Source organism: Runella salmonicolor, assembly GCF_024158025.1.
Taxonomy (GTDB): Bacteria; Bacteroidota; Bacteroidia; order Cytophagales; family Spirosomataceae; genus Runella; species Runella salmonicolor.
Genome location: NZ_JAMZEL010000014.1, coordinates 57,672 through 115,342, shown reverse-complemented (window position 1 = coordinate 115,342; position 57,671 = coordinate 57,672). Strand labels below are relative to the sequence as shown.

The following is a 57,671-nucleotide window of genomic DNA, read 5'->3' as shown; positions in this document are numbered from 1 at the left end:
AGAAAGAAGGGTCAAAACGTCTGTTTCACGGTCGGAAAGAGGAGTGTTGAGGTTGCGTTGAAATGACTTTACCACCAGCGACGCAATCTTTGAGCTCATGGGCGCGCCACCGCTCAATACCTCATCAATGGCATTCAGTAGACGGATGTGGTCGGTATCTTTGGTCAGATACCCCGAAGCACCCGCACAAAGCGCTTCAAAGACCAGTTTGCCATCTTCGTGTACGCTGATGACCAGAATCGTGGTGTGGGGGCGTTCGCGCAAAATGCGTTTGATGCCTTCAATGCCGTGCATCCCCGGAAGCTCAAGGTCAATCAATACGAGGTCGGGAGCGTCTTTTTTTAAGTTTTTGAGGGCATCGATGCAGTTCGTGTACGTGTTCACGACGTGAAAACGTTGCTGACTTCCAATGATGAGCGCCAAGCCATCTTTGACGGCTTCGTTGTCTTCAATAACGGTGATTTTTGTAACGTTAATCATTATACGTTTATAGGTTTACCCCAAAAGCTAACTACTTTTGGGGGAGGCTGTTTTGGTTGGAATGCTCCCTCTCAGCAAAACGATTGTTCCTTTGGGAGGGGTAGGCGTAATGGATAAATGACAATGGATTCGTTCGGCGCGTAAGCGCATGTTATTCAGTCCTTTATGATAGCCTTCGGTGGGGAATATGATTCCCGTGCCATCGTCAATCAGGGCAAAAGACATCATTTGATTTTCGATGGTTGCCCGAAAAATGATGTTTTGACATTGAGCATGCTTGACGCAGTTGGTTAAGGCTTCTTTGAAAATCATAATCACCTGAATGCTTCGGCCCGGTGGCAGATGCACGTTTTCGTACTCGTTAGGAAAACGAATATCGGTATGAAAATGAATGGGGGTATCTTGCAATAAATTTTCACCTAAATCCTTGATATACAGGGATAACTCGTTGATTTGGTTGCTTTCGGGGTCAATCGACCAGATGAAATCTTTGGTGTCTCGAAAGAGCTTGACAACGTTTTTTTCAATTTCTCCCACAATGCGTTTTTCCTCGCTTTCGTGCCCATTGTAGCGAAGTTTGAGCACGTTGGACTGCATTCTAATGGCGGCCAAACGATTGCCTAATTCGTCGTGAAAATCCTGCGCTATTTGTACCCTTACGGCGGCCTCGGCTTCCTGTTTTAGCTTTTCATACGCCAATACCCGCCGTGTACGGTATTGAATATAAAGCTTTTGTGATAAAATCCCGAGTGATGCTAAAGTGGTGGCAATGAGCAAAATAAACCACCAACGTTGATAAAAAGGTGGAATAATTTCAAAAGTATAGGTCGAAATATCTCCCCAATGATTGTCGCCGTAGGAAGCGCGTACTTTGAAGTGATAGCAGCCTGGCGTGAGATGGGAGTATACAACGGCTGTTTGGTCGGTCGGGCCGAGCCAGCCTTCATCCGCTCCTGCCAATTGGTACTGGTACCTAACGTGGTCTGGACGGGTGTGATTAATGGCTATGAAGCTGATTCTCAGTTGATTTTTGGTGTTTGGCAATGATAAACCCTCGTAGACTTGGTTCCACTTGCTTTGGCCTTGGGCGTAGTGGGCAAGGTCGGTTGTGTCAAAAGGAATTCTGACATCCGTAAAATGGACTTTTAATGCTTCTGGGCGGGACTTAACGTTGCTCTCGCGGTGCCTAAAGAGCCCTTTGATGGTTCCAATCCATAATTCCCCGTTGGGGGCCACAAAGGCCGTATTGGCGTTGGTTTCGCGGGCGGTAAAGCCGTCAGTTTCGTTGTAATGTCTGATATTGCTGATTTTCAGGTTTTTATCAATCGTTATTAAATCAATGCCGCGCTCGGTGCCTACCCATAACCGGCCTTGCTTGTCAAAAATGGTGTTGTAAATTAGATTGGAACAAAGCCCGTTTTTCACGGTATAATACTCCTTTTTGCTCGTTTTTGGGTCAAACACCGCAATACCGTCCTCAAAGCTTCCCAAGGCTAGCAGACCATCGTGGCGTTTGGCCATGCTCAAGGCGGGAAAAGAAGCGAGGTCACGGTCGTACATAAAATCGTAGACAGTACCGTTTTTTAGGATATTCAATCCCCCAGGGCCAGAAGCAATCAGTTCATTATCATTGAGTTGTAGTGTTCTACGTACAAATCGACCTTTTAATCCCTGCTTAGAAGTATAGTGGTGGAGTTGGGTTCCATCGTGCAAAATTAACCCGTTTGAAGTGCTAATCCACATCTCTTTCCCCTTCCCTGCTTCCATAAAGAGCGAGACTCCGTGCGAAGATAAGTATGTATCAAGCGGGATATATTCTATGGCTGTTTTTGAAATTTTATAAACCCCCGCCCCCGCCAGTCCAACCCAGGTATTTCCTTCATTATCAACGGCTAAGCAATTGACCCGTTTGCCCAGAAGCGGCTTGGGGAGCGGCAGTATTTTGTTGGTTTTGGTATTCCAAATATCCATTCCATGATCAAAATAGCTAATCCATAATTTTCCGTCGGGGGCAAGGGCAAAACAGGAGATGGTATTGCTGCTTAAACCTGACGTAGCATTCAAACCCGTGAAGGCAGGGTTGGTGAATTTATAGACGCCGTCGCCGTCGGTGGTAAACCAGATATTTCCTTCACGGTCTTCCAACATTCCTTTGACCATGAAGTTTGTAAAACCATTTTGGACGCCAAACTTTAAGAGGCTCCCTTTTTGGTAACGCATCGCTCCCGTGGTCAGCCCCATCCAGATACTGCCGTCGGAGGTTTCGGTCATTTCGTGGGCGAGTTCTTTGCTAATAAATTGCAAATCAGCGGTTTTAATGTCAGAGTTCTGGGCAGAAGTTCTAAAAACTCCCTTTTCGGTTCCCAGCCAAAGGCTGTCTTTGGTGTCAAATAAAATACACCGTAAGACCATGCCGTCGGGCGTATGAAACCGAGATTGAAGGCCTTTGGGAGTTACCTCAAAAATTTCTCCGCTGTAGGTCGAAACCATCAATCTTTTATCGCGCGTGCCCGACATATCGCTGTAAAAGGAGGGGCGAACCGCGCCACTTTTCTTCAAAAAAATAAGGCTGTCGTTGACTATTTTTCCCAGTTGACTCGCATTACAAATGGCGTAAACATTGCCTTTTTGGTCACCAATAACGGAGGAAACCGTGTAGGGTTCGCGGTTGGGGGAGTAAACGGGGCGGGTATTTTTGCCGTCGTAGATGGAAAGACCAAAAGGCGTACCGATGTACATCAGGCCTTTGGCGTCAATTTCTAGTGATAAAATATTGTTTGCGGGCAGATTATCCTCTTTTCGGTAGGTGGTAAAATGCAGCCCGTCGAAGCGAGAAAGCCCGCCGCCGCGCGTCGAAAGCCAAATGTACCCAAAGCGGTCCTGCTCGATGTCGGAAACCTGCGATTGGCCCAACCCCGAAAAAATATCGTAATGCCTGAAATAATACACCTGCGCCACTGATACTCGCAGCACCAGTGAGAACAGCAAAAGGGCAACCCATCTGCTGGCGGTTAAAATGTTGATTGACTTCACATTGCTAATTCTGTTTTAGAGAATATTCTATATGGCTGAAATTTTGAATATTCACGACAGGAAGTAAGTGTACAAATGTAAAACAAATCTTTATATCTGATTAAAAATAGGGTAGTTAATATTTCATCAAAATTCATCAATTTCTGGCTATGAAAACTCCTCAGGGGCATCGTACCTTTGGCATGAAGAATGTAAATTTTAAACAATGAATTCAGTAACGATTATCGGGGGAGGGGTAAGCGGCCTTTTTTCGGCGTATTATCTTCAAAAAGCGGGCCATTCGGTCACCATCATTGAGCAAGGAGCGTTTCTGGACGGTTGCTCTTTTGGCAATGCAGGCATGATTGTCCCGAGTCATATTGTGCCGTTGGCCCAGCCGGGCATGATTGCCAAAGGCTTGCGCTGGATGCTCAAATCCACCAGTCCGTTTTATGTAAAGCCACGGTTGAGCTGGGATTTGATGAAATGGGGATTACTCTTTTATAAATATTCCACCGAACAACACGTCCAACGTTCCATTCCTATTTTGCGGGATATAAGTTTGCTTTCTAAAAAACTCTTTCAAGATTTGGCTGCTTCTGGCGACGTAGATTTTGGGTGGCACGAGCGCGGATTATTGATGCTGTACAAAAACGCCGATACCGAGCACGAAATGGCCGAAGAAGCGCATTTGGCCAATCAGGCGGGCATTGTGGCGGAGATGCTGAACGGCGCTCAGGTGCAGGCGCTTGAGCCTGAAGTTCGGGTAGATGTGCGTGGCGCAGTTTACTACCCAGGTGATGCACACATAACACCCAACTTGCTTATTAAGAATCTATTAGTCTTTCTTAAAAAACAGGGAGTGCAGGTTTGGGAGAACGAAGAGGTGCTTGGTTTTGAGAAAAAAGGCACAAAAATAACGGCCATACAAACGGCCAAAGGGAGTCATAAAACCGAAGAATTAATCATTGCAGCGGGGGCTTGGTCGCCCGTTTTGACGGAGAAGCTGGGTATTTCGTTGCCTTTACAGGGTGGGAAAGGCTACAGTTTTATGCTGAAAAATGTGAAAAATAATATCCACGTACCCGCCATCATGCTTGAAGCGCGCGCCACTGCGACTCCTATGGGTGGGGACTTACGCTTTGCAGGTACTTTGGAAGTGGCAGGAACCGACATGACGGTCAATATGAACCGCGTGCGGGGAATTGTGCAGGGAATTACGAATTATTATCCCGAACTAGAAGTACAACTACCCGAAGTAGACAAGGTATGGCGCGGCTTGCGGCCTTGTTCGCCCGATGGATTGCCTTACATCGGACGGGTAAAAGGACTGGATAATGTTACGCTCGCCACAGGGCATGGTATGATGGGCGTGAGTTTGGGCCCAGCTACGGGTAAATTAGTCGCTGAAATTGTGACGGGCAAGGCGGAATCTATGGAGGTGCAGGCTTTTAATCCTTTGCGTTTTAGCTAGTTAATGACTTTTGGTCAGGAGTTGTGATTACTTGCGCAACTCCTGACCAAAAATTAATTTTTGGAAGTTTGGGTGTACGGCATTCCTTTTTTCTTCTTTTCGTAGATTGCCCATTGCTCGGGGGTGAGAATGCCTTTGAACTTTTCGTCTTTTTCCGTTTGCCATTTGTCCACCGTTTCCCGGATTTGTTGGATTTCTTGCGGAGAAGGGCGTGAATTGGCGTGGATTTTCATGAAGGCCTCCTGATAATCGCTTAATTTCAGGGCATGGTCCAAATTGAGCGTTTCGATAGAAATTGATTGATCTTCGGTAAGCTTTACTTTTTTGTCCAACCATTTGGTTTGCTCTTCGGCAATTTGGTCGGGCGTCAGTGGTTTTTTGGGCGTAGAGGGAAGCTGATTCATGCTGCGAGAACCGTATCCACGGCCATAGCCGCCACCGTAGCCACCGTACCCTCCGCCGTAGCCACCATATTGCGCCATTGTTTGAAAACTTATAAAAAGGGTAGCTACGAGGCAAAATTGTAGGAATCCTATTTTCATCGTGTGTCTTTTTTAGAAAATTGGTCGAAATGTAGCTATTTTCGATGCACTTTCAAAAATACTGTCCCCGTATTCTTTCAGTTTATGACTCCTTTTTATCAACGCCTACGGGCCCTTAATGCCTGGAAACCGCCCCAAGATTGGCTTCAATTGACCGCCATCGACGCCCACACGGGAGGGGAACCGTTACGAATTATCACCGATGGAATACCCGAAATCAGGGGGAATACAATTCTGGAACGACGGGCTTTTTTAAAAACAAACCTTGACCATTTGCGCAAAGCCTTGATGTGGGAGCCGCGCGGTCATGCGGATATGTACGGGTGCATCGTTACCGAACCCGTAACCAAAGATGCTGATTTTGGCGTGATTTTTTTGCACAATGAAGGCTATAGTTCCATGTGTGGGCACGGCATTATTGCGGTGACCAAAGTGGCGGTTGAATTAGGATTGATTGAGGCAAAAGAACCAGTTACAACGGTCAGAATTGATTCGCCAGCGGGCTTGATTACGGCCTATGCAAACGTGAAAAATGGCCAGATAACGTCGGTAAAATTTCAAAATGTACCTTCTTTTGTCTTGTACCGCGATCACTCTTTGCGGGTCGAAGGTTTGGGCGAAGTGCGATTTGATGTGGTCTACGGCGGGGCTTTTTATGCGTATGTAGACGCAGACGCACTGGGCATAGGAATGACAACTGGAGATTATCGTTTGTTGATTGAAAAAGGAATGGCCATCAAAAAGGCTGTGATGGGTTCACTTTCCATTGTGCATCCTTTTGAGAAAGATTTGAGCTTTTTATACGGGACTATTTTCTACGGGAAAGGTCATGCCGAAGGTGTTGACAGCCGAAACGTGTGCATTTTTGCCGATGGCGAAGTGGATCGCAGCCCTACTGGAACGGGGGTGAGCGGGCGCGTGGCGTTGCAACACGCCCGTGGGGAGCTGGCCATCAACCAACCGATGGTGATTGAGAGCATTGTAGGGAGTCGATTTACCGCTTCCGTTCAATCCGTTGCCACCTATGGCCCGCACGCGGCGGTTATCCCTGAAGTGGAAGGGAATGCCCATATTTGCGGTAAAAATACTTTTTTGATTGACCCAAAAGATGAACTAGGCCAAGGGTTCTTTTTACGATAATAGGTGTATAGTTGGGCCATGTGCTATATGTCGTCGGGTTCTCAAACCCGACGATTGTGGTTTCTCAAAACCACGATTCAAAATTTTTTATCTTAAACGAACAGACTGCATTGCATACATTGCGCTATTTTTCCCGTCAGGCCGTCGAAGAAGGAGTAACCATGACCGAGGCCATAGAATTGATGAAAGAAGCTTTTCGCAGCCTATCGGTGGGGGAGGCGGTGGTGCCTTTGAGGGTAAACCTGCCGCAGCCCCAACAAAACGCCCAAACGCTCTTTATGCCCGTGTATCTGCCATCGGCCGTAGCGTTGGGTCTGAAAATGGTCACCATTTTTAGGGAAAATCCAGCGCAAAATCTCCCTTTGATTCACGGGCTGATGCTCGTGATGGATGGCACCAACGGGCAGCCAATGGCGCTGCTAGATGCCGAATACCTGACCGCTTTACGAACAGGGGCGGCGTCTGGCTTGGCGACAGATTTATTGGCCCGCAAAGACGCGACTGTGTTGGCGGTTTTTGGTACTGGTGCGCAGGCACGTACGCAGGTTGAGGGGGTTACTGCCGTACGGGCGCTGCAAAAAGTGCTTGTTTTTGGGCGAAATGCTGAAAATACAGAACTTTTTTGTAAAGAATTGCGGGCAAAAACGGGATTGAAAATAGAAGTAGCACACGCCCCAGAGCAGTTGTTGGAGGCGGATATTATATGCGCTGCTACTACGTCCAACGTGCCTGTTTTCAAACATCTACACCTCAAGAAAGGTGTACACATCAACGGCGTAGGTTCGTACCGACCCGAAGCCCGCGAAATTCCCGGGCAGACCATGCAGGTGGCGACCATAGTGGTAGACCAACGAACGGCGGCCGTTGCTGAAGCAGGTGATATTGTCTTGCCCATAAAAGAGGGATTGCTCAGAGATACCTCAAATTTTGTGGAGCTGGGTGAGATTATTTTGGGAGCAAAACGGGGACGTATTTCGGAGGATGAAATCACGGTTTTTAAGTCCGTAGGCAATGCTGTACAGGATTTAGCCGTGGCAAGTTACTTGGTTCGGAAGGCCCAAGAAGGCAATTTAGGCGTTGTTTTGGGCTAATATTCTTATTTTTTGTACAAATCCTTGACAATCCTGCGCGCCTACCATACATTTGCAGCATCAATTTGTACAATTCTTCGTGAAAACACGCAACTACGCTTTTTTTCGACATCACCACCACCACGCCTGCGGGCGAGCGTAGATACCATTCCATGCGTAGGACTTCAGGATATAAGTCATGCGTTTTCATTAACTTTGCCTCCCTATTTAGTGTTAGAATGACTTTTGCTCAGGCAATCGTACGCGCACAGATAGTGAATCCCACTCAATCATTTGCTCATCTATTCTTTTCGTTATTCAAAAATGTTACGTATTGCCATTCAAAAGTCCGGACGTCTCAGCGACGATTCTATCAAATTATTCAAAGAATGCGGTATTCAGTTCGATAGCAGTTCTTCCGGAAAGTTAAAGTCTATTTCTGCCAATTTTCCCGCCGAATTTTTATTCCTGCGCGACGATGATATTCCCGGTTACGTCGAAGACGGCGTCGCCGATTTGGGCATTGTTGGAGAAAATGTATATACCGAAACGGGCCGTCAGGTGACCGTAGTGCATAAATTAGGATTTTCGAAGTGCCGTTTGTCGTTGGCTATTCCGCGCGGTACACAATGGAACGGCGTTGAAGACCTTCAAGGTCGGGGCATTGCCACGTCGTATCCGCGCATTTTGGGTAATTACCTGAAAGAAAATGGCGTAGAAGCCGACATTCACGAAATCAGCGGTTCGGTTGAAATTGCGCCAAGCATTGGTCTTGCCGATGCCGTGTGCGACATTGTAAGCTCAGGAAGTACTCTGTTGAGTAACGGCCTGAAAGAAGTAGAGGTCATTTACCGTTCGGAAGCAATTTTGATTGCTGCTCCCAATCTGAGCGATGAAAAAGCCCTGTTGCTGGACAAAATCATGTTTAGAATTAAGGCGGTACAAGCGGCGCAAAACCACAAATATATTCTACTGAATTGCCCTGCCGAGGCCGTCGACAAAATCATGCAATACATTCCGGGCATGAAAGCACCGACCGTGTTGCCGCTGGTGACCGAAGGGTGGGTGTCGCTTCATTCGGTTATTAATGAAAATGATTTTTGGACCAATATCGAAAAAATCCGCGAGGCTGGTGCCGAAGGGATTTTAGTCATTCCGATTGAAAAAATGATTCGATAACAGCGTAGTCATTATTTGCAATGAAGTGGTCGTTATTTGCAATGAAGTGGCCATCGTTTGCAATGAAGTGGCCATCGTTTGCAATGAAATGGCCATCATTTGTAATGAAATGGCCATCATTTGTAATGAAGTGGTCATTGATTTGCAGTGAAGTAGTCATTATTTGCAATGAAGTGGTCGTTATTTGCAATGAAATGGCCATCATTTGTAATGAAATGGTCATTATTTGTAATGAAGTGGTCGTTATTTGCAGCGAAGTGGTCATTATTTGCAATGAAATGGCTGTCATTTGCAATGAAGTGGTCATTATTTGCAATAAAATGGCCCTGTGGTAGCCGTATTTTGAATTGTAGATGTTTTAGCGATTATTGTTTGAAATTAAACCTAAACTTTAAAATGAGATTAGAGGATTTGCAAGTATACCCACTCTCCATGGAATTGGGGGAAAAGGTCTGGGTAATAGTTGATGGCTGGAACTATTTTGCAAATGATGTAGTGGGTAAATAATTAGTAAAAGCAGCGGATTCCGTTGCCGCCAATATTTCGGAAGGCTATGGTCGCTATCATTTTAAGGAAAATATCAATTCTGTTTTTATGCTAGAGGATCACTGAGAGAGACAAAAACGAGGCTTGTTAAAGCAACTAACAAAGCGCTCATTTCTAATGACCAATTAGAAATATTGGCATCAAAATGTGAACAATTATCTGTAAAACTTAATAATTACATTAAAACCATCGGCAAGGTTTCATGACCTAATTGGCTTTGACTTTTTATAACAATATACGACCAATTCATGGCTATATTAGACTATTTCATGACAATAAATGCCCAACCATGACTGTTTCATGACATTTCTTACAGAACTATATGCAAATTATCGCTTATCCCAACCGCAGTGAGTGGCCTGCGCTTTTAGCTCGACCGACGCAAAGCATGGCCAATATCGAAAAAGCCGTAGCGCCGATTCTAGAACAGGTTCAGAAAGAAGGCGATGCCGCCTTGCGCGCTTTGGCCCTCAAATTTGATAAAATTGACCTTACGGAGATTGCCATGTCGCTCGCAACAGTGGCGGCAGCTGAGGCCAGTCTTACCGAAGAACTCAAAGCCGCCATCCGACAGGCGTATGCTAATATTCGAAAATTTCACGAAACGCAGTATCAGCCCGTTCAGAAAGTTGAAACTATGTCGGGCGTTACATGCTGGCGGCGCAGCGTGGGTATCGAGAAAGTGGGTTTGTACATTCCTGGAGGCTCGGCTCCGCTTTTTAGTACCGTGCTGATGCTTGGTGTGCCTGCACAACTGGCTGGTTGTAAGGAGATTGTTCTCTGTACTCCTAGCGACCACCCCGCCATTTTATACGCGGCACAGTTGGTGGGCGTGACCAAAATTTTCAGAATAGGCGGAGCGCAGGCCATTGCCGCAATGGCCTACGGAACGGAGTCGGTCCCCAAGGTTTATAAGATTTTTGGGCCGGGAAACCAATACGTAACGGCCGCAAAAATGCTATTGGCCAAAGAAGGCGTGGCTATTGATATGCCCGCGGGCCCTTCTGAAGTGGCAGTATACGCCGATGGGTCGGCGGTTCCGTCGTTTGTTGCGGCCGATTTATTGTCGCAAGCGGAGCATGGTGCAGACAGCCAAGTGTTGCTGGTGTCGACGGATAAGAAATTCTTAGCATCGGTTAATCTTACGCTTTCTACGCAGTTGGAAGCGTTGCCCCGTAAGGAGTTGGCGCGAAAAGCGATTGAAAACAGCAAGGCAATTTTGGTCGAAGATGAAGCCGAAGCCATTGATTTGCTCAATGAATACGCCGCCGAACACTTGATTTTGAGCGTAAGCAACGCCGAGGAAATCTGCGAAAAAATCATCAATGCGGGCTCTATTTTCCTAGGAAATTATACCCCCGAATCCTGCGGCGACTATGCGTCGGGCACAAATCATACCCTGCCCACCAACGGCCACGCCCGGGCGTACAGCGGGGTGTCGTTGGATAGTTTCGTGAAAAAAATCACCGTTCAGCACATCTCGCCCGAAGGCCTCAAAGCCCTCGGACCGACCGTTGAAGCCATGGCCGAAGCCGAATCGCTCCACGCCCACAAGCGTGCCGTTAGCCTTCGATTGAGCAGTTTGAAATAAGGCAAACGTAGGGGCAGGCCCGCAGCGGCACGGTACGCCGCGCGGTTCCGTTTGCGTCTGCCCAATATTATACGAGCATCATAAACACCATCCTCGTCTCGTTTGCATTGCAAATGCAAACGTGCGTTGTAAATTGCATTACACTTGAAAAAAGCGCAAACATGGAAGAAATATTTGTGACCAAACTTCGCATCAATAAGGTTCGCCATCTGGAGAACCTCGAAATTCCATTGTCCGAAACCGAGCGTAAGCACTTGATTTTAACTGGGAAAAACGGGAGTGGAAAGACGAGTGTGCTGGAAGGGATTAATGTTTTTTTGAATTGGATTTTAAATAATAAATCTCAGGAAACAGAAGTTGAAGAAAATGTACGGCAATATAAAGGTTATAGAAATGCAATAAAGGAACGGGAAGGGAGGATGGCAAAGGGCTATAACGAATCCTATGGGCATTACCAATGGAAGGGTGACGCTATTAGTGCTCAAGATATGCAATCAAAAATAGTACGTTATCAGAAGTTTGTAGAAACGTATGTTCCTGTTCAATTATTCGGAAATGTTGATTTATATAGTGAAGGACCTTTTCAGCAAATGAGTTGGCGATTTGGTAATTTTATTCTCAAATACTTTCCATCAAAACGGTCTTTTCAACCGAGAGAATCTTTGGGCCCACAAAAAATTGAACTCAAAGAACAATATGACATTAAAGAAAATGCAAATGAAAATTTTGTTCGTCAATTAGTTAATCTTCGCTTAGATTTATTGGATGCAAAAGATACGGGGAAAAAGTGGGAAGTTGAAAAAGTTGAGAATTGGTTTAAACAGTTTGAAAGTACGCTCAGGAAAGCTTTTGATGATGAGTCTCTTGAACTAGTATTTGACAGAGGAAATTTTAATTACAATATTGTAACAAAAGGGAAAGAGTTATTTAATCTTAATCAACTTTCTGATGGGTATGCGGCATTCTTATCGATAGTTTCAGAGTTAATGATGAGAATGGATAAAAAGTTTGATACAATTAGACCTTACGACCTCCAAGGAATCGTCCTCATTGATGAAATTGAAACTCATTTACACATAGATTTACAAAAGAAAATTCTTCCTTTTTTAACTTCTTTCTTTCCCAAAATTCAATTCATTGTCACTACGCACTCGCCTTTTGTGCTTAGTTCGGTAGATAATGCGGTGATTTATGATTTGGAAAAGCAGGAAAGAGTTGAGGACTTATCGGCTTATTCTTATACTAACATTGTGAGGGGTTACTTTGGTATTGATGAATATTCCAATGAAATCAAAGAAAAAGTGGCTCATTATGAAGATTTAATCAACAAAATGAAGGGGGAAGAGGCAAAACTTTCAGTGGAAGAAAAGGAAATGTTTTATGAACTAAAAAAATATTTTAAAGAATTACCCAAATCGCTTTCTCCTGAATTACAACTCAAAATTCTACAGTTAGAACTTGCACAATTAGCCCAATGATAAACGTAGTTAAATCGCAACCAGCTCCACTATGTTTAGCAGAAGAAGCTAAGAAAAAAAGTGGAGATTATAAGTGCGGAGAAGTTCTGATAAGAGTTCGAAGTGACTTTCATAATAAGTGCTATATCTGTGAAACAAAAGCACCTACAACAATCAATGTAGAGCATTTTAAGCCTCATAAAAGAGGCAAATTAAAATTATTGAAATTTGATTGGAACAATCTTTTTTATGTTTGTGGCCATTGTAACAATACAAAGTTAGCTAAGCCCCAATACGATGATATTTTGAACTGCATCAATCCTGATAACAGGATTGTAGATTTAATTGAACATATTTTTGATCCACTCAAGTCTGATTCCCCAGATTTTAAAGCTCAGATTCAAACCCAAATAGTTCTTAATACAGTGGCACTTTTGGAAGAAGTGTACGATGGTAAAACTGTTTTGAAAAAAATTGAAGCTGAAAATATCATTGATGCCCTTACCAAAGAGATGAACAACTTTGTGTATTATGCTACGGGATATTTAAAATCAGACGATAATCCACAAGAAAAAAGAGATTTTTACGAACTAATAGTTGCTAAATTGAAACCAGAGACTGCTTTTACAGCCTTCAAAATATGGGTTGTCAAATCAAGCCCCAAACTTTTAAAAGAATTCGCCCAATACCTACCACAATGACTTTTGACTTAACAAAAATCCTCCGTCCGCACATCCTCAACTTGGTGCCGTACTCGTCGGCACGGGATGAATATACGGGCAAAGAAGGTATCTTTTTGGATGCCAACGAAAATCCCTATCAGTCGGTAAACGGGCAGCACTGGAACCGCTATCCCGACCCGTACCAGTGGGCTATTAAACAAAAATTGGCACCCATCAAAGGCGTACGACCCACCCAAATTTTTCTGGGCAATGGCTCCGACGAACCCATTGACCTGTTGGTGCGGGCCACTTGCACGCCCCGTGAAGACAATATGCTGCTCATGCCGCCTACATATGGCATGTATCAAGTAAGCGCCGACATCAACGACGTGCCCGTTATCAAGGTGCCATTGACGTCTGATTTTCAGATTGATACCCCTAAAGTGTTGGCGGCGTTGACCCCCAAAACCAAAATTGTGTGGATATGCTCGCCCAATAACCCCAGTGGAAATCTGGTACAGCGCGAAGCAATTTTAGAAATTCTGAACAATTTTCAGGGATTGGTGGTCGTCGATGAAGCGTATATTGATTTTGCGAGTGAACCGTCGTTTACGCAGGAATTGGATAATTATCCCAATCTGATAGTGTTACAGACTTTTTCTAAGGCGTGGGGGTTGGCTTCGCTGCGTTTGGGAATGTGTTTTGCCTCCGAAGAAATTATTAAGGTATTAAACAAAATCAAACCTCCTTACAACCTCAGCGGTGCTACGCAACAGCTATTATTTGAAGCGCTGGACTACGTCGAAACCAAAAACCAATTGGTCAATGATATTTTGGCGGAGCGGGAGCATTTGCGCACGAATTTGGCCGCGTTGCCGTTAGTTAAAAAGATATATCCCTCAGATTCCAACTTTTTGCTCGTCGAATTTGACGATGCTTCGGCCGTGATGCAGTACTTGATTGACCAAAAAATCATCGTGCGCGACCGTTCAAAAGTGATTCTGTGTGATGGATGCCTACGGATTACGGTCGGCACAGCGGAGGAAAACAAAACGCTGTTAGAAACGCTGAAAGCATTTGCCATCATGGCATAACCGATAAGGGTTTTGAGGCCGCCGATTGTCATTATTAAAATTAACACTACAGTAGATGAAAAAGAAGCTTTTATTCACTTTGTTGCTTACCGCCTTGGGCATTTTACCCTCAATGGCGCAGTACAATAATTGGGCGGTTGGATTTCAATTGGTGGAGCCTTCTGGGCTGAATGTCCGTAAATATTTTGGCGACAACAAAGCCTTGGATATTTCGGCAGGAACGTATGGCCTGTTTTATGGCCGCGACCGCAAGTACCGCAAAGGTACCTACCAAAATGCGGGATTCTCGGTGCGGGCGGCGTACCTGTGGCACAAGGGGTTGTTCAAAGCCGAAAAACTGCACGTTTATTACGGCTTCGGCGGCCAAATCAACTCACGTCGCTATTATTTTGACCCTAGCAATGTGCCCGGTGTCAAAGTGTTTACCAACAATATTTCGCTCGGAGGCGCAGGTTTGGCAGGAACTGAATATTTTGTACCAAACAGTCCCTTATCCCTGTTTTTGGAAGGCGGACTTTACATTGAATTGATTCCTGACATTTTTTATCTTCACCCGCAGGCCAGCATCGGCGTTCGTTTTAATTTTTAGCATTGTTATCGTCGGTGGAGTTATAACCTCACCGACGATATTTGTTAAAACGCGGCTTTTTTTATCACTTCAGCACCCACTTTTACCGTTTCAGCACAAATGCCCCTTTGCTTGAGGGCTAGGCCAATTACTTTTGAGCGTTCAAAAATTCAAACAGTAATTTAAGCCATGAAACAAAAAAATGTACTTCAGAACCTGCGGGTTCAGGCAATGCCTTTTGCCAAAAATACTCCTATCGCCTCTCTATTTGTGCCTTTGATGATGCTCATGTTGATAATGACGGGGTGTAAGAAGGAAGAAATTGTGGATCCAACGTTTACGGTTACGGCAAAAGCGGGCGCAGACCAATCCGTACAAGTAGGGCAACAGGTCAGCTTGGATGCCTCTGAGTCAAGCGAAGCGCAGGGTAAGCCGCTCACGGTAGAGTGGAAGCTGTTGCGGAAGCCCGCCAAAAGTACCGTAACCCTCTCAAACGCGTCGTCGTTTAAGCCTACGTTTACGCCTGATGAAGTAGGCGAATACGAGCTTGAATTGACCGTCAGTAGTGCCAATGGCAAAAGCACCGACAAAGTGTTGGTAACCGCATCGGTGGCCGAGCCTTTGGCCATCACCGCAAATATCACCGTCAAAACTAACCTCACCGACCGCGTAGCCAATCCCGATTTGCCAGACTACATCGTAACCAAATCCATTGACGTCAACAACGAACTGACCATCGCTCCAGGCGTAGTGATTGCATTTGAGCGGGATGTGCGGATGAACATCAACGACAACGGCGGACTTATCATTGCCAAGGGCGAAGCCAACCGCAAAATCAAATTTGTGGGCGTACAGAAAACCAAGGGGTATTGGGTGGGCATTTCGCTTTATTCGGGTAGCAACGCCAATCTCATGGAATACGTGGAAATAATGCACGCAGGTAGCCGTACCGTCTTCAGCACCATAAAATCTGCCTTGTTTATGTCGGGAGGAAGCAAGGCGCAGATTGCCCTTAAAAATACCGTGTTTTCTCAAAACGATGGCTACGGAATCTATGCCTACGACGGGTCTATTTTACGCGAATTTTCGCAAAATGCTTTTTCGAACAACACCGAAGCGGGGATTATGCTTACCGCCGAAAACGTGGCAAAATTGGATGCCGCTTCGACGTTTAAAGGTGGAAATGGCCGCGATGTGGTAGAAGTGACCGCCTCGGGTATCAAAGGAAAAGAAGAAATCACTTGGGCGGGTTTTGCCGACAAAACTCCTTACCGCTTGACGGGTGAATTTACGGTTAGTACTGGTTGGAAATTAAATCCGGGCGTTATTCTGGAAATGAACCGCGACGCCGTCATCAGAATCAATACAGACGGGTATATTTTGGCCAAAGGAACGGCGGCGGCGAAAATAGTTTTCAACGGTGCCAACAACACGGCGGCCTATTGGCGCGGCCTGATTTGTTACTCGGCTGACCCAAAAAATTTGCTTGAACAAGTAGAGGTTAAAAATGCGGGCAGCGTAGCTATTGTGTCAGGCAAGCGGGCAAACGTGGCCATCTACGGTAACCGAGCCACCATGACCATCAAAAATACGACCATCAGCGGCAGCGGTGGCTATGGGGTATTTGTTAGCTACGGCGCATCGGCCAACGCCGATTTAACGACGGCGAATACTTTCGATAAAAATCAGGAGTCGAATGTGTTGATTGAGAAATAAACAGTGAGATTCTGTACAATTCGGGCCGCCCTTCACGAAGGGCGGCCCGAATTTTTTACTCACTTACTTGCCTCACAACTGCCTGAATTTTGGGTTTTCTACGGCTGTTTTATTGTGGTATTATTTCCGTCAACAGTTCATTTTCGGCCTTGTCATAGTAGGTGCAAGTCATTTTGTCCATCGCCACTGCCCATTTTTCGATGCCCGATTTTGCGCAGTCTTTGCAAAAAGTAGGATAGTCGGTTTGGCCTTGCTGATGCGCTTTTAGGTCAATTTTGAATTGTTCGGCATTGCTTATTTCGGCAATAGACAGGGTATCATAGGTTGGGGTAGTTGAAGTTTGGTAGGCATCTTTCCCAAAATACTCAGTGTGCCCGTCTGACACGTAGGTTTCGTAGGACGTTACACCCAATTGAATCAGCTCTTGAATATAGTTGGGAAAATCGGCACCCGATTTTACTTTTGAATGGGCGGCTTTAATTTGGTCTACAGTAAACATTGGTTTTGATTTTTTGGTCGTTAAACGATGATTTGTACAATGCAAAAGTCCTCAAAACGAAGGCGCTGTCATTGTAAAAAATCGTTTTTTATAAGAACAGCTTAAACTGTTCGGGAGTGTCGCCCGTGTATTGTTTAAAATCCTTGATAAAATGGGCTTGGTCAAAAAAGTTGTTTTCGTAGCAAATGTCAGTAAGCGATTTCGGGCCATTCAAATCATTTAATACCGTATTGAATCGAACAATCGACGCAAATTTTTTAGGGGAAGTGCCCACTAATTTTCTGAAACGTTTCTCAAAAGGGCTTTGGCTGATAAACAGCTTTTCGTTTAACTCCTTGATTTTAATGGCTCCTTTTGACTGATAAATGAGTTTGACCGCCTCAACGATAAGTCGGTCGTTTTGAATGCCTTTGAGGTGCGAAAGAAAGAATTGTTCAATAACCTGAATACGCTCGGCATCCGTCGTGGCAGATGACAGTTTTTCCTCCGCTTCACGGACTTTGTTCTTGTCAAAAATATCGTCGAGTGAAATGCTTTGATTAAATAGTTCGTGGGCGGGGCTTGCCGTAAAGTGCGTAAAGCCGATTTCGGTAAAGTAAACCAATAGGGTCCCGATGTTGGCGGAGTTTTTGAAGAGTTTATAGTGGTCAGAAATACCCGTTATGCCCGATGTTTCCAAATTCAATTCTACGTTATTAATAACTGCTGAAAGCTGTCCACGGTACTGAAATCCAATGACAAGACCCGACGCAGGAAAAACCTTGTATTGGCTTTCCTGCGCATTTTCGGCCACTACAAAGTATTTAATGTAGGGGCTAAGTTGCGCTGTCGGAATGAATTTGTCAAATCTCATAGTGGCTTCTTAGTAGCTACCGAAGTTTCATTTTCAGCAATCCAATTTCAGTGGCTGGCGGCTGACGCTCGTAGAGAATCCTGTAGGTGGCTTCTGTGATGGGCATTTCAACGCCGTATTTATTGTTCATTTCAAAAATACTGTTGACGGCGTAGTAGCCTTCGGCAATCATTTTCATTTCCATTTGGGCCGATTGAACACTGTACCCGCGCCCAATCATGTTGCCAAAAGTACGGTTGCGGCTAAACTGCGAATAGGCCGTTACGAGCAAATCGCCCAAGTAGGCCGAGGCGCTCAAGTCACGCTCGCGCGGGTCTACGGCATTGACAAAACGGCGGATTTCCTGCATGGCATTGGAAACCAAAACCGCCTGAAAGTTATCTCCGTAGCCCAATCCGTGACTGATGCCACAGGCCAACGCCACGATGTTTTTCATCACTGCGGCGTACTCAACCCCGTACAAATCCACCAAAGGGTTGGCGGTGACAAACCGACAATTCATCAATTGGGCAAAATGCGAAGCGCAGGCTTCGTCGGTGGAGGCGATGGTGAGGTAAGATTGCTTTTCGAGCGCCACTTCTTCGGCGTGACACGGGCCCGCAATGACGGAAATTTGACTCAGCGGTACTTCAAAACGCTCCTCTACCCAATCCGTAACCAGGCAGTTTTTTTCGGGAATCATGCCTTTAATGGCCGAAACAACCCGTTTGCCCGCAAAATGTTGGGCGGTTAATCCTTGGAGTGGCTCTTGAACAAAAGCGGCAGGAATGGCCAAAATGACGTATTCGGCACCGTTGAGGGCGTCGGTAATTTTAGAAAAAGTCTTTACTTTACGGGGACTTAGACGCACGTCGCGGAGATAATCGGGATTGTAATGGTGCTTCCGGATGTGGTCAACGGCGCCACGGTCGCGCAGCCACCAACGGATAGATACGTTGTTTTCGGACAGGATTTTGATAATAGCAGTGGCCCAACTGCCACCACCTATAACGGCGATTGATGTCATTGGTAGGATTGTCGGTTCTAATTTCGTAGCACAAACTTGCAAAAAAAGCCTCAACTTTACCCTTTGCCACTTCAACTTTACCCTTATTTATCACATCCGCAGCCTTTGCCGCAACCCGATTTTTTGGGGCTTAGTTCTTTTCGTAGGCGGTTGCCGACGTACCCCAACGCTCCTAAAAAAAGCAAACCGATGACAATTGTTTCCATCATTTTGGAAGAAAATTAACGTAAAAATGCGTTTGGGAGAATTTTCTGGTGATTTACGCCTTAAAGTATAAAATCTACCCCTCATCGCTTTACACAAAAACGCCTTTTTCCGTAATTGCGTTCCTGATGACCCTTTCCGCTAAAAATTTTATGAAAAACAGCAGTACCGAATCCACCTCTTTAAGCCGTTTAGTGAGTTTGCCCGTTATTGTGGCTGCGCTGGGCTATTTTGTCGATGTATATGATTTGATTGTGTTTAATATCGTACGGGTACCGAGCCTCAAAAGCCTCGGACTTAGCCCAGAAGAAGTGTCGAGCGTAGGAGCTGCCATTTACAACTGGCAGCAGGCGGGATTGCTAATAGGGGGAATTTTATGGGGAATTTTGGCCGATAAACGTGGTCGGCTGTCGGTCTTATTTGGCTCTATTATTATGTATTCTTTGGCCAATATCCTGTGTGGTTTTGTGCAAACGCCTATGCTGTACGGTTTTCTGCGTTTTATGGCTGGGGTAGGGCTAGCGGGGGAATTGGGGGCAGGCTTGACGTTGGTTTCTGAGATTTTGCCCCAAAAGCTACGCGGTTATGGGTCTTCGATTGTGGCGAGTGTGGGACTTTTGGGCGCGGTGGTGGCTTTTCTGACCAACTCATGGTTTGACTGGCGCACTACGTATTTTGCGGGTGGTGGTTTGGGGTTGGCTCTGCTGCTGTTGCGGATACGCGTGTATGAATCAGGGATGTTTGAGCAGGCCAAAACCCAAAGTTTGCGCCTGGGTAGTATGTCGGCGTTTTTTACAGATAGTGACCGTTTTTGGAAATACATGCGTTGCATCGGGGTTGGTGTGCCTACGTATTTTGTCATCGGAATTTTGGCCACGTTTAGCAATGAATTTGCAAAGGCGTTGGGTATCACGGAAGAGATAGTGACTGGGCGGTGTGTGATGTACGTTTTTGTCGGAATGGTCGTGGGAGATATGTTCAGTGGGGTGTTGAGTCAGTGGCTCAAATCGCGTCGCATGGCAATTGGTATCATGACCACTATGACTTTGCTGGGGGTGATTATTTATCTTTACGGCGGTATCACCGACGCGGCGGCTTTTTATATTGTGTGTGCGTATTTGGGCTTTTCGATTGGTTATATCGCCATGTTTTTAACGGTAACGGCCGAAAGTTTCGGGACCAATTTGCGCGCTACGGCTACCTCGACCGTCGCTAATTTTGTGCGGGCTACTACGCTACTGACGCTCCCCTTGTATCAGTACCTCAAACCAAGCATGGGGGCTATTTCGGCAGGTGGACTGGTAGCGTTGCTCTGTTTTGCGATTGCGTATCTTTCCCTTTTTCTCATGGAAGAAACGTTTCATAAAGAGCTTGACTATGTAGAATAAGGAGTTGTGGTTTCATAACAATGACAGGCGCACTTTCGGGGTGCGCCTGTTTGTTTCATGACTGTGTTGTACTTTTTTTACCTCCAACCGATAGCACTATTTAGTGACTTCTCCCTGGATGTTTAGCGTTACCAATCCACCCTCGGCGTTGGATTCTACCGTGACTGTTTTGTTAAATGTCCCAACGGCGGCGGCGTTAAATGTTGCTTTGATGGTGCCCGATGCTCCTGGCATAATTGGCTGTTTGGGATAATCTACCCCCGTACACCCGCATGAGCCGTATGCCTTGTGGATGATCAGGGGAACGGCACCTTTGTTAGTGAACGCAAATTCGGCCGTAACTGGCTTACCCTGTGTGATTTGTCCAAAATTGTGGGCGGTTTCTGTCCAACCAAACGCTGCTACTGCCGCACCTGCAAAGACGAGCGATGTGGCAACAAAAAAGAATAAAAAAGGAAGTGTTACTTTTTTCATAATAATAAGTCTTTAAGTGATTAATTATTTTTTTATCAATTGACTTTTCAAAAGTAGAAGGTTGGGGCTTGTGCCTGTGTTAATGAAAACTCAACTTTTGTTAATGGTTTGTTAATCCATTGGTAAGAATCCGCCTACGTCCTAAATTCGTATGTATTTTTTGGTTAATATTGCCAACAGGCATTTTTAATTAAAGCCTACGCCTGTATTTATGTCAAGAAAAACGATACGCCTTCTGGTAATTTTATCCACATTGTCCATCATTGGGGTCATTGTGACTCAGATATATTGGGTAAGAAAAGCCCTCGACATGGGAGAGCGCCAGTTCAATCAGCAGGTACATGTGTCTTTGCAGGAAGTGGCCGAGCAGCTTGCGCAGCTCAACGCCGTGATGCTGCACAACAACCCCGTAGAGCAACTTTCTTCCAATTATTTTTTGGTTAATACCAACTCCATGGTTGATCCGGGTATTCTGGAACATTACCTCAAAACGAGCTTCGTTAGGCATAACATCATTACTGATTTTGAAGTAGGAATTTATGATTGCGCCAGCAATAAAATGTTTTATGGCGTAGCCTTGAGCACTCGTAATGACAACAAAACCCCAACTCAAACCGCCAATTGGCTCAAATCCAACAAATATCCTTATTATTTTGGCGTACGTTTTCCCAATCAAAATAGTGCGGTCATCAACGACCTTAGAGGCTGGATTTGGTCTTCGTTGCTGGTGTTGATTGCAGTTAGTTTTTTTGGATATGCCCTGTTTGTCATTTTACGGCAAAAACAACTCACCGAAATACAGCGCGATTTTATCAACAACATGACGCACGAGTTGCAAACGCCCATTGCTACGATACGTATCGCAGCCGACGTGCTCAACACCCCCGCCATCAAGGACCAGCCCGAACGCCTCAAAAAATACACTGCGATTATCAAAGAAGAGGCGCTACGCCTCCAAACCCAAGTGGAAACCGTCCTGAATATGGCCAAGGCGGCAAAAAATAAGCTGCCACTTACCATTGAATGGCTCGACGCCCATCAAGTCATCACTTCAGTATCTCATAAGTACGAGAAAGACCTGACCCTTCATCTGAACGCTGTGGAGCCTTATATTCACGCCGACCGGATGCATTTTACGAATGCCATCAGCAATTTAATTGACAACGCTTTTAAATATACGCCCCAAAACCCCGTAATTTTGTTGGAGACATTCAACGAAAATGGCTCACTGGTGGTGTCGGTCAAAGACAATGGCATAGGAATTGCCCCTGAATACAAAGATAAGGTCTTCAAAAAGTTTTACCGGATTCCGACTGGAAATGTCCACAACGTAAAAGGGTTTGGCATTGGCCTGAGCTATGTACAGCAGATTGCAAAAGCGCACCAATGGAGAATCCAACTCAAGAGTGAAGTGAATAAGGGAAGCGAGTTTAAGATTTTGATTCCATTAAAAAAGTCGATGTAAGCATCTGTACTTTCCGCCATAAATTCTCGATGAGCAGTAATTCTACTTTACTGATACGATTTCACCAATAACAGAACCCCTGAAAATGCCGCGTATTTTATATGTTGAAGATGACCCAAATTTGGGTTTTGTGACCAAAGATAACCTCGAACTTCATCATTATGACATCGTCCATTGTACGGATGGTTTGCAAGCGTTAGAAACTTTTCAGAAACAGCAACCTTTTGATTTATGCGTGTTGGATGTGATGTTGCCGCACCTTGATGGATTTACGTTGGCGCAGAAAATTCGTCAACAAGACATGCACGTTCCCATTCTCTTTTTGACGGCGCGCTCGTTGCAAGAAGACAAACTCCACGGCCTCCGTCTCGGGGCAGACGATTACCTCACCAAGCCTTTCAGCATGGAAGAGTTGGTACTCAAAATAGCAGTTTTTCTCCGCCGAAGTCAAAAAAATCAATCATCTGAATCTACAACGCAAACGCCAGGAGTAACCAACGTTGGTAATTATGCGTTTGATTTTGAAAAATTATACCTTCAAATCGACGGTAAAACGCAAGATTTGACCTTTCGTGAAGCCGAAGTTCTACGCTATTTGGCTGAACGCCCCAATCAGGTTATCAAACGCGAAGACTTGCTCAAAGCCATTTGGGGCGACGATGATTATTTTATGGGACGTAGCCTCGACGTGTTTATGTCGCGTTTGCGTAAATACCTTTGCGACGACCCCAATATCAAGATTGAAGGAATTCATGGCGTAGGCTTCAGGATGCGGTGGTGAGCTTGATTACTTCTTCTTACGAAGTTCCGAAGCGTTGTAATTCATCTTCTTTTTGAAAATTCTTGAAAAATAAAACTCTGATTCAAAGCCAGATTGATACGCAATTTCGGCCAATGTCAGGTTGCTTTCCTGAATGAGTTGCTCCGCTTTGCGCAATTTAAGGGTAAGGTGGTATTGGTTAGGTGAGGTGCCTAACACTTCTTTGAAGGTTTTTCGGAACCAGATATAGCTTAGGTTAAATTTTCTAGCAAGTGCTTCAAAGTCAATATCTTTGTTCCAATTTTTGTGGATTTCGTCCCGTATTTTATCAATGATTTCTTCTTTTCTCGACATCTTTTGGTTCGACAACAACACCGATGCGTACACGATTCCCAAGAGGTGAATGAGCTGAAAAGAAGATAGTTTTTGGAAGGAGTCGCCACGAGCTTCAATCACCTCAATGAGCTTCGAAAAAGTCTCCAAGAATTCAGCGTTAAAACCTACTTTAATGATTGGATTTTGGGGATTAAAACATTCCTGTTCCAATAAATAATGGGCATACGTGCCCGAAAACCCCACCCAATATTCTTCCCATCCCGTTTTCTCTTTGGGACGATAGCGGTGCCAAACCCCCGGATACAGCAAAATGATGGTTCCTTCTTCAATGACTTGCGGAGGGAGGCCGTTGGCCTCAAAATAGCCTTCTCCTTTGGAAATATAAATGATTTGGTACTCTTTCAGGCTTCTACCTTTATCCCACTCAAAATAGTAGTCGTCAGGGTGTTGGATGTCGGGGTAAGGATGATTGGCAGGGTGAATATTATGCCCTACATTGAGGATGTTTATTCCCTGATTTTGTTCGTTTGTGCCGGGGTCAAGGGTAAAGTATTTTCTAAATAATTTCATATCAAAAAATATAAAACAATAATCAAAACGGTCATTTGTGGATGGTCGAAAATACTATTTATTTGTGGAATATTACCATAAATATCCTTTAGTACTGATTTGGTTTGAAAATGGGCCAGTCTGTTGTTGTACAAAGTGATATTTATATTGTGAGTGTACTACCGTTTGGAATGAATTCTAACGTATGATGAAATTGAATACAACCTTAAAAATTGGACTGTTTGGCATCGGGCTAGATACTTATTGGCCGCAGTTTGAAGGATTAAAAGAGCGCTTAGAAGGTTATCTGGGGGTAGTAGAGGCAAAATTGGCCACCGTTCACGCAAACATTCTCAACGTCGGATTGGTGGACTCGCCCGATAAGGCATTTGAAGCAGGAAAACAGTTTAAGACCGAAGATGTCGATATTATCTTTTTGTACGTAACTACCTACGCGCTGTCTTCAACGGTTTTGCCCGTCGTGCAGCGCGCCAAAGTTCCTGTCATCATCCTTAACTTATCGCCCGAAGCGGCCATTGATTATACATCATTCAATGCCATGACCGACCGCACCAAAATGACGGGCGAATGGCTGGCGTACTGTTCGGCCTGCCCCGTACCCGAAATCGCCAATGTCTTCAATCGGGTGGGGATTAGGTTCCACCAAATTACGGGGATGTTGCACCACGACGCTGAAACTTGGCGAGAAGTCGGAGAGTGGGTAGAGGCGGCCAAAGTGGCCAATATTATGGCTTACAATCGGTTGGGCTGCATGGGGCATTATTACAGCGGAATGTTGGATATTTATTCAGATTTGACCCAACATTACGCCCATTTCGGTGGCCATATTGAGTTGTTGGAAGTGGAAGAATTGGCTGAATTACGAAAAGAAGTAAGCGTTGCTGAAACAGCCGAACGCCTTCAGTTATTTCAGGAAACCTTTGATATTCAGTTAGATTGTCCGCCTGAGGAGCTTGAAAAAGCGGCCGTTACATCGGTAGCGCTGGAGCGCTTGGTGGAGAAACACAAGCTGGGCTCGATGGCATATTATTACAAAGGAACGGGCAATCCGGAGAATGAAGAAGCGATTGCGTCCATTATTTTGGGGAATTCTCTACTGACCGCCAATGGCGTACCCGTGGCGGGTGAATACGAAATCAAAAACGCCCAAGCCATGAAAATCATGGACAGTTTTGGCGTTGGCGGTTCATTTACAGAATATTACGCCATGGATTTTGCGGACGATGCGGTGCTGATGGGCCACGATGGCCCGGGGCACATTGCCATTGCCGAAGGTAAAACCAAAGTGCGCCCCTTGAAAGTCTACCATGGCAAAGTAGGCAAAGGGGTTTCGGTCGAAATGAGCGTAAAAAATGGTCCCGTTACCCTATTGTCGGTTGTAGAAAAAAGAGGCGGCGGGCTAATGCTATTGGTGGCCGAGGCAGAATCGGTTGCGGGGCCGATTTTAGAGATTGGCAACACCAACAGCCGATATAAGTTTTCTATCGGTGCCCGTAAATTTGTTAACGATTGGAATAGCCACGGCCCTGCGCATCATTGCGCCATCGGGATTGGGCATATCAGTTCAAAAATCGAAAAATTGGGCGCGTTGCTGGGAATGGAAGTACGAAAAGTTTGCTGAAAAAATTACCTTAATAGTTCACCAAACACTTCATCCAACTTCGCGACGGGTATAATCTTAATGTCGTAGCTCTTGAAAATCAGTCCTTTGGTGTTGTACTTGGAAATAAAGATTTTCTTAAAACCCAGTTTTTCTGCTTCGGCAATGCGGCCTTCGATGCGGCTCACGGCCCGAACCTCACCGCCCAAGCCCACTTCTCCCGCAAAACAGACCGAAGGCGGCACAAAAGAATCTTCAAAAGACGACGCAATCGACGTCACCACGGCCAAGTCAATGGCAGGGTCTTCTACGCGCAGACCGCCCGCTACGTTGAGAAACACATCTTGGGTGCCCAACCGAAAGCCGCCGCGTTTTTCCAATACCGCCAACAGCATCTGAAGGCGTTTGTTGTCAAAGCCCGTACTGCTGCGCTGCGGCGTGCCGTAGTTGGCCACACTCACCAGCGACTGTATTTCAATCATGAGCGGTCGGTTGCCTTCAAGCATGGAGCCAATGGTGATGCCGCTCAATTGCTCTTCGCGCTGTGAAATCAATATCTCCGACGGATTGGTCACTTGGCGCAGGCCCGTGCCGAGCATTTCGTAAATTCCTAATTCTGAGGTGCTTCCGAATCGGTTTTTGGTGGTGCGCAAAATGCGGTAGGTGGTGTGGCGGTCGCCTTCAAACTGAAGCACTGTATCCACCATGTGTTCGAGGGTTTTGGGGCCTGCCAAGCTGCCGTCTTTGGTGATGTGCCCAATCATAAACACCGGCACACCGCTTTCTTTGGCGTATTTCATCAGTTCGGAAGCGCACTGACGCACCTGCGACACGCTGCCCGCGCCCGATTCGATGAGCGACGATTGCATGGTTTGGATAGAGTCAATGATGAGAACATCCGGCTCAAATTCTTCGATTTGACGGAAAATATTATCGGTCGACGTTTCCGTCAGAATAAAGCAATTGTGGTTTTTGGACGTAAGCCGCTCGGCGCGCATCTTGATTTGCTGCTCACTTTCTTCGCCCGACACGTACAGCACGCGTTGGGTAAGCGTAAGCGCAATTTGCAGCATCAGCGTCGATTTTCCGATGCCCGGCTCGCCGCCGATGAGTACCAACGAACCCAACACAATGCCACCTCCCAAAACGCGGTTCAGTTCGCCGTCTATCGTTACGATTCGGGGTTCCTCTTCGTATTTGATTTCGACAATGGCTTTGGGTTTGGAGGCCAAACTCACCGATTTCCATTGTCCGATGGGCCCTTTTTTATCTTCTTTTTCGAGAACTTCTTCTACCAAGGTGTTCCATTCGCCGCAGGAAGGGCAGCGTCCCAGCCATTTGGGTGACTGATGACCACAACTTTGACAAAAATAAGCGGTTTTGACTTTAGCCATATAATCGTTGAAAAATAGGTTACGAAGCTAACCTATAAAAATGAAACATCAATATCAGGGATAAAGATTTGGAGAGGAATGTAAATAAACGGCCTTTCTTTTTCATTCGGGCTATCTATCACCAACAGCTACTAAAATGTGTTTAACCATAAATCGCTGTTGCCTAAGTTGCGAAGTTTTTCAATCTTTGTCAATTCAATTTTAACGCGTTAAGAATGCTGAAAGCCCGCCAAATTGTTCGTAAATACGGAAATCTTTCCGTTTTGAAAGGCATTGATTTAGAGATTAATAAAGGAGAATTGGTTACGATAGTGGGCGCCTCGGGGGCGGGAAAAAGCACCCTTCTGCACATTTTGGGAACCCTCGACCGTCCTGATGCGGGGCAGGTTTTTATCAACGATACCGACGTTTTTGCCCTCAAAGAGAAAGACTTAGCCGCTTTTCGCAACCATACCATTGGCTTTGTGTTTCAGTTTCACCATTTGCTGCCCGAATTTACGGCCCTAGAAAACGTGTGTATGCCCGCCTTTATCGATGCCAAAAGTGACGAAACGGAAGTGAAAAAAAGGGCTGGTGAATTATTGGAAATGCTGGGTCTGAAAGACCGTTTGGGCAATTTGCCCTCACAATTGTCGGGGGGCGAGCAACAGCGCGTGGCCGTAGCCCGGGCCTTAATCAACAATCCCGCCATTATTTTTGCCGATGAGCCCAGCGGTAACCTTGACTCTCGAAACGCCGAAGACCTGCATCAATTGTTTTTTCGACTGCGAAACGAATTGGGACAAACCTTTGTCATCGTGACCCACAACGAACACCTCGCCGAAATGGCCGACCGCAAATTGGAAATGATTGATGGTGGCCTAGCCCATCCGTAGTTTTTTGTTAGTCCAAAGCTTGGAAAAATCTTACATAGAAACGTCATGGCACTTGGTGAAGAAGCGGCTTTCGGAGCCCGAAACTGTCAATACACCATCCTGAAAGCTTTCGGGATTTCATGGCTTGGCTTACAGCCACCACGAAACCTTAGTTATTATTGGCAGTTAATTTTGTCCATATGCTTTTGCTATTTCTTTTTCAATGCTTATAAAGTCTCCTGTCAAGGCAAAAGATTTTACACTTTGCAAAAAAACACTTTCGTCAATTTCATTGCTGTCTGGCTTTAGATATTCACTTTGAGTAATCCCCATAAAAGGTCTGCTCATTTTTTTGTCAAGATATTGATTTAGCAATTCCTTGTTTTTTGTCCTTATTGCTGCATAAATTAAAAGTTCGTACTTTTTATCTAGCCCAAAATCCTTTGGTTCTATCTCTTTACGCTTTGCAATTATCTTGTAGTAGGAGCCATAAGTTCCAAAATATTTTTCTATTTCTGTTTTGATTCTTGTCGCCAAATAAATTGCTAAGTCATTCCATTCTTGAGTCAATGGAAAAGAAGTCCTTCTATGATTATTCAATATGTCACCCAAAGGAACGATGTTAAGCATAGTATATTTGTGCTTTCGGTAAAAGTCAACAGGCTTAATTGAAGTCCTGACTTTCAAATTGTATGTCCCCTTATCTTTTTCTATAAAAATAGCTTGCTCAAGTTGATTAACTTCTCGGGAAAGTTTAATAATTGAAGCTGTCTGGTCGAGTTTGAAGCCGTTTGTTAAGGACATTAGTGTCGCACCGAACTTTTTAAATGTCGGATTAATTTCTGCTTTATCTAGCTGCTTATATACTTTTAGTTCTTCCCACATGGGCTTTCGTTTAATTGCCTATAACATCCGTACAGACCCATCTACCTGCGCATACACACCAAAAACAAACAGCTTTGCGCAAAAAACAGCTCCTCCTACGCCTCGCTGCTTAGCATTTTCATGGCTTTTTGGATGGCTTCGTTTTTGCGTTTGCGTTGGAGTACGGTGGGCGCAGCCATGCGCTCTTTGCAGTCAAATGAAGGGCAGCGCTCGCAGGTCTCGTTCACTTCGCGTTTGGTGATTTCGCCGGTGCTCAAAAATTTAATTTTGGAGAGCACGTTTTCGTCCAACCGAATCCCCATCGAAACGCTCACGTTGAGGTTGGGTGTGGGCGACATTGGCTTGGCAAACGACACCACAAAATACTGGTCTTGCGTGTCCATGTAGTGCGAAACCTGTGTTCGGCACAGTATCTGCTCGTACTCTCCGCGCGATTGCAACTCGGCCAACTCCTGCAAAATGGTCAGCGAAATCCAACGACGGCAGTAGTGCTCATCGCGCACCGTGTGTGGATTGTGCTTGCGCGCAATGTGCATTTCTTTGGTCAAATCAAAGCGGTTTTGTCCCGCAAAATTATTGAAACGAAGAAAAAATAACTGGCTGATTCCGAAGTATTTAGGGAGAATATTGCTCAGGCGATAACAAAACGATTCGGGCGTACTGTGGAAGTAATTGATCATATTGACCAATGCCTCACCGTCAAAATGCGGCTGCTCAAAAAAGGTGGATAGTTTCTTGGCCAACACTTCCCCTTTGATGATGATGGCACTGGAAAAATAAGAGGCTTTGTAGTTGTTGAGCAGTTGTTCAAACGATTCGGCTTCCACTAAGTGCGTGGTATTCAGTCGGTTTTTGAGCTTCATGAATTGATACCCCAACTCACGCCCGTAAATAAACGCCCGTTGATTAGCATCTAGTTGGGGACTGATGAGCAACCGTAACTTATCCCCGCGGGACACCAACATGGAGCGAATTCCGATGAGTTCGGGATATTTTTTTTCGTCAATGAACTGAATTTCGTACGGATAATTTTTGACCAACAAGTCGGCTAAGTATTTGTCGTCCAGAATCAACTCTTCGGGAACGGCATGAAACTTCAAAAACTGCTCAGCTTCCTGCTCCAAATCCTCGAAATAGTTGTCGTACATTTCTTGGTAGGTCCGCAGCGCCGAAAAGTAAAATTGCTCCACCGACATATTGTAGTTGCGCGCGATTTCGATGAGTGTCCCGATAAACGCGCTCAATTTGGTGGGCGCGTCGGAAAGCATTTCCAATAAATCGGCGGGGTCGATTCCGAAAAGGTCAAGCGGGAGCTCAGTGAGAATATTGGATTGCAATAATTCCGAAATGGGCTCCAGTTTTTTACTCAACTTGATAGAAACCAGCGAGTCGTATTCTACGTCCAATGCCCGCGAGAGGGCCATGATTTTGTCGGACTTGGGATATTTTTTCCCTTTTTCAATTTCGTTGATGTAAGAAATGGATAGTCCAGTAAGTTGTGACAAATCGCTGAGAGAGAGAGATTTGTCAAGACGAAGCTGCTTTAATTTGAGCCCAAAAACGAGGCGAATATTATCTTGGTTAAGAGACACGTTAGGGATTTTTATTACTGTGTAAATTTAGTACTTTTTCCGAAAAACATAGTACTTTAAATGAGGTTTCCGTAACCGCCGCCGCCGGGAGTTTCAATACTCAGTGAATCACCCGCCTCAGCTTCTACGCTGCAAACTCCTGATAATGTTTCGGTTGTTCCATTTTTTCGGGTCAGGATTTGCCGCCCCGTTTGCCCGTTTTGTCCACCTGCCAAACCATACGGCGGCACTTGGCGGTGCTGGGTAATGAGCGTGACACGCAGCGGCTCTAAAATGGTAATTTTGCGGACAACGCCCTCTCCGCCGTGCCATTTTCCGCTGCCACCCGAGCCTTCACGAATGGCGAATTGATTGAGCCGCACAGGGTACCGACGTTCTAGTTCTTCGGCATCGGTGATGCGCGTATTGGTCATGTGCTGATGCACGGCCGAGCGCCCGTTGGCGCCAGCGCTTGCGCCCGTACCGCCGCAAATGGTCTCGTAATAGCCGAATTGTCCGTTGCCAAACAAGAAATTATTCATTGTTCCCTGACTGCAAGCCGCTAATTCAAAGGCTTTTAGCAGCGTATCTACCAATCGCTGACTGACTTCCGTATTGCCTCCTACCACGGCGGGGCATTGTGTGGGGTCGTCGCTGAAATGAGGGTGCAAAAAGCTGTTTTCGGGTAAAATAACTTCGACGCCTTGCATCAATCCTTCATTCAAAGGAATATTTTTGTTGACCAACAGCCGTAAAACGTATAAAATGGCGCTGTAAATAATGGAAATATTGGCGTTGAGATTGTGGGGGTGACAGGGTGAGGTGCCCGTGAAATCAAACTGGGCTCCACCTGCTAAGCGGGGCGTAATCTTGACCTGAATGAGATGCCCGTCGTCCAATGATTCGGTAGCGACAAATGATTTATTTTGGTAGGGAATCAGGGCTTTTTGTAAGGCGTCAAAAGCACTGTTTTTCAGTAACTTCATATAGAAATGTACCTTTTCTAACCCGTGTTGCGCCACAAGACTTTGAAGGGCTGTTTCGCCAGAACGTAGCGAAGCAAGGGCGGCGTTGATGTCGGCAATGTTTTCGGTCAGGGCGCGGGTAGGGTAGGAAGGTTGGGTAAAAAGACGCTCAATGCTTTCCCATTGCATTTCGCCGTTTTTGACCAAATACGTCGGTAAAATCACTACCCCTTCTTCGTCGAGCGTGGTGGCATCGGGGGGCATAGAGCCGGGCGTTCGACCGCCGATTTCAGCGTGGTGCGCGCGGTTGATGACGTAGCCAATGAGGCGTTGGTCGGGCGTAAATACACCCGCGAGAATCGTCACGTCGGGCAAGTGCGAGCCGCCGTATTTGGGGTGGTTGGTGATGATTACGTCGCCTGGGCCGATGGTGATTTTTTCGCGAACCAACCGCGCGCACACGCCCAAACTGCCCAAATGTACGGGAATATGGGGCGCATTGACGAGCAATTCGGCATTGGCGTCCAACAAAGCGCAGGAGAAATCAAGTCGTTCCTTCACGTTGACCGAAAAAGCGGTACGCTGCAATTGGGCCCCCATTTCTTCGGCAATCGCCATAAAACGATTGGTAAAAAGCTCTAGCTCAATGGCTTGGTTGACATCGGTTTTGGTGACGTTCTTTTGGTTTTGGGCCGTACTTTTAACGACAATATCTCGCGTAGACGTCACCACTGCTTGCCACCCTTCGGGAATGAAAGAGGTTGACGTTGGATTGAGCAACACGGCAGGGCCATTGAAAAAATCGTTTGCTGAAAGCTGTTCCCAATCATACACTGGGTAGCGTGCGTGTTTGATTGGGTTGGCTTCATTATCAGCTTGATATGCGATTGGTGCTTGGTTTTTTTTGCCTTTTTCTCCAGCAATTATTTTTATGCTTTCCACTTCGATGGGAAGCGTGGTGGGACAATACCCAAACAACTGTTGGTATTTTTCGCGGAATTGGTGCGGGAGATTTTCGTGGGTTTGATAGCTGATTTCCAACGCATTTTCTTGCCCTTTAAAACGTAAATAAAGCAACACCGCGCTTACCTCAACTGCATTGATGCCTTCATTTTGAAGAATTTCTTCGGCTTTTTGAGAAAGTTGAGCAATGCGCTCGTCGAGCTGTGGGGTTAGTTCATCCAACGGTTTGAGAATTTGCTGACTGACAATCCGTTCTACCCGCGCCTGCCCCATGCCGTAGGCACTCAACAAGCCTCCATCGTAGGGTAAAATGACCGTTGAAATGTTCAGGATTTCGGCCAGTTGACAACCGTGCAAACCACCCGCGCCGCCAAAAGTGAGCAGCGGATAGTCTTTGGGGTCAAAGCCCTTAGCGACCGAAATGCGCCGAATGGCTTCGGCCATTTTTTCGTTGGCAATTTGCTCAAACCCACGCAGTAATTCGTCTTCCGAAAGTTGTTGGTTGATTTGGGTAAAAATGCGTTGCAGAATCGCCTTTAATGCCTCGCGAGATTTGTCTATTCGAACGGGAATCCCAAAACGGGAAGTGTCCAATTTTCCTAATAATAAATTAACGTCGGTGATGGTCAACGGGCCGCCTGCTCCGTAGCAGGCGGGGCCAGGATTTGCGCCGGCACTCTCGGGCCCCACGCGGAGTTTTTGCCCATCAAAAGAGCAAATAGAGCCGCCACCTGCGGCGACGGTTTCGATGGCGAGCGTGGGGTTATGGAGCTCAATGCCTTCAATTTTGGTGACAAATTCTAAGTCTAATTTACCGTCAAAACGGGCGGTGTCGGTGCTTGTTCCTCCCATGTCGAAGGTCAGACAGCGCTCAAAACCAAGTTGTTGGGCAATGGCGGCGGCCCCTACCATGCCTCCCGCTGGGCCACTGAGTAAGCTGTCTTTTGCCCGAAAAGTAGCCGCACTCACTAAGCCTCCCGCGCTCGTCATCACACGTATGGTTTGCTGTCCCAGCGCGTATTTTATATTGGTGAGGTATTCGGATAAAATAGGCTGCAAATAGGCATTTACCAGCGCCGTTTGGGTCCGTTTAAGGTAATTAATGCCCGCATATAATTCCGAAGAACTGCTCATGGAGGGATATTTTTGGGCATTTAGGACGGCCCCCAGTTGCTGCTCATGGGCAGGATTCAGATAGCTGTGTAGAAACGAAATAGCCACCGAATGATGAGCGGAGCGGGGCAAAGGAACGTTAGAATTATCAAAAGGAGCGATTATTTCCCCTTTGGCGTCCAAACGTTCGGGTATTTCAATCACTTCGTCATAAAGCAACGTCGGTTCAGGAATGGCCAATTGGAATAAATTGGGGCGTTGTTGGGTGCCGATTCGTACAGCATCTCTAAAGCCTTTAGTCACGTAAAGCGTCACTTTTGCGCCTTTGCGTTCGAGTAGTGCATTGGTGCCTTTGGTGGTGCCAAGTCGCATCGATAGAGAAGGAAAAGGCTGATTTAAAGGAGTTTCGGTAACTATTCTTGTGGCAAGAACGGGGGCTTCTTCGTGGGTAGTAACTTCAAAATCGACGGGAAAAATGGTAGCTGTCAGGTCAATCTCCTCTTCCAATTCAATCACATCGCCGCTAAAATTAATGATTTTGATAAACGCATCTCCCCCCACAATTCGGAAATCATAACCGGTCAATAAGGCACTTTCAAACGCCCATTGGGTAGCGGTCTTGTACGTTTTAGGTCCTGTTTTTTCGAGAATCTGCCCTCTCAAAAAACTGCTACTCAGTACTTTTGTGCGTTTTAAAACGCCCGATTCGTGCAAGGCCAAACAGTCGGTAAAGGTACCTCCAGTATCAATCCAAATTTGCCACATAAAAGGTGAAGGTTTAAAGCTAAAAGTGAAGGGTTAAAAGCTGAAGATGAGGTGTTTATTTCCTCATCCTCGTAGCTTTTAACCCTTAGATTAATCTTTATGTTAAGGTTATTTCCGTCGTGCTGCCACTCTGCTTTGGGTCAACCACAAAAATAACAGTGTTACGCTGAAAAGATAAATAACATTTCGGGAGTCAATCAATCCGCGCCCCAAATCAGCGTATTGTTCATCGAGCGAAATCCACGATAAAGGATATGCCAACGAACCCCAAAAGTCCAATTTAGCCACGGCGCCGATGCCGTTATAGAGCAAAAACGAAATGAAAACACCGAGTACAAAAGCCACAATTTGGTTGTCGCTCAGTGAAGAAGTCCACAAACCCACCGCCACAAATACGGCACTCAAGAGGGCAAGGCCGATGTAAGAGCCGAAAATTTGGGCCGAGTCTACGTTGCCTACGGGGTTGCCAAGTTGATAAATGCTGTAATAATACAGTAGTGTCGGGAGCAATGTCACAAGGGCAAGTGCCCAACTGGCCCAGAATTTGCCCAAGATTAACCCCCAAGTACTGAGGGGTTTGGTCAACAGCAATTCGATGGTTCCGTTTCGTACTTCTTCGGCCAAAGCCCGCATGGTGATGGCGGGAATTAGAAACAACAAAACAAAAGGAGTGAGGTTGAAAAAGGTCCCCAAATCAGCGTAGCCATAATTGAGAATGTTGGTGTCGGGAAAAACCCACATCAACAAACCGACGGCGGTCAGAAAAACCGCCATGACAATATAAGCAGTCAATGAACTGAAAAAGGAGTTGATTTCTTTACGAAAAATAGCGAGCATAAGCGTACGGGACACTGGAAGTTTGACGAAAAAATAGAGAACAGTTTACTATTCTAATTCAAAAGGCTTGTCTTTTTTCATAATGGCGGATACAATCAAGGAAATAATAAAGCCGATTAAAATAGCCCCAAAAATACTTAGCGCAAAAGTAATACCCGGGCTTGAAAATTTTTCGCTCATGGCCAATGCCTGTTCTACCTGTGCATCGTCCATGCCCCGGTTTTCCAAATCTTCACGGACCTTATCGAGGATTTGTTGACGTAACGTGTTGTCAATGAATTCATTATAAATATAAGAATAAACAGAAGAAATAAAGCCCCCAACGGCCGACATCAGTGTGCCGATGCCAAGGCCTTGGCCGTAGGTCATAAAACCACCGTTTAGCGTTCGGTATTCTTTCATTCCTAGCACCATTGCCGCAATCGTAATAATGGCCCCGAGCCATGCCAGAGCGCTGTTGGCGGCTTGTCCCGAAACGTAGAGAATTGTGATAAAAACGATGCTGGCAACCCCCGAAATAACTCCAAATTTGAGCGCGGTACGAGCGGTAGTTGTTTGTTGTTCCATAATGTTGTTGGTTAAGAAGTTGGATGATGGGCAAAAGTAAACAGCGCGGGAGAACGAAAGAAAATTAATGGATAGATGGTTGCAATACCAGCTAAGTGGCGCTTAAAAATGACCGCTTTGTTGAAAATTGAACCATTGTGGGCCGAAATTTAGGCAAAAATCAACCTTCTATTAAATTTTTCGCTTCAGTTCAAAACTTTGCCCTAAATACAACCGTCTTACCTGCGGGTCGGCCGCGAGTTCTTCGGGGGTTCCCTGTTTCAAGATTTTCCCTTCGAACAATAAATACGCCCGGTCGGTGATTGACAGCGTTTCGGATACATTGTGGTCGGTAATTAAAATGCCGATGTTTCTGAATTTCAATTTGGCCACAATGGTTTGAATATCTTCTACCGCGATGGGGTCAACCCCCGCAAAAGGCTCATCCAACAGAATAAATTTGGGGTCAACGGCCAAACAACGGGCAATTTCGGTGCGTCGACGTTCGCCGCCCGATAGCACCATTCCCTTGTTTTTACGTACGTGGTGCAGGTTAAATTCATCCAATAGCTCTTCACATTTGGCTTTTTGTTCGGCCTTGGTGAGGGAGGTCATTTCCAGCACAGCAATGATGTTTTCTTCCACGGTCAGGGTCCTGAAGACCGATGCCTCCTGCGCCAAGTACCCGATTCCGAGCCGGGCCCGTTTGTACATAGGAAGGTCGGTAATGTCTTTATCGTCGATGTAAACGTGGCCGCTGTTTGGTTTTACCAAGCCCGTGGCCATGTAAAATGAGGTGGTTTTGCCAGCACCGTTGGGGCCCAATAACCCCACAATTTCTCCCTGTCCCACTTGGTAGCTCACGTTGTCGTTGACGAGGCGTGAGCCGTATTTTTTTATTAAATTTTCGGTTCTTAGAATCATAAGCTATTCTATACTACTGTTTTGGCGTCACAGGTGTGCAGGGCGTGGCTTCGCAGAGAAGCTATTTAAAACTGCCTAGAACATAGCGACAGACGCGTAGAACGAGTGTTATTACTCAAATCGGATGTCTTTTAGATACAACTGTAACGTCGTTTTATCCCGAAACGTATTTTCTTCGATGGTATAGGCGATGGAAAAAGGCTTCCCAGTAATGAGTTTGGGATACATATCGGCCATGCCAAACCCAATGGCGGTAAATTTCACGGCTCCCTGTGGAGAAGGTTGAAAGACTTCTATTTTGAGGTGTTTCTCCTTCATAATGGTTGGCGTGCCGCTCAAGCGCACGTCGTGGCTCGCAAATACGGGCGTCATGTTTTCGGGCCCGAAAGGGGCCATTTGTTTGAGAATATTGTAAAATTTGGCGTTGATGGCGTTCAATTCCAAATCCATGTCGATATCAACGAGCGGGGTAAGTTGTTCGGGAGAAATCCGATTTTTAACAATCTCATCAAACCGCATCCGGAAGGCGGGTACGTTGTCGACCGCCAAGGAAAGGCCCGCCGCAAAAGTATGCCCGCCAAATTGTTCCAATAAATCGGAACAGGCCTCAATGGCTTCGTAGACGTCAAACCCGGGCACTGAGCGCGCCGAGCCCGCCGCTTTGCCGTGTGAGTTGGTCAGGATGATGGTGGGTCGGTGAAAATGCTCAATACATCGGCTCGCCACAATGCCCACCACGCCTTTGTGCCAATCTTCTTTGTACAAAACGGTGCTGTTGGCACCCACCATCCAAGCGTCCTCGCGAATCATGTTGAGGGCTTCGTCGGTGATGCTCGTATCAAACGTGCGGCGGTCGCTGTTGTGTTTATTGATTTCCTGCGCAAAAGCCTCGGCTTCGTCTTTGTCGTTGCAAAGCAATAATCGAACGGCCTCTTTGGCGTGGGCAATTCGGCCAGCGGCATTGATGCGGGGTGCAAGCCCAAAGACAACGTTGGTGACGTCGAGGTCGTTTTTGAAACCCGCAATCTCAATCAGTGCATTGAGGCCAACGCGTTTTCGCTCATTGAGTTTTTTGAGGCCATAAGCGGCCAAAACGCGATTTTCTCCCGTGATGTGCACGATGTCGGCGGCAATACTTACCACCAATAAATCGAGCTGGTCCATGAGTTCATCCTCGTCGGCAAATCCCTGCTGACAAAGTGCCTGCAAAAGTTTAAAGCCTACGCCGCAGCCCGTCAATTCTTTGTAAGGATACCCACAATCTTCCTGTTTTGGGTCCAGAATGGCCACAGCGGGCGGCAGGTTGGTGTCTGGGCGGTGGTGGTCGCAGATGATAAAATCAATGCCGCGACTTTTGGCATCGGCTACTTTATCGGCCGATTTGATGCCGCAGTCGAGCGTTACAATGAGCGAAAAACCATTGGCTTCGGCATAGTCAATTCCCTGAGACGAAACACCGTAGCCTTCGATGTACCGGTCAGGAATATAGTATTCGATGGAAGGATAATATTTTTTAAGAAATCCATAAAACACCGCCACCGACGTAGCACCATCGACGTCATAATCGCCGTAAATGATGATTTTTTCCTGATTTTCAAACGCTCGGAGCAGCCTCGACACGGCTTTGTCCATGTCTTTCATCAGAAACGGATCGTGGAGGTGTTCGATGGAGGGGCGAAAAAAAGCTTTGGCGGCCTCAAACGTTGTAATGCCTCTTTGCACCAGCAAACGCCCCAAAAATGGATTTACGTTGATAGAAGCAGCGAGGGTATCCGCTTGGGCTTGTTGATTTGGCGTTAGGGTTTGTCGGTATGTCCAGCGTTTGGTATTCATAGTTTGCAAATTAACGAAAATCATTGAAAGCTTTTAAATTTAATGGCCTGACGGTTACATCTATTTCGTGGTATTTTAAGTGGAAATGCGCTGTTTTTGAGCTGTTTATGATTGGGTTTTGATGGACAACACAAAATGTCGAGATAGGTGTTTTTTGTTTTTTTAACAACAACTTGCCCAAACAACAAAGGATTTTTACATTTGCTTTGCTATGAATCCTGAACTCAAAAAATCCCTCGCTCGTTTGGCCTACCTTCGTAGTGCCTGCTCCTTTGTTCCCTAATTTTCTGACTTATCGTGCCCGACTGACAGGGCTACTCATTCGTATTTCATGGATTTCCTGCGGGCAACCAACACATTTTCGTTGTTTTCAACGTCATTATTCCATTTCATCCAAAAATCAACAAAGTATGCAAAATGTATTAATCATTGGTTTGGGTAAGGTTGGCTCATTGGTGGCTACCTTGCTCAACAAACAATTCAGCGTAAAAGGTTTGGACAAACGCCGACCTACAAAATCGCTTCCTTTTGAAATTATCGAAGGGGACGTAACCGACGAAGCATTTATCGAAACTACACTGGCTGATTTCGATGCGGTGGTATCGTGTATGCCTTATAATCTCAATTTGCCCATTGCCAATGCCGCCTATAAACTAGGGATTCATTATTTTGATTTGACCGAAGATGTGCCCACCACGGCTGCTATTCGCCAAATGGCCCAAACACACCGGGGGGTAATGGCCCCTCAGTGCGGATTAGCGCCAGGCCTCATCGGAATTGTGGGGGCTGATTTAGCCAAACGATTCGATAAACTTCGTGACATTGAGCTCCGTGTGGGGGCGTTGCCCTGTTACCCTAATGGGCTTTTGGGGTATTCTTTCACGTGGTCGCCAGCGGGGGTCATCAATGAATACATTAACGATGCCGAAGTAATTCACAACGGCGAACGCAAAATGGTGTCGTCGTTGGATGGTATCGAAGTAATCAACATCGAAGGGCAAGAATTTGAGGCATTTAGTACTTCAGGGGGGCTGGGTACCATGTGCGAAACCTATCTCGGAAAAGTCGATACCCTAAATTATAAGACCATTCGCTACCCTGGACACGCTAAGCTGATGCGGTTTTTGTTGTATGAATTGATTTTGAAAAACAATCGTCAGCAAATTGAAGAAATACTGACTTCGGCCAAACCTCCTGTGAAAGAGGATGTTGTGTATGTGTACGCCGTGGTAGAGGGATGGCAAACTGACGGGCTGGCCCGTGAAGAATTTTACCGAGCCTTCCACCCACGTCTTATTGACGGGCAACATTGGAGGGCTATTTCTTGGACTACGGCGGCTTCTATTGCGGCAGTGGTAGAAATGGTGGCGGCGGGAACATTGCCTCAGCAAGGCTTTATCAAACAAGAAGAGATACCGTTTGAGGCTTTTTTGGCCACGGAAAACGGGGCTTTTTTTAGAGGCAATAATTAATAAAACGTAAGGGCAGGCCTCGCGCCTGTCCTTACGTTAATTTGAAAATATTCTTCATTATCATCCATTTTTCGCCTTCTTTGGCCATGGGAAGGGCTTGTTGGTAGTGCCACATCAGGTTTTCCCATTCTTGTACTTTGGGATTGGCGGCATCGGCGGCGGCTTTTTCTTCAAATGAAAAATCGTCGGTGGTTTCCATAATCATAAAAAGTCGGTTGCCGATACGGTAAATCTCCATTTGGGTAATACCCGCGCTTGTGATGCTTTCCGCGATTTCGGGGCGAATTTTTTCGTGGTATTTTTCATATTCGGCAATGAGGGTGGGGTCGTCTTTGAGGTCGAGGGCGAGGCAATAACGCGGCATACGTAAATATCAATCAGTTGAAGAGATGGTTTTGGGTTAAAAAGGCGGAGTGGTTGCTTCTTTTACCCAAGTTTGGGAATTTATTGAGGCTCATAACAAAAAAGGATAGTCAGAAGACCATCCTTTTTTGTTATAAGCCTACAAATACAATTATTTTCCGAAAAGGCCACCCAGTAAGCCGCCTAAGCCACCGCCTGCATTGTTGTTGCCAGCACCGCCGCCCAAGAAGCTACCTCCGATGCGCATCACATCATTCATGTCCAATTTGCCATCGGCCAAAGCATACCCGATTTGATTAAAGTCAAATCCTCCCTGCTGTTGCGTCTGCTGTGCTTGTTGGCCGCCTAAAAGTGAACCCATGATACTACCAAAATCCATGCTATCGTCGTTGGGATTGCTGGTTTTGGAAATCATTGAAGTAAGTACCCCTGGTAAAACTTGAGCAATCACGTTGGCCGCCGCGTTGTTTGAGAGTCCGAATTTTTCCATTAAACTTCCAATGGCATTTTGGGCAATACCCGAAACAATCGGATTGTTCATTAAATTACTGCCAGTACCGCTGTTGCCCGAGAGAAGGCCCATCAAACCACTGATGTTCCCCGATTGTGCTTGGTTTTGTAAACCGCCCGTTACCGCACCCAATATCGCTTGCATAGCATCTGTATTGTGTTCGTTGGGGATTGCAGGGTTTTTAACAATGGCATCTTGTGATTGATCTTGGATAAGACCCATTAATTGCTCTAGCATTGTCTTGAAAAGTTTTTAAGTTTGACTCAAATTTAGAGATAATTTTAAAATGGAAAACAATCAACAAGATAATCTTCAAAACCCCGTTTCAATTGAATCCGGCATTGAGACGGGATTCATTTCAGAAGTCACCAGTTTGCTGAAAAATTTATTCTATCCCAGCGAGTCAGATGAGCCAATAGAATGGATTAAATTTAACGTCAATGTGAAAGATGGGTTGACAGTCAGTGACTTAGAGTTTTTTTTAGGCTGTCCTCCCTCCGTGAAAGCCGAAGAGATTCCGACAGACAATTTTTGGGCACCTCTCCTTGCAGTAGAGGAATGGTACGGCGACGAGGAGCGTGCTCAGGTAGAAAATTTTAAATCCGTGAAGCAATTACTGGAAACAAACCTGAATCATCTGAAAGCATTTCGCGTTGGCCAAATCGAAATTGATTTGTATTTGGTGGGGCAACTCAATGAAAAAGAATGGGGAGGGCTAAAAACCTTGCTCGTTGAAACCTAAATTTTTTGAAATGATTAAACTATTTCAGGATGCTACCTTGACCGAAATTGAGGAGGCAATGCAGCGGGCGTACGCCGCATTTTTGATATATCGCCGCACAACGGCCAAACAAAAAGCGGGCTTTATCCGCGCCGTTGCCGACGAAATTGAAGCCTTGGGCGAACCGCTGATTGAAGTGGCCATGCGCGAAACCCACCTTCCCGCCGCCCGACTGACGGGTGAGCGTGGGCGAACCTGCTTCCAACTTCGCAACATTGCCGACGTGGTGGCCGAGGGCTCATGGGTTGAAGCTACGATTGATACGGCGCTGCCTGAGCGTTTGCCACTGCCCAAGCCTGATATTCGGAACATGCTGGTTCCCATTGGGCCCGTGGTGGTATTTGGGGCAAGCAATTTTCCGTTTGCCTATTCTACGGCGGGTGTTGACCCTGCCGCTGCATGGAGTGCAGGGTGTTCAGTGGTGGTAAAAGCCCACCCCGCTCATCCCGAAACCTCGGAAATGGTGGCCGAAGCCATCAAAAAAGCCATTGCTAAAACAGGGATGCCCGAGGGGCTTTTTGAGCACATTCACGGTGCCAGTTTTGAAATTGGGAAAGCATTGGTTTTACATCCCAAAACGGCGGCGGTGGGCTTTACTGGTTCTTTTGCGGGCGGTAAGGCCCTGTTTGACTTGGCTGCGCAACGACCCGTGCCCATTCCTGTTTTTGCCGAGATGGGCAGTACCAATCCTGTCTTTTTATTGCCTGATGCCCTTGAAAAAGAAGCCGAAAAATACGCCAAAATGTACGCTGGCTCCATCACAGGAGGAATGGGACAGTTCTGCACCAAGCCGGGGCTTCTTATTGGAGTGGAAAGTCAGGGGTTAGATACATTTATCAGCGTATTGGCGGCCGAGATTCGTTCCATTCTGCCTGCCCCTATGCTGCATTCGGGCATTGCCAAAGCCTTCAGAACAAAGAGAGCGGAAGTATTGGGGCAGGAGAAGGTTGTTGTAGAGGCTGAAACTTCGCAGAAATACGGGGAAGAAGAAGGGATTCCAAGCGTAGCTTCCGTGACGGCGGCGCAGTTTGTGGCCATTACTGCCCTTCATCAGGAGGTGTTTGGGCCTTTTTCGCTTGTCATCAAGTGCAAAGACGCCGCTGAAATGCAGGAAGTGATTGGTCATTTGGAAGGGCAGTTGACGTGTACAGTTATCGGTACCGAAAAGGATTTAGCGCAGGCCGCTGATTTATTGTTTTCCGTCAGTCTCATTTGCGGGCGACTTATTTTAAACGGTGTTCCAACGGGGGTAGAAGTGGGGGCGGCCATGCAGCACGGAGGGCCTTTTCCGGCGAGTACCGATGGGCGTTTTGGCTCCGTTGGTCCGCACGCCATGAAGCGATTTGTACGGCCGTTGGCCTTCCAAAACTTCCCGATGCCCTTATTGCCCGATGAACTCAAAGACGGAAACCCCTTGGGGATTTGGCGCATGGTCAATGGCAATTGGGAGAAATAAATTATTGTTTTTCAAAGATATATTCTCCCGTTCCGTAGGGATTCAAAACGAGTCTTTTGGAAGAAAGGGAGACCAATTCAATCAATCGTCCGTTGCTCGAAGACATACAGACGGCCCTGATTCTGACGTTTTTATCTTCGATTTCGTAGCTACCGCCGCCACACCCCAAAAAGGCATATTCAATGGGTTTAGTGTTTTGAAAATATTCGTTGAATTGTTTATCGTTGGAGAATGTGACAAAAACACCTTTGTCGTTCGGAACCGTTATTGGCGTGCAGTTGGTACTGCCAGTGGGTTTGCAGTAGGAAATTAATTTCCACGTTCCTACGAGTTCATTATCGGGATTTTTGTTGCAACAAAAGCAGCCTGTAAGTAAGAGAAATAGAAGAAGTTTTTTCATAGTAACTCAGTCAATAGCGTTTTTTTAACGTTCTGTATAAGACGCAATTGACCCTTTTAGGGTTGTAATGATTGTAAAAATAGGAACAGGATTGAAATAATTTTTGTCATTTCTCCATACCATTACTTAACTTAAAGAAGTTAGTCTAATGCTAGATAGCAAAAAAGAAGCTTTAAGCATGTTTATTCAACCAATTGTATATCACATCATGAAAACATCTTTCATTTACGTATTTACGCTGTTCGTTTCGGTCAACGCCCTAGCGCAGGAGGAAACGAAGAAAAAAGGTCTGGGCGGGTTTCTGGAAAAAGCGGGTCAGGTGATTAATTCGCCGTCGGTGGGTGATTTGAGCAACGACGAAATTGTGCAAGGGTTAAAAGAAGCTTTGAAAGTCGGTATTTCCAACGGCTCGGCGCAGGCCTCGGCCGTAGACGGATACTTTAAAAATAGCCTCATTAAAATTGCGTTTCCGCCCGATATTCAGCGCGTAGAAGCGCGGTTGCGTCAGCTGGGCCTTGGCAACGAAGTAGACCGTTTTGTATTGTCGCTCAACCGGGCCGCCGAAGATGCCGCCAAAAAATCCAAACCTGTATTCGTAAAAGCCATTACGTCGATGACCATTCAGGATGCCGTGGGTATCTTACGAGGAGATTCTACCGCTGCCACTCAATACCTACGTCGTACGACGAATGAAGAGTTGTATAAGCAGTTTTTCCCCGTGGTAGACAGCACATTACAACTCAACAAGGCCACCAAATACTACGCTGACCTAATCAATACCTATAACAAGCTGCCGTTGGTCCAAAAAGTAAATCCAGATTTGAAGCAATATGCTACCCAAAAAGCGATTGATGGATTGTTTGTGTTAGTGGCACAAGAAGAGCGCAAAATTCGGAAAGACCCCGTAGCGCGGGTGAATGATTTGTTGCAAAAAGTCTTTGGACAAAAGTAATTTTAAGCCGCTTTGAAGTGGTCTCAGTTTGAAAAATTAGTGGTCTCGGTTTCTCAAAACCGAGACCTTTTGTAAAGCCCAGAGAGCCTTCCAAAATGTCAGTGTACCGATACCAATTCGAGGCTCCGCATGACGACCTCGCCCATGCTACGGCATTTTAAAAAACTCGTATTTCGGTAGTGTTGAGCAAGTTCACGCTTCAATTGCTCTAAGTTTTGGTCAGATGAAATAGTATCGGCCATCATCACATTCATCAAATCCTGAATCCGCGTTCGTTCTACCCGAATGCGCCCTGAAATCAACGAGCGTTCTTCCTTCTGGTATTGTTCCACACTCTCCGAAGTTAGGTATTTCATGCCTACTTCAATGATGGCATTGTTTTGCTTGAAATATTGGGGCAGATAAACGGCCTTTTTTCCTTCGTAGGATTGCTGGTCAAAATCAATCGAGCGAATGCGGTAATAAATTTCTTCAAAATCGGGGGTAATATCGACCACAAAATTGCTGGAGTGCATATCGCCAAGCAAACGCACAAAGCAGCGCTCGTTAAATTTTACGAATTCTTTGCAAAACCGAACAGTGTTGAGATTGGGCTCGTACAGGTAATTTTTGATAAACATATCCCCCGGAATTCCGGCAATGTGCTCTTCAATCAACGTCTCGTCGCTGGTTAGGTAGCTGATGCGGTTTGGGGATAGAATGTGCTCTAATTCAAGCCCATAAATGCGCGATGAATCGGCGTTTTTAACGTAAAAATAGTCAAAGTTATCATTGACTTTATTCACGATTCGAATCCGAAAAGGCTTTGAATTGCCGTAAGAGCACACATCCACCCGGTCCACATACAAGTGCTTCATGACCGACAAGTCGCCGTCGGCTTTGAGGTCGGCGTAGATGGTTTTGAGGGCGTAATAGATTTCGTCAATCTCGCTATGGGCGTAGAAGACCGTCTCCCAGAGGGTGTCATTTCCACGTTTGTCATACAACGGAATGGCGTTGTCGTATCGCAATAAGTAACGATAATCTATCGGCAAAGCCACTTCGCGGTTATAACTCTCCAAATACTTGCGTAAATCGGCATTGATTCGGAAAGGAATCTTTTTTTTGGAGATGAAGGCCATAATCAGTACTGTCCTTTTTTTATCATGTTCGCGACAGCGTAAACGGTCGTTGGGCGTCCAATTTAAGGAAAATAAACAGCAAAATCGTAAAGGCCCACATTGAAGACCCGCCGTAGCTGAAGAAGGGCAGGGGAATCCCGATGACGACCATCAAACCGATGGTCATCCCAATGTTGACCAAAAAGTGAAAAAACAGAATCCCCGCTACGCAATACCCATACGCCCGGGCAAAACGCGTTCGTTGGCGTTCGGCCAGAAAAATCAGGCGGCACATCAGCCCCAGAATGAGCAACACCACGGCGGCACTTCCTACGAAGCCGTGCTCTTCGCCGATGGTACAAAAAATAAAATCGGTGTGCTGCTCAGGTACGAAGTTGAACTTGGTTTGGGTACCGTCCAGAAACCCTTTTCCCCACAAACGACCAGAACCAATGGCTATTTTTGACTGGATTACGTTCCAGCCTTTGCCCATCGGGTCGGCTTTGGGGTCAATCAATACCTCAATCCGCTTGCGGTGGTGAGGTTGAAGTACGTTTTTGATGAGAAAATCGACACTGGCCGAAAATAGCATCATTGCCCCGAAAATCACCGATAAGTTGATGATTGTTTTCCGGTTTCGGTCGTATCGGGGGAGAACAAAGCGAAAAATAATAATTGCTAATACCACCAATCCCAACGAAATATACAAAGGAGAAAAGAACAGCGAAAGGATGAATAACGTAATGGCAATCAGCAAGATGGAGGGGTAAATGCCAGGGATTCCTTCTCGGTACAAGACCACCATAAAAGAGGCAAACACCAGCGCACAGCCCGTTTCTTTGGAAAGAATGATAAGTAGCATGGGCAGAAGTATGATGCCGGCGGTCAAGAGTAAATCTCGAAATTTAGTGAGGTTGACACTGGGCTGTGTCACAAACTTGCTGATCATCAAGGCGGTGCCTAATTTGGCAAATTCGGCGGGTTGGAGTGAAAAAGAGCCGATTTTAATCCAAGATTTAGAGCCGTTTATATCACTCCCAATGACCAGAACCGCCAGTAGCAGAAAGATACAAAATCCATAAATAATGGGGGCAAAGGCTTCCCAAAATTTATGGTCAATCACCAGAATAGCGATGATAAGGAACCCCGCCGAGCCGATAAACATCAACTGCCGACCGGCATTGTTGGAAAGGTCAAATAATTTGGTCTGCTCTTCTGGGTTGTACACCGCAGCGTAGACGTTGAAAAGGCCCATCGTGACGCACGCGGCATAAATCAATACGGTCAGCCAATCTATATTTTGGGTAATGTGTTCGTTACGAGCCATTTTCTTAGGGTAATACTTTTCTAGTTCTTAATTGTGCTTTGCGATTTCCGTTGCCGAAAAGGTAAGCGGATGTCTAAAGCGTTTCTATTAAGAATTAGGGAGCTTCCGTTAATTTATTGAATGCCGCCTTTTCGCGGTTTACGATGGTTGCTTCGGGCTTAGTGGGCGCGGGCTTTTGCTCTTTAGGCTTCGGAAGTTGCGACTTGGGAATAATCACGTTTTGTAGAAAATTCTTGTTCATCCATTCTTGCTCATAGGCTTTACGGTCTACGTGTCGTTTGATGTATTTTTCAATCACCAACGAAGCCACGGGCGCCGCAGCAAATCCTCCAAAACCAGCATTTTCTACAAAGACCGCAATGGCGATTTTGGGGTTATCTTTGGGCGCAAAAGCGATAAAAATAGAGTGGTCTTTTCCTTTTTTGTTTTGAGATGTTCCCGTTTTTCCGCACATGACGATGTCGGGAATAATAGCACCCCGAGAAACGGTTCCCCTTACAACGGCCATTTCCATTCCATCCACCACAGGCTCAAAATAGCGGCGGTCAACGCCCGTTTCGTGTCGCTGCTTAAACTCAGGAAGAGGATTGTCGTTTTTGCCGATTCCTTTTACCAAGTGAGGGGCAATGTACCAGCCACGATTGGCGATGGTGGCGGCCAGATTGGCCAGCTTGAGCGGGGTAATCAACAATTCACCCTCGCCGATGCTGAGCGAATATATATTTGAAAACTTCCAGCCGTTTACACCATACCATTTATCATAAAATTCAACGTTGGGTAATTTACCGAGGGCTTCGCTGGGTAGGTCAATGCCGAGTTTTTGACCAAAACCAAATTTTTCCGTGTAGTCATGCCATTTTCGCAATCCCATAGCGGAGGCTTTGAACGTATTTTTTTCAGTATTGGCGTAAATCATTCTCCTGAATACGTGGTAAAAATAAGGATTACACGACCACTGAATGGCACTGTGTACGCCTGATAGTCCGCCGTGACCGTGGCATTTCATGGGGGCGCCTGCGTGGGAAAATATACTGCCTGGCGAAATGGCCCCTTCCTGCATGGCCACCAACGCCTGTACCGTTTTGAAGGTAGAACCCGGTCGGTAGCTGCCCATCACGGCGCGGTTGAGCAGCGGACGGTAGGGGTTGAGCGCCAATTTTGCGTAGTTTTTAGAAAAATCGCGCGTGGCAAACAGCGCGGGGTCGTAGCTAGGCGCGGAAGTGATGGCCAATACCTCCCCGCTGGAAGGCTCAATCGCCACCACGGCCCCCGCTTTTCCCTGCATCAGGCTATCCACGTATTGCTGGATTTCGAGGTCGATACTGGTGTATAAATTCTGCCCAGCTTGCGCGATGGTGTCCAATTCGCCGCCTTTCCACGGCCCTTTGGCTACTCCATTGACGTCTTGCATCACGTATCTAACTCCTCGCTGTCCGCGCAGGTATTCTTCATAGAATTTCTCCAAGCCACTTTGGCCCATCAAATCTCCTTGCCTATAATACGGATACTCTTGAGCGTCCAATTGCTTTTGGGAGACTTCACTTACGTAACCCAACGCATGGGCGAGGGTAGGAGCGGAGTAAGTCCTGACGGAGCTTTTGACGTACTCAAAGCCGGGATAATCAACCAGCACATCCTGAATATGGGCAAAGTCCTCTTTGGATAATTGCCGCAGAAAAAGCGAAGGTTTTTTACGAGAATACACCTTGGCTGCTTTCATCAGGCTGTCAAAGTCAGCCCGGGTAATGCTGAGAGCATTGCACAGTGCAAGGGTGTCTGCTACTTTGAGTTTGTTGGGGGTGACGTACAGGTCGTAAACCAAGGTGTTATAAACAATCAGGTTGCCATAACGGTCATAAACCTGGCCCCGCATCGGTACATCAGGAATGGCCCGGATGGAGTTACTGGCGGTTTCGTACGTATTATCAAGTACTTGAAGGTACAGCAGGCGTATCAGATAAATAATTCCTACCAACACAAACAATCCATACACGAAAAACTTTCTATTCTCTGACATTTACTTTAGCTGATGATTAATGGTAATGCGTACTTCTTTTAGGCCTGCCTTCAACGACACTAAGTTGATGAATCACTAATACAAAGTTCGCGGGTTTTAATCAATTTTCAAGCATAAAGTAACGTAATTCAATAAAAAAAGGAGGAACCCGTCCCCCTTCTTTCAGAAGTATATTTTTGGAAACAGTTTTACCATCCTGCTCCTTTGGTTTTGGTCCTAATTCGACATAAGTACATGTCGGCGGTGATGTACAGCGTTGAGCCATCATCGCCCCAGCCGCAATTGGCCGTTGCTTCTCCAGTGTCAATTCTGCCCAATAGTTTTCCTGACGGAGAGAGAATTAAAACACCGCCCGGCCCAGTGCTCCACACATTGCCATTGGCATCAACTTTTAGGCCGTCTGGTAAGCCGGGCAATCCTTGTTTGACCATCGGCGTGGCGTCATAAAATACCTTTCCGGGGCCGACAGTGCCATCAGACAGCATTGGAAATGCCATAATAACTGCTTTGCCTGGGTCTGATTGCGCTACATACAGGATTTTTTCGTCGGGCGAAAACGCCAGCCCGTTCGGGCGCGTCATGTCTTTGGTTAGCAGCGTCACTTTGCCGTCGGCAGCCGCCCTATATACCCCAAACCAGTCGATTTCGCGGGTGGGGTCTTCGTGCTTCTTAGGTAAACCATACGGAGGGTCGGTAAAATAATACGCACCACCCGAATGTTGCACCACGTCGTTGGGGCTATTGAAGCGCTTGCCCTGATAATTGTCGACAATGGTACGTTTACCGACTCCCGTGAGTGGCATGACCGAAATCCGCCGGTCGCCGTGTTCGGCCAATACCAAGTGCCCCTGTCGGTTGAGCGTGAGTCCGTTGCTGCCAGGTTCGTCGCCGTAAGTGCTGGCCCCCGTAAAACCCGAAGGTTTTAGAAATGGGGTAAGCCCGTCTTTGGCACTCCATTTAAAGACCGTATTTTGTGGTACATCCGAAAACAATAGATAACCGCCCTCCTTAATCCATACTGGGCCCTCGGCCCACACAAATCCCGAAGCCAAGACCTCTATTTTAGCGTCGGACGCAATCAAGGCATCCAATTGCGGGTCTATCCGCACGACTTTGCCAAGGGTAGGAAAGGAAGATTGGGCCAACAAAGTAGATTGGCCAACAAGCCACGTACATATCAGGAGCGCCGGGAATTTCATAGTTGGAGGTTTAGTAGTTAAGTCAACTATTGCTCAAAGTTCAATTTTGGCTTTGTATAATGTTCCAGCTTCCTGAATCTTTTTGGACAAAAACGATAAACCCGTCAATGCGAGAGGCGTTGACGGGTTTATCGTTAAAAAAGACTTCCTACAATTACGCTGCTAGAGGGTTGCTTTCAGCAATACCGCTTTCACTTTGGTGTAGTATAAAGTGGTAATTCCCTCAAATCCTGAATCCGTACCCACCAGGAGCCACAATTCGCCCTTGTCGTTGGTTTTGGCCGAAAAAGCCTTTGATTGGTTGGTCCGTTTGATGATTTGGTACTTATACGTTTCTCCTTCAATACCAACGGTTCCTAGCACGATGGCGTTTTTGCCGCCACTGCTTTGATTGCCTTTGTCCCAGTTCAGGGTCCAGTGTTGGGCATTGGTGCTGTCTTTTACTTTTTGGGGTTCAATTCCCGAAGCCCCCGCTTTCAAGTAAACCGCACCGCCTGGTGAGCCACCCACGCCCACGCCGTTTTCGGGGTATTTTGACGCTAGTTCCACTTCAAAAGTGATGTCGTACGTTTGGTTGGGAGCCAAGCCAGTGAGCTTTCGTTTCAGGTACATAAACGCGTCGTCGCTGCGGTTGTGGCTCGTCAGCATAAATCCCTTTTTGAGGGAGTCGGTAGGCAAAGCCGTGATTTTTGAACTGAACTCCATGATGGAGTCTTGTTGGGTGCTGAAGTCGGTGAGGCCCGCTTCCCAGTTCTCGTTGCCTTTGTTAAAATCGCTGGTGTGAATAAAATTAGGTCCTACGTTGTCGTCGGTTGTGTCGCAGCTTGCCATTCCCAGCGTCAGTACGGCTCCAATCCCCCAAATCGCTTTTCTACCCGTTGATTTTGAGTGGTTTACCACTTGTTGCCACATTCCGATGGCCAACCCTTTTACTTGCATTGATTTCATTGCTGTTTACTTTTTTTTAAGATGAATAATGGTGAATTCAAGGACGCGAATTCATCAAAGTGACGCGGAGGTTTGAGAGAAGGTTGGAAAATGGGTTGTGAAAAAATAGTTTTGAGGGTCGTATATTTTCGTGATAAACGGCAGAGCAACGGCCTAGTTGACTGAATTACAGCGTAGATAAGAAGCTGAAATTTTACTTAAAAAAAGAGAAAAATTGAGCTGAAATAAAGGGACAAAGTACAGCCAAGGCCTGAGAACAATCATAAAAAACGTGTTTAAAATAAAGCTACCTTTGCGGTCAAAATGATAAACATTAAGGCAAAAACATGGAAGTCAAAGACAGTAACGGGAATTTATTGAATGAAGGTGATTCGGTTTCAGTAATCAAAGATTTAAAAGTAAAAGGCTCTTCGAGCGTCATTAAAAGAGGGACAATTGTCCGTAAAATCCGCCTGACCGACAGTGAATCTGAAATTGAAGGGAAAGTCGAGAAAACGGTAATGGTCTTAAAAACAGAATTTTTGAAAAAGGTATAACTCAACATTTATGCCGCATACACCGCACATCCAGCGGAGTTCTGGCCTCATGCTTATCTTTATTTAGAATTTTTTTAAGATATTTGTACCCCGATTAGAACAGAAAGTACGCATTTGTTGTTGAAATAATTGAATTAACTGCACACATACGCGATGAGCAAAGAGGTAGATATCCTGGAAGAAATTACCAACTCCGAATATAAGTATGGCTTCGTAACTGACATAGAAGCTGATGAAGCCGCGCCTGGCCTGACGGAAGATACCGTACGGTGGATTTCGGCCAAGAAACAAGAGCCAGAATGGATGACGGAGTATCGTTTAAAAGCATTTAAGATTTGGCAAAGCATGACCGAACCAACGTGGCCCAACGTTCATTATACGCCCGTTGATTATCAAGCGATTAAATATTATTCTGCCCCCAAGCAGAAAAAGGAGATAGGTTCGTTGGATGAAATTGACCCTGAATTGAGACGTACTTTTGAACGTCTTGGAATTTCGCTGAACGAGCAAAAACGTTTGTCGGGTGTGGCCGTAGATGCCGTTATTGACTCGATTTCCGTAGCCACTACTTTTAAGGTGGAACTCAAGAAACAAGGCATCATTTTCTGCTCTATGAGCGAAGCCATTCAGGACCATCCTGAGTTGGTTCGTAAGTACCTTGGCTCGGTTGTTCCGGCCAAAGACAACTACTTTTCAGCACTTAATGCCGCCGTTTTCTCGGATGGCTCGTTTTGTTATATCCCTAAGGGCGTTCGTTGTCCGATGGAACTTTCGACCTATTTCCGAATCAACGCTTCTGGAACCGGGCAATTTGAAAGGACGCTTATCGTAGCGGATGAAGGCTCTTACGTAAGCTACTTAGAAGGATGTACTGCTCCCATGCGCGACGAGCACCAACTGCACGCTGCAGTGGTCGAAATCATTGCCCACGAGCGCGCCGAAGTAAAATACAGCACCGTACAAAACTGGTACCCGGGCGATAAAGAAGGTCGTGGCGGAATTTATAACTTCGTTACGAAACGTGGTATTTGCGAAGGGGCTCACTCGAAAATCTCGTGGACACAAGTAGAGACTGGCTCAGCCATTACTTGGAAATACCCTTCTGTTATCTTGAAAGGTGACAACTCCATCGGCGAGTTTTATTCGGTGGCTTTGACCAATAATATGCAGCAAGCAGATACGGGAACCAAAATGATTCACATCGGCAAAAACACCAAAAGCCGAATTGTATCGAAAGGTATCTCGGCGGGTAAAAGTCAAAACTCTTACCGTGGATTGGTTCAGGTGTTTAAGCGTGCCGAAAACGCCCGTAATTTCTCGCAGTGCGATTCGTTGTTGCTCGGCGATACGTGTGGAGCGCATACTTTCCCCTACATCGAGGTAAACAATACGACCTCAACGGTAGAGCACGAAGCAACCACCTCCAAAATTGGAGAAGATCAGCTGTTTTACTGTAACCAACGTGGTATTCCGACCGAGCAGGCTGTGGCATTGATTGTTAATGGATACGCCAAAGAAGTTTTGAATCAGCTTCCGATGGAATTTGCGGTAGAAGCCCAGAAATTGCTCGAAATTAGCCTCGAAGGTTCTGTAGGATAAGAGTAGCAATTTGAAAATGTTGCTTTTTTAGGTAGAGCTACGCTAAAAACATTCAGATAAAGAATAGGTTAATGATGGTGATAGGACATAGTTCTTATCACCATTTATTTTTTGGTAAAAACATGAAAAAGAAAACGACCTTAACCCCCGAACTGACCCCCGAAACATTGACGGGCCTAAAAACCAGTGAACCCAAAGACGTTGCCGTTGGAATGCCCGCCGTTGTCAGTTCCATGAAACACGTTTTTGGGGCGATGGACGTAGGAAGAGGGGTAAAAGCGTTGCTGAATCTAAACCAAAAAGGCGGATTTGACTGCCCGAGTTGTGCGTGGCCTGACCCCGACGACGAACGCTCGTCGTTTGCGGAATACTGCGAAAATGGCGCTAAAGCTGTGGCTGAAGAAGCTACCACCAAACGGCTTTTGCCCGATTTTTTTGCCAATCATTCCATTGCTGAATTGGGCACGTGGAGCGATTATGAACTAAGCCAGCAGGGGCGTATTGCGCAACCCATGCACAAACGCAAAGGAGCCGAATACTATGAGCCGATTGCTTGGGAAGATGCCTTTGCGTTGATTGCCAGACACCTTAATGAACTACAATCCCCCAACGAAGCGATATTTTATACATCGGGCCGCACGAGCAACGAAGCGGCGTTTTTGTACCAACTTTTTGTGCGTGAATACGGAACTAACAACTTACCCGATTGCTCCAACATGTGCCATGAGTCGAGCGGAGTGGCCCTGATAGAAACCGTTGGCATTGGCAAAGGTTCGGTGAAGCTAGAAGATTTGTATCTGGCTGATTTGATTATCATTGCGGGACAGAATCCGGGCACGAATCACCCCCGGATGCTAAGTGCGCTCGAAAAAGCCAAGCGCAACGGTGCCAAAATACTGTCGGTTAATCCGCTGCACGAAACGGGGCTGGTAGCGTTCAGTAACCCTCAAACGGCGGGGGGATTATTGGGGGCCAAAACCGACCTCTCTGATGTGTTTTTACAGGTACGCATCAATGGCGATGTGCCGCTTTTCAAAGCCCTATTGAAATTGATGCACGAAGAAGAACAGAAAAACGGGGGAGTATTTGATTGGAAATTTATTGAAGAAAAAACGACTGGAGTTCAGGACTTGCTCGTCGATTTAGAAAAATATACGCTCCAACATCTTGCCGATGATTGTGGGCTGAGCCTGAGCCAGTTGCGAGAAGCGGCGGAGTTGATCATACACTCAGAAAAAATTGTTGCCTGCTGGGCCATGGGCCTGACACAGCATAAAAATGCGGTTGATAATATTCGGGAGGTGGTGAATCTGCTATTGCTCAAAGGCTCGATTGGAAAGCCTGGGGCTGGCACCTGCCCAGTACGTGGGCACAGCAACGTGCAGGGAGACCGAACCATGGGAATTTGGGAAATGCCGCCCAAGGCATTTCTGGACAGTTTGGAGAAACAGTTTGGGTTTCAGCCACCCCGCGAACATGGCTACAATACCGTGGAGGCCATCAAAGCCATGCACGAACGCAAAGCCTCGGTTTTCTTTGCCATGGGCGGAAATTTTCTTTCGGCTACTCCAGATACTGTCTACACCGCGCAGGCATTGAGAAATTGTAGCCTGACGGCACATGTTTCGACCAAATTGAATCGAAGCCATTTGGTAACGGGGGAAGAAGCCCTGATTTTGCCGTGCCTGGGCCGTACCGACATGGACATTCAGCAAGGAGAAGCACAGTTTGTGAGTGTTGAAAATTCAATGGGTGTGGTACACCAATCCAAGGGAAAGTTGAAGCCGATTTCCGAATTTTTGTTGAGCGAGCCTGATATAGTACGTAGGCTGGCAAATGCTGTTTTGGGATATAAATCCATAATTGATTGGGATAAATACATATCCCATTATGACAATATAAGAGCGGACATAGAGCGTACTATTCCGGGGTTTGAAAATTATAATGAGCGGGTACGCAAGCCCGGTGGGTTTTATTTGCCAAACGGTGCCCGTGAGGGTGATTTTAAAACAAACAGTGGAAGAGCTGTATTCTCGGTCAATCAGTATGTACCTTTACAATTGGCAGATGACGAATATTTGATGATGACCATCAGAAGCCATGACCAATTTAATACCACGATTTATGGCCTTGACGACCGTTATCGTGGTATATATAACGAGCGTAGAGTGGTGTTGATGAATGAACAAGATATTCTTAAAAGAGGGTGGAAAGCAGGCACAAAAGTGGATTTATTTAACTATTTTGGTGGTGTGGAGCGAACAGCACCCCAATTCATCATTGTACCGTATTCAATTCCTGAAAGATGTGTTGCAACTTATTTTCCCGAAGCAAATACACTGGTTCCCATTGACAGTTTCGCCGATAGGAGTATGACACCTACTTCCAAAACAGTTATAATTCAAATAAAGCCTGTGGTTTAGTTATTTTGGCAAAGTAATTTTTTTTGAAAGATACGGCGTAGTCAAAAACTGTGCCGGGTGAATTTTTTAGCTATTTTTACTTTTATTCCAATCGTTTTCAAACTTATCCTTAAAGGTTTTTAAAAATACTTAACGGCACAGATTATCAGCAAGTTAGGGTTGATGTCCATTTGGGGATAGTAATTTTGAGGCGTGTAATTAATGTTTTGCATGGTTTTTGTCCCTAAATGAGTCATTGCCCCATTACACTAAAAATATTTACAATGATTAAACGTTTAGCGCTCTTACTGTGTGCACTGGTGTGGGTTGTTACCTTGGGAGCCTATGCCGGACCTCGCCCAACTACTTCTCCTAATTATTCTCAACCTAACCCACTCGTTGCTGATGATGCCAATCAAAGGTATTTATGTATTGCTCTCCTAAACACAACCGAAGGAAGTCAGTTTGGCTTGGACGTGATTCGTGAAGCGGCTAAACTGGGTACAAATTCATCAATGGTTACGGTTCGCTGGGATGTAGTGTACAAGACACCCACAAGCGCGGCCAATTGGGCTCAGTACGATAACCAAATAAAACTAAGTAAAGAATTAGGACTTAAAGTATTTATCCGCATTCATTTGGCACGATGCTGTAATCGGCACGTGGGGTATTGGTCTGATAGTGAGACTGCTAAGGATCAAAAGGGAAATCCTTTTCCAGAGATGTTCAGCATGGCCCATGAGCCTTCCGTACAAAAAGCCTTAAGTTTTGTCAAAGAAGTTTCTGAGCGCTACGCGTATCTACAAAGAGAAGGAAACATTATTTGCGTGGCGGCTACTACCACCCCTACCCAAGAAGCAGGGTATCATTATGAAGGCAATACAAGTGCGGGAGGCTTTGGCGGAACCTCGTACTTGTCGATGTTTGACTACGCTCCTAGCATGATTACGGGATACCGTGAATGGCTCAAACAGAAATACAAAGATATAAAGACCATCAACGCTACTTGGCGTTCAGATTACATTAGTATCAATGATATTCAGCCAGTTACGACCGATTATCCTCACGCCGAAAACAAACGGTGGAGTGATTGGTATGTGTACCGGCATACTGTTTTGAAAAACTTCTTGGATGGCGTGAGCAGAACGGTCAAAAGTGTTGATAATTCCTATAAGGTTGTCAACGATTTTGGCTCGGTTCACGATGGGCTGAGTATGCGTAGAGGTACTTTAGCATTTAAGGACTTGGCGCGCTCTACCGACGGAACCAAGATAAATGACTCGCAGTATTATTCCCATTATTTCAGTGCCGACGTGTTGAGAAGCAATATGGGCGAAGGAAAATGGATTATGAATGAGGCATTTCATGAGCCAAATCTTTCTACGTACGGTTTGCAAGTGATGCTTAATCAGCACTTTGAGCGGGGGTGTAAGTTGGTCAATATTGTGGCGTCCAACCTTGATGATGTTAATTTTTATTCACAAGGAATAAAATCTTTTGTGGCCAATTGGTTAAATAAACCCCTGACCAAAATTGTTCCGGCTCAACAGATGGTCGTAAAACTTTCTGAATTGGTCAGAACAGGTGGGTATTATCACCCTGGATACAACAGCCGTTGGGATGAGAAAAAAGCAAGTGGTCCCGTAGATGTTAAATTGATTGAAGACCTTTTGGGTGAGCCTGAAAACAACCAGCCGCCAATCGTCAAGAATCCATTACAGAATTATAACCTCGTCTCAGGTTTTGATGCCTCTTACGTTATTCCTCAGGATGCATTCCAAGACCCCGACGGAACCATTGAGTTTTACGAAGTAAGCGGTTTACCTACGGGCTTGTACTTGGATAAGTTTACGATTAAAGGAAATACGACGGTTTTGGGTACGTTTGAGGTGAAAGTCAAAGCAACGGATATGTACGATGCCTCCACGACCACAACGTTCAAATTAACGGTGATGCCGCAAAAGACTACCCGCCTTGATTTGTACAAAGCGGGAGACTTTCAAACGCGTAGCTTGATTCGTACGCTCAAAAACAATGATACCCTCAATGTGAGTGAGTACAATTTTCCAATCAACTTTTTTGCGGTACCAGATGCCTCTGCAAGAGCAGTAGTGATGAAACTGTCGGGAGCAATCAACAAAACGCAAACCGAAACGACGGCACCTTATGGATTGTACGGTGATAATGACGGTACTACGTTAAAAGTGGGTAATTATGAAATGGTACTGGAAGCGTATAATTCTACCATCATAGCAGGAGCGACGGGGATTGG

General features: G+C 45.9%; 50 protein-coding genes and 1 pseudogene (2 of these 51 cut by a window edge). 25 read left to right on the top strand and 26 right to left on the bottom strand.

Features of this window, described 5'->3' with window-relative positions; genetic code table 11:
- Both NCI00_RS24670 and NCI00_RS29520 read right to left on the bottom strand, forming a co-directional pair.
- On the bottom strand, positions 1–480 hold the 5' portion of the coding sequence (locus NCI00_RS24670) for a response regulator transcription factor (protein WP_114460781.1). The gene continues 147 nt to the left of window position 1, outside the view; only the first 480 of its 627 coding nucleotides appear in the window; the start codon lies at positions 478–480; the stop codon falls past the left edge of the window.
- 27 nt (positions 481–507) lie between these two features.
- Entirely contained in the window at positions 508–3,513 is a 3,006-nt protein-coding gene (locus NCI00_RS29520; protein ID WP_253532166.1) for a sensor histidine kinase, read from the bottom strand.
- A 205-nt stretch (positions 3,514–3,718) separates the two neighbouring features.
- Here NCI00_RS29520 and NCI00_RS24660 point away from each other — a divergent pair, with 205 nt between their 5' ends.
- The gene (locus NCI00_RS24660; RefSeq protein WP_253532164.1) at positions 3,719–4,966 is read left to right on the top strand and encodes an NAD(P)/FAD-dependent oxidoreductase; all 1,248 of its coding nucleotides are present in this window, start codon (positions 3,719–3,721) and stop codon (positions 4,964–4,966) included.
- Between the two features lie 53 nt (positions 4,967–5,019).
- Here the strand turns inward: NCI00_RS24660 and NCI00_RS24655 are convergent, their stop codons facing one another.
- Positions 5,020–5,508 (bottom strand): DUF4890 domain-containing protein, encoded by a 489-nt coding sequence (locus NCI00_RS24655; RefSeq protein ID WP_253532162.1) that lies wholly within the window; start codon positions 5,506–5,508, stop codon positions 5,020–5,022.
- An 84-nt stretch (positions 5,509–5,592) separates the two neighbouring features.
- Here NCI00_RS24655 and NCI00_RS24650 point away from each other — a divergent pair, with 84 nt between their 5' ends.
- The 3 genes from NCI00_RS24650 (at position 5,593) to hisG (ending at position 8,897) form a co-directional block, all read left to right on the top strand.
- Positions 5,593–6,648, top strand: a complete 1,056-nt coding sequence (locus tag NCI00_RS24650; RefSeq protein ID WP_253532160.1) for a proline racemase family protein — start codon at positions 5,593–5,595, stop codon at positions 6,646–6,648.
- Positions 6,649–6,758: 110 nt separating this feature from the next.
- Positions 6,759–7,739: an ornithine cyclodeaminase family protein gene (locus tag NCI00_RS24645; protein WP_253532158.1), complete on the top strand. Its 981-nt coding sequence runs from the start codon at positions 6,759–6,761 to the stop codon at positions 7,737–7,739.
- A gap of 303 nt (positions 7,740–8,042) precedes the next feature.
- Positions 8,043–8,897 (top strand): ATP phosphoribosyltransferase, encoded by an 855-nt coding sequence (hisG, locus tag NCI00_RS24640; protein ID WP_166558096.1) that lies wholly within the window; start codon positions 8,043–8,045, stop codon positions 8,895–8,897.
- On the opposite strand, the gene NCI00_RS24635 is transcribed toward hisG, so the two are convergent.
- Positions 8,865–9,035, bottom strand: a complete 171-nt coding sequence (locus NCI00_RS24635; protein WP_253532156.1) for a hypothetical protein — start codon at positions 9,033–9,035, stop codon at positions 8,865–8,867. The genes hisG and NCI00_RS24635 overlap by 33 nt on opposite strands.
- Between NCI00_RS24635 and NCI00_RS24630 the strand changes: the two genes are divergently transcribed.
- The 8 genes and pseudogenes from NCI00_RS24630 to NCI00_RS24600 all read left to right on the top strand — a co-directional run bounded on the left by NCI00_RS24630 (position 9,023) and on the right by NCI00_RS24600 (position 16,531).
- Entirely contained in the window at positions 9,023–9,232 is a 210-nt protein-coding gene (locus NCI00_RS24630) for a hypothetical protein (RefSeq protein ID WP_253532154.1), read from the top strand. The genes NCI00_RS24635 and NCI00_RS24630 overlap by 13 nt on opposite strands.
- 184 nt (positions 9,233–9,416) lie before the next feature.
- Positions 9,417–9,649 (top strand): annotated as a pseudogene (locus NCI00_RS29610) (four helix bundle protein); the annotation flags it as partial.
- Positions 9,650–9,765: 116 nt separating this feature from the next.
- Complete coding sequence (gene hisD / locus NCI00_RS24625) at positions 9,766–11,034, top strand: histidinol dehydrogenase (RefSeq protein ID WP_253532152.1); 1,269 nt, start codon at positions 9,766–9,768, stop codon at positions 11,032–11,034.
- Positions 11,035–11,195: 161 nt separating this feature from the next.
- Positions 11,196–12,512 carry an AAA family ATPase gene (locus tag NCI00_RS24620; protein ID WP_253532150.1) on the top strand — a complete coding sequence of 439 codons (1,317 nt, stop codon included), beginning with the start codon at positions 11,196–11,198 and terminating at the stop codon, positions 12,510–12,512.
- Positions 12,509–13,192 carry an HNH endonuclease gene (locus NCI00_RS24615; protein WP_253532148.1) on the top strand — a complete coding sequence of 228 codons (684 nt, stop codon included), beginning with the start codon at positions 12,509–12,511 and terminating at the stop codon, positions 13,190–13,192. Before NCI00_RS24620 ends, NCI00_RS24615 begins: the two co-directional genes overlap by 4 nt.
- Positions 13,189–14,247 (top strand): histidinol-phosphate transaminase, encoded by a 1,059-nt coding sequence (gene hisC, locus NCI00_RS24610; RefSeq protein ID WP_253532146.1) that lies wholly within the window; start codon positions 13,189–13,191, stop codon positions 14,245–14,247. The genes NCI00_RS24615 and hisC overlap by 4 nt, the downstream gene beginning before the upstream one ends.
- 55 nt (positions 14,248–14,302) lie before the next feature.
- Entirely contained in the window at positions 14,303–14,836 is a 534-nt protein-coding gene (locus NCI00_RS24605) for a hypothetical protein (protein ID WP_166558093.1), read from the top strand.
- A 168-nt stretch (positions 14,837–15,004) separates the two neighbouring features.
- Positions 15,005–16,531 (top strand): PKD domain-containing protein, encoded by a 1,527-nt coding sequence (locus NCI00_RS24600; protein WP_253532144.1) that lies wholly within the window; start codon positions 15,005–15,007, stop codon positions 16,529–16,531.
- Between the two features lie 109 nt (positions 16,532–16,640).
- Here the strand turns inward: NCI00_RS24600 and NCI00_RS24595 are convergent, their stop codons facing one another.
- From NCI00_RS24595 to NCI00_RS24580, 4 genes are all read right to left on the bottom strand, one after another.
- Positions 16,641–17,030, bottom strand: coding sequence for a DUF1398 domain-containing protein (locus tag NCI00_RS24595; protein WP_253532142.1), 390 nt, complete (start codon positions 17,028–17,030; stop codon positions 16,641–16,643).
- Positions 17,031–17,118: 88 nt separating this feature from the next.
- Positions 17,119–17,883 (bottom strand): helix-turn-helix transcriptional regulator, encoded by a 765-nt coding sequence (locus NCI00_RS24590; RefSeq protein ID WP_253532140.1) that lies wholly within the window; start codon positions 17,881–17,883, stop codon positions 17,119–17,121.
- A gap of 16 nt (positions 17,884–17,899) precedes the next feature.
- The gene (locus NCI00_RS24585) at positions 17,900–18,889 is read right to left on the bottom strand and encodes an NAD(P)H-dependent glycerol-3-phosphate dehydrogenase (RefSeq protein WP_253532138.1); all 990 of its coding nucleotides are present in this window, start codon (positions 18,887–18,889) and stop codon (positions 17,900–17,902) included.
- An 83-nt stretch (positions 18,890–18,972) separates the two neighbouring features.
- Positions 18,973–19,098: a FeoB-associated Cys-rich membrane protein gene (locus NCI00_RS24580; RefSeq protein ID WP_253532135.1), complete on the bottom strand. Its 126-nt coding sequence runs from the start codon at positions 19,096–19,098 to the stop codon at positions 18,973–18,975.
- 147 nt (positions 19,099–19,245) lie between these two features.
- On the opposite strand from NCI00_RS24580, the gene NCI00_RS24575 reads away from it, so the two are divergent.
- Positions 19,246–20,481 (top strand): MFS transporter, encoded by a 1,236-nt coding sequence (locus NCI00_RS24575; protein WP_253532133.1) that lies wholly within the window; start codon positions 19,246–19,248, stop codon positions 20,479–20,481.
- Positions 20,482–20,577: 96 nt separating this feature from the next.
- On the opposite strand, the gene NCI00_RS24570 is transcribed toward NCI00_RS24575, so the two are convergent.
- Positions 20,578–20,955 carry a DUF1573 domain-containing protein gene (locus NCI00_RS24570; RefSeq protein ID WP_253532131.1) on the bottom strand — a complete coding sequence of 126 codons (378 nt, stop codon included), beginning with the start codon at positions 20,953–20,955 and terminating at the stop codon, positions 20,578–20,580.
- 211 nt (positions 20,956–21,166) lie between these two features.
- Between NCI00_RS24570 and NCI00_RS24565 the strand changes: the two genes are divergently transcribed.
- Together NCI00_RS24565 and NCI00_RS24560 are read left to right on the top strand one after the other, a co-directional pair.
- Entirely contained in the window at positions 21,167–22,420 is a 1,254-nt protein-coding gene (locus NCI00_RS24565) for a sensor histidine kinase (protein ID WP_253532129.1), read from the top strand.
- 85 nt (positions 22,421–22,505) lie between these two features.
- Positions 22,506–23,201 carry a response regulator transcription factor gene (locus NCI00_RS24560; protein ID WP_253532127.1) on the top strand — a complete coding sequence of 232 codons (696 nt, stop codon included), beginning with the start codon at positions 22,506–22,508 and terminating at the stop codon, positions 23,199–23,201.
- Positions 23,202–23,207: 6 nt separating this feature from the next.
- On the opposite strand, the gene NCI00_RS24555 is transcribed toward NCI00_RS24560, so the two are convergent.
- A complete protein-coding gene (locus tag NCI00_RS24555) occupies positions 23,208–24,086 on the bottom strand; it encodes an AraC family transcriptional regulator (protein WP_253532124.1) in 879 nt (292 codons plus the stop codon).
- 184 nt (positions 24,087–24,270) lie between these two features.
- On the opposite strand from NCI00_RS24555, the gene NCI00_RS24550 reads away from it, so the two are divergent.
- Positions 24,271–25,707: an arabinose isomerase gene (locus tag NCI00_RS24550; RefSeq protein WP_253532122.1), complete on the top strand. Its 1,437-nt coding sequence runs from the start codon at positions 24,271–24,273 to the stop codon at positions 25,705–25,707.
- Positions 25,708–25,712: 5 nt separating this feature from the next.
- Here NCI00_RS24550 and radA read toward each other — a convergent pair whose 3' ends face one another.
- Positions 25,713–27,080 (bottom strand): DNA repair protein RadA, encoded by a 1,368-nt coding sequence (gene radA / locus NCI00_RS24545; protein WP_114066213.1) that lies wholly within the window; start codon positions 27,078–27,080, stop codon positions 25,713–25,715.
- Between the two features lie 215 nt (positions 27,081–27,295).
- On the opposite strand from radA, the gene NCI00_RS24540 reads away from it, so the two are divergent.
- Positions 27,296–27,955, top strand: a complete 660-nt coding sequence (locus NCI00_RS24540) for an ABC transporter ATP-binding protein (protein ID WP_253532120.1) — start codon at positions 27,296–27,298, stop codon at positions 27,953–27,955.
- A 165-nt stretch (positions 27,956–28,120) separates the two neighbouring features.
- Here the strand turns inward: NCI00_RS24540 and NCI00_RS24535 are convergent, their stop codons facing one another.
- From NCI00_RS24535 to recJ, 7 genes are all read right to left on the bottom strand, one after another.
- Positions 28,121–28,819: a hypothetical protein gene (locus tag NCI00_RS24535; RefSeq protein ID WP_253532118.1), complete on the bottom strand. Its 699-nt coding sequence runs from the start codon at positions 28,817–28,819 to the stop codon at positions 28,121–28,123.
- A gap of 95 nt (positions 28,820–28,914) precedes the next feature.
- On the bottom strand, positions 28,915–30,411 hold the full coding sequence (locus NCI00_RS24530; protein WP_114066209.1) for a helix-turn-helix domain-containing protein: 1,497 nt from the start codon (positions 30,409–30,411) through the stop codon (positions 28,915–28,917).
- 56 nt (positions 30,412–30,467) lie between these two features.
- Entirely contained in the window at positions 30,468–34,196 is a 3,729-nt protein-coding gene (locus tag NCI00_RS24525; protein WP_253532116.1) for a hydantoinase B/oxoprolinase family protein, read from the bottom strand.
- A 108-nt stretch (positions 34,197–34,304) separates the two neighbouring features.
- Positions 34,305–35,033, bottom strand: coding sequence for a gliding motility-associated ABC transporter permease subunit GldF (gene gldF / locus NCI00_RS24520; RefSeq protein WP_253532240.1), 729 nt, complete (start codon positions 35,031–35,033; stop codon positions 34,305–34,307).
- A 48-nt stretch (positions 35,034–35,081) separates the two neighbouring features.
- Entirely contained in the window at positions 35,082–35,600 is a 519-nt protein-coding gene (locus NCI00_RS24515; RefSeq protein ID WP_166558081.1) for a DUF4199 domain-containing protein, read from the bottom strand.
- Positions 35,601–35,771: 171 nt separating this feature from the next.
- A complete protein-coding gene (lptB, locus tag NCI00_RS24510) occupies positions 35,772–36,503 on the bottom strand; it encodes an LPS export ABC transporter ATP-binding protein (protein ID WP_253532114.1) in 732 nt (243 codons plus the stop codon).
- A 111-nt stretch (positions 36,504–36,614) separates the two neighbouring features.
- Positions 36,615–38,336 carry a single-stranded-DNA-specific exonuclease RecJ gene (gene recJ / locus NCI00_RS24505; RefSeq protein ID WP_253532112.1) on the bottom strand — a complete coding sequence of 574 codons (1,722 nt, stop codon included), beginning with the start codon at positions 38,334–38,336 and terminating at the stop codon, positions 36,615–36,617.
- 410 nt (positions 38,337–38,746) lie between these two features.
- On the opposite strand from recJ, the gene NCI00_RS24500 reads away from it, so the two are divergent.
- On the top strand, positions 38,747–39,808 hold the full coding sequence (locus NCI00_RS24500; RefSeq protein WP_253532110.1) for a saccharopine dehydrogenase C-terminal domain-containing protein: 1,062 nt from the start codon (positions 38,747–38,749) through the stop codon (positions 39,806–39,808).
- A 31-nt stretch (positions 39,809–39,839) separates the two neighbouring features.
- On the opposite strand, the gene NCI00_RS24495 is transcribed toward NCI00_RS24500, so the two are convergent.
- Both NCI00_RS24495 and NCI00_RS24490 read right to left on the bottom strand, forming a co-directional pair.
- The gene (locus tag NCI00_RS24495; protein ID WP_253532108.1) at positions 39,840–40,172 is read right to left on the bottom strand and encodes an L-rhamnose mutarotase; all 333 of its coding nucleotides are present in this window, start codon (positions 40,170–40,172) and stop codon (positions 39,840–39,842) included.
- 150 nt (positions 40,173–40,322) lie between these two features.
- Positions 40,323–40,919 (bottom strand): hypothetical protein, encoded by a 597-nt coding sequence (locus tag NCI00_RS24490; protein WP_253532106.1) that lies wholly within the window; start codon positions 40,917–40,919, stop codon positions 40,323–40,325.
- Between the two features lie 49 nt (positions 40,920–40,968).
- On the opposite strand from NCI00_RS24490, the gene NCI00_RS24485 reads away from it, so the two are divergent.
- Entirely contained in the window at positions 40,969–41,424 is a 456-nt protein-coding gene (locus NCI00_RS24485; protein ID WP_253532103.1) for a nuclease A inhibitor family protein, read from the top strand.
- A gap of 10 nt (positions 41,425–41,434) precedes the next feature.
- Entirely contained in the window at positions 41,435–42,919 is a 1,485-nt protein-coding gene (locus NCI00_RS24480; RefSeq protein WP_253532102.1) for an aldehyde dehydrogenase (NADP(+)), read from the top strand.
- Position 42,920: 1 nt separating this feature from the next.
- Here NCI00_RS24480 and NCI00_RS24475 read toward each other — a convergent pair whose 3' ends face one another.
- The gene (locus NCI00_RS24475; RefSeq protein WP_253532101.1) at positions 42,921–43,319 is read right to left on the bottom strand and encodes a lipocalin-like domain-containing protein; all 399 of its coding nucleotides are present in this window, start codon (positions 43,317–43,319) and stop codon (positions 42,921–42,923) included.
- A gap of 208 nt (positions 43,320–43,527) precedes the next feature.
- Between NCI00_RS24475 and NCI00_RS24470 the strand changes: the two genes are divergently transcribed.
- Positions 43,528–44,271 carry a DUF4197 domain-containing protein gene (locus tag NCI00_RS24470; protein ID WP_166558072.1) on the top strand — a complete coding sequence of 248 codons (744 nt, stop codon included), beginning with the start codon at positions 43,528–43,530 and terminating at the stop codon, positions 44,269–44,271.
- 98 nt (positions 44,272–44,369) lie between these two features.
- On the opposite strand, the gene NCI00_RS24465 is transcribed toward NCI00_RS24470, so the two are convergent.
- The 5 genes from NCI00_RS24465 to NCI00_RS24445 form a co-directional block, all read right to left on the bottom strand.
- Complete coding sequence (locus tag NCI00_RS24465; RefSeq protein ID WP_253532100.1) at positions 44,370–45,392, bottom strand: hypothetical protein; 1,023 nt, start codon at positions 45,390–45,392, stop codon at positions 44,370–44,372.
- Between the two features lie 22 nt (positions 45,393–45,414).
- Positions 45,415–46,698 (bottom strand): rod shape-determining protein RodA, encoded by a 1,284-nt coding sequence (gene rodA, locus NCI00_RS24460; protein WP_253532099.1) that lies wholly within the window; start codon positions 46,696–46,698, stop codon positions 45,415–45,417.
- 94 nt (positions 46,699–46,792) lie between these two features.
- Positions 46,793–48,715, bottom strand: coding sequence for a penicillin-binding transpeptidase domain-containing protein (locus tag NCI00_RS24455; protein WP_253532098.1), 1,923 nt, complete (start codon positions 48,713–48,715; stop codon positions 46,793–46,795).
- A gap of 188 nt (positions 48,716–48,903) precedes the next feature.
- Positions 48,904–49,914, bottom strand: coding sequence for an SMP-30/gluconolactonase/LRE family protein (locus tag NCI00_RS24450; RefSeq protein ID WP_253532097.1), 1,011 nt, complete (start codon positions 49,912–49,914; stop codon positions 48,904–48,906).
- Positions 49,915–50,076: 162 nt separating this feature from the next.
- Positions 50,077–50,862: a hypothetical protein gene (locus tag NCI00_RS24445; RefSeq protein ID WP_253532096.1), complete on the bottom strand. Its 786-nt coding sequence runs from the start codon at positions 50,860–50,862 to the stop codon at positions 50,077–50,079.
- A 326-nt stretch (positions 50,863–51,188) separates the two neighbouring features.
- Between NCI00_RS24445 and NCI00_RS24440 the strand changes: the two genes are divergently transcribed.
- The 4 genes from NCI00_RS24440 to NCI00_RS24425 form a co-directional block, all read left to right on the top strand.
- Positions 51,189–51,398, top strand: a complete 210-nt coding sequence (locus NCI00_RS24440; RefSeq protein ID WP_114065138.1) for an alkylphosphonate utilization protein — start codon at positions 51,189–51,191, stop codon at positions 51,396–51,398.
- 153 nt (positions 51,399–51,551) lie between these two features.
- Positions 51,552–52,997 carry a Fe-S cluster assembly protein SufB gene (sufB, locus tag NCI00_RS24435; protein ID WP_114065139.1) on the top strand — a complete coding sequence of 482 codons (1,446 nt, stop codon included), beginning with the start codon at positions 51,552–51,554 and terminating at the stop codon, positions 52,995–52,997.
- A 122-nt stretch (positions 52,998–53,119) separates the two neighbouring features.
- Complete coding sequence (locus NCI00_RS24430) at positions 53,120–55,420, top strand: FdhF/YdeP family oxidoreductase (RefSeq protein ID WP_253532095.1); 2,301 nt, start codon at positions 53,120–53,122, stop codon at positions 55,418–55,420.
- A gap of 263 nt (positions 55,421–55,683) precedes the next feature.
- On the top strand, positions 55,684–57,671 hold the 5' portion of the coding sequence (locus NCI00_RS24425) for a putative Ig domain-containing protein (RefSeq protein ID WP_253532094.1). The gene runs 1,768 nt beyond the window's last position; only the first 1,988 of its 3,756 coding nucleotides appear in the window; its start codon is at positions 55,684–55,686; its stop codon lies beyond the right edge, outside the window.

Coding starts and splice junctions, on each gene's coding strand:
- NCI00_RS24660 (WP_253532164.1), top strand. CDS start 3,719: ATGAATTCAGTAACGATTATCGGGGGAGGGGTAAGCGGCCTTTTTTCG.
- NCI00_RS24655 (WP_253532162.1), bottom strand. CDS start 5,508: ATGAAAATAGGATTCCTACAATTTTGCCTCGTAGCTACCCTTTTTATA.
- NCI00_RS24650 (WP_253532160.1), top strand. CDS start 5,593: ATGACTCCTTTTTATCAACGCCTACGGGCCCTTAATGCCTGGAAACCG.
- hisG (WP_166558096.1), top strand. CDS start 8,043: ATGTTACGTATTGCCATTCAAAAGTCCGGACGTCTCAGCGACGATTCT.
- NCI00_RS24630 (WP_253532154.1), top strand. CDS start 9,023: ATGAAGTGGTCATTGATTTGCAGTGAAGTAGTCATTATTTGCAATGAA.
- NCI00_RS24635 (WP_253532156.1), bottom strand. CDS start 9,035: ATGACCACTTCATTACAAATGATGGCCATTTCATTACAAATGATGGCC.
- hisD (WP_253532152.1), top strand. CDS start 9,766: ATGCAAATTATCGCTTATCCCAACCGCAGTGAGTGGCCTGCGCTTTTA.
- NCI00_RS24620 (WP_253532150.1), top strand. CDS start 11,196: ATGGAAGAAATATTTGTGACCAAACTTCGCATCAATAAGGTTCGCCAT.
- NCI00_RS24615 (WP_253532148.1), top strand. CDS start 12,509: ATGATAAACGTAGTTAAATCGCAACCAGCTCCACTATGTTTAGCAGAA.
- hisC (WP_253532146.1), top strand. CDS start 13,189: ATGACTTTTGACTTAACAAAAATCCTCCGTCCGCACATCCTCAACTTG.
- NCI00_RS24605 (WP_166558093.1), top strand. CDS start 14,303: ATGAAAAAGAAGCTTTTATTCACTTTGTTGCTTACCGCCTTGGGCATT.
- NCI00_RS24600 (WP_253532144.1), top strand. CDS start 15,005: ATGAAACAAAAAAATGTACTTCAGAACCTGCGGGTTCAGGCAATGCCT.
- NCI00_RS24595 (WP_253532142.1), bottom strand. CDS start 17,030: ATGTTTACTGTAGACCAAATTAAAGCCGCCCATTCAAAAGTAAAATCG.
- NCI00_RS24590 (WP_253532140.1), bottom strand. CDS start 17,883: ATGAGATTTGACAAATTCATTCCGACAGCGCAACTTAGCCCCTACATT.
- NCI00_RS24585 (WP_253532138.1), bottom strand. CDS start 18,889: ATGACATCAATCGCCGTTATAGGTGGTGGCAGTTGGGCCACTGCTATT.
- NCI00_RS24580 (WP_253532135.1), bottom strand. CDS start 19,098: ATGATGGAAACAATTGTCATCGGTTTGCTTTTTTTAGGAGCGTTGGGG.
- NCI00_RS24575 (WP_253532133.1), top strand. CDS start 19,246: ATGAAAAACAGCAGTACCGAATCCACCTCTTTAAGCCGTTTAGTGAGT.
- NCI00_RS24570 (WP_253532131.1), bottom strand. CDS start 20,955: ATGAAAAAAGTAACACTTCCTTTTTTATTCTTTTTTGTTGCCACATCG.
- NCI00_RS24565 (WP_253532129.1), top strand. CDS start 21,167: ATGTCAAGAAAAACGATACGCCTTCTGGTAATTTTATCCACATTGTCC.
- NCI00_RS24560 (WP_253532127.1), top strand. CDS start 22,506: ATGCCGCGTATTTTATATGTTGAAGATGACCCAAATTTGGGTTTTGTG.
- NCI00_RS24555 (WP_253532124.1), bottom strand. CDS start 24,086: ATGAAATTATTTAGAAAATACTTTACCCTTGACCCCGGCACAAACGAA.
- NCI00_RS24550 (WP_253532122.1), top strand. CDS start 24,271: ATGATGAAATTGAATACAACCTTAAAAATTGGACTGTTTGGCATCGGG.
- radA (WP_114066213.1), bottom strand. CDS start 27,080: ATGGCTAAAGTCAAAACCGCTTATTTTTGTCAAAGTTGTGGTCATCAG.
- NCI00_RS24540 (WP_253532120.1), top strand. CDS start 27,296: ATGCTGAAAGCCCGCCAAATTGTTCGTAAATACGGAAATCTTTCCGTT.
- NCI00_RS24535 (WP_253532118.1), bottom strand. CDS start 28,819: ATGTGGGAAGAACTAAAAGTATATAAGCAGCTAGATAAAGCAGAAATT.
- NCI00_RS24525 (WP_253532116.1), bottom strand. CDS start 34,196: ATGTGGCAAATTTGGATTGATACTGGAGGTACCTTTACCGACTGTTTG.
- gldF (WP_253532240.1), bottom strand. CDS start 35,033: ATGCTCGCTATTTTTCGTAAAGAAATCAACTCCTTTTTCAGTTCATTG.
- NCI00_RS24515 (WP_166558081.1), bottom strand. CDS start 35,600: ATGGAACAACAAACAACTACCGCTCGTACCGCGCTCAAATTTGGAGTT.
- lptB (WP_253532114.1), bottom strand. CDS start 36,503: ATGATTCTAAGAACCGAAAATTTAATAAAAAAATACGGCTCACGCCTC.
- recJ (WP_253532112.1), bottom strand. CDS start 38,336: ATGAATACCAAACGCTGGACATACCGACAAACCCTAACGCCAAATCAA.
- NCI00_RS24500 (WP_253532110.1), top strand. CDS start 38,747: ATGCAAAATGTATTAATCATTGGTTTGGGTAAGGTTGGCTCATTGGTG.
- NCI00_RS24495 (WP_253532108.1), bottom strand. CDS start 40,172: ATGCCGCGTTATTGCCTCGCCCTCGACCTCAAAGACGACCCCACCCTC.
- NCI00_RS24490 (WP_253532106.1), bottom strand. CDS start 40,919: ATGCTAGAGCAATTAATGGGTCTTATCCAAGATCAATCACAAGATGCC.
- NCI00_RS24485 (WP_253532103.1), top strand. CDS start 40,969: ATGGAAAACAATCAACAAGATAATCTTCAAAACCCCGTTTCAATTGAA.
- NCI00_RS24480 (WP_253532102.1), top strand. CDS start 41,435: ATGATTAAACTATTTCAGGATGCTACCTTGACCGAAATTGAGGAGGCA.
- NCI00_RS24475 (WP_253532101.1), bottom strand. CDS start 43,319: ATGAAAAAACTTCTTCTATTTCTCTTACTTACAGGCTGCTTTTGTTGC.
- NCI00_RS24470 (WP_166558072.1), top strand. CDS start 43,528: ATGAAAACATCTTTCATTTACGTATTTACGCTGTTCGTTTCGGTCAAC.
- NCI00_RS24465 (WP_253532100.1), bottom strand. CDS start 45,392: ATGGCCTTCATCTCCAAAAAAAAGATTCCTTTCCGAATCAATGCCGAT.
- rodA (WP_253532099.1), bottom strand. CDS start 46,698: ATGGCTCGTAACGAACACATTACCCAAAATATAGATTGGCTGACCGTA.
- NCI00_RS24455 (WP_253532098.1), bottom strand. CDS start 48,715: ATGTCAGAGAATAGAAAGTTTTTCGTGTATGGATTGTTTGTGTTGGTA.
- NCI00_RS24450 (WP_253532097.1), bottom strand. CDS start 49,914: ATGAAATTCCCGGCGCTCCTGATATGTACGTGGCTTGTTGGCCAATCT.
- NCI00_RS24445 (WP_253532096.1), bottom strand. CDS start 50,862: ATGAAATCAATGCAAGTAAAAGGGTTGGCCATCGGAATGTGGCAACAA.
- NCI00_RS24440 (WP_114065138.1), top strand. CDS start 51,189: ATGGAAGTCAAAGACAGTAACGGGAATTTATTGAATGAAGGTGATTCG.
- sufB (WP_114065139.1), top strand. CDS start 51,552: ATGAGCAAAGAGGTAGATATCCTGGAAGAAATTACCAACTCCGAATAT.
- NCI00_RS24430 (WP_253532095.1), top strand. CDS start 53,120: ATGAAAAAGAAAACGACCTTAACCCCCGAACTGACCCCCGAAACATTG.